The sequence below is a fragment of the Acinetobacter sp. GRABPA_MV_2 genome, assembly GCF_056725885.1.
Genome location: NZ_JBWZNA010000006.1, coordinates 115,344 through 173,014, shown reverse-complemented (window position 1 = coordinate 173,014; position 57,671 = coordinate 115,344). Strand labels below are relative to the sequence as shown.

Sequence of the window (57,671 nt, the reverse complement as noted above, 5' to 3'; positions counted from 1 at the left end):
TTTATGACGGTTATTGATGCAAAAACCAATGTGCGACGTATGATTCGTAACTTTGCTTGATTTAATGCAGACTAGAATGATTCCATGTCATTCTAGTCAATCCTTGTCGACTCACCCAATATTAAAATTATTTTAAACAAATAAAATCAAAAACTTATAATTTTATTATTTTCTATTTGCCATTTATCTACTCATTTTTCTAATGTCAGTAACGACATAGTTTTTTAATATAAGGCGTGTCAGCATAAAACAATAACAATGTGTTAGGACACCATAATCATGACAAGTATGATCAATAAAGCTCAGGGTTTGGGTTTATCGCTGATCACCAGATTGGCTGGAAGCGATGTACTTGATCAACTCAAGTTGCGTAAATTTGTTGAAAAATCTCTTTATCAAGGTTCAAAAGCTGGCTTTAGAGCATTAACGCAGACTCAAAAAGCATTTAAGCCCAAGCAAATCTCTCAACAACGTTTACCTCGCCAACAAAAAAAATTATTTGATTTAAGTCTAACCGAAGAACAACAAATGACTTCTGAAGCAATGTCTCAATTTGCTCAAGGGGTTTTATTGGGGTTAGCTCATGATGCCGATCAGGAAGCTCAGTTTCCTGAAAGTCTTTGGCAATATGTTGAAGATTTAGGACTTAACTACTATGCACTTCCAGAAGCATTAGGTGGTGTAGCAACTGAACAAAGTATTGTTAGTAACTTATTAATTGCTGAAAAATTAGCTGAAGGTGATTTTAGCCTTACAGCAGGATTACTCAGTACGTTTAGCGTTATTAATGCAATCACACGTTGGGGTTCTGCTGAAGTTCAGTCGATGTACCTACCATGTTTTGCAGAAGACTCAGACATTACCGCAACTTTTGCAGTTCAAGAAGCAACTCCAGCATTTAATCCTTATGTTTTAAAAACAAAAGCGACACTTGAAAATGATCAGTTTTTTATTGATGGTGAAAAAACATTAGTGATTTTAGGCGATTTAGCTGACGTATTTTTAGTAAGTGCACACTTTAACGGTAAGCCAGACGTATTTGTCGTGCAGAGCAACGAAACTATTTTTATTAAAAACACTCCAGCTATGGGTCTTAAAGCCACAGAAACAGCAACTCTTCACTTTAATCACACTCCTGCTCTACGTTTAGGTGCAACAGATTTTGATTACACAGCCTTTGTAGATTTAGGCAACTTAATGTGGTGTGCAATGGCTGTAGGTACATGTGAAGCTGTAAAAGCTTACTGTATTAAATATGCCAATGAACGAACCGCGTTCGGTGAACCCATTTCTCATCGACAAAGTGTCGCGTTCATGATTGCAGATATGGCTATTGAAATTGATGCAATGCGTATGTTGGTTTTAAATGCCGCAAGCCTTGCTGAGTCAGGCAAACCATTTCACCGTGAAGCTTACTTAGCACAGATACTTTGTGCTGAAAAATCCATGAAAATTGGTACAGATGGTGTACAAATTCTTGGTGGACATGGCTTCACAAAAGAGCATCCAGTTGAACGTTGGTACCGCGATTTACGGGCTACTGCAATTTTACAATCTGGCTTACATGCTTAAATGATCAATCAGAGGATACTTTAATGAATTTACAAAATCCTAAAAAATTCAAAATGATGATTGATCAAGCACATGATGTTGCGATCAATGTTTTACGCCCTATTTCTCGTAAATATGATAAAGCTGAGCATGCATATCCAAAAGAACTTGATATGCTTGCCTCTCTCATTGATGGCATGAATGAAGGTGGCGAAGGTATTAATGCTGGAGCTGCAGGAGCTGGAAAGCGCGGTGATACCGACAATGAAGGTATTCGTAACGGAACCAACATGTCGACCGCTCTTGGAATTATTGAGATGTGTTATGGCGATACAGGCTTATTACTGAGTATGCCTCGTCAGGGTCTTGGAAACTCAGCTATTGCTGCTGTTGCAAATGATGAGCAATTAGAGCGGTTCAACGGAACATGGGCAGCAATGGCAATTACTGAACCAGGATGCGGCTCTGACTCTGCCGCGATCCGCACCACTGCAACCAAAGATGGTAATGACTACATTCTAAATGGTGAAAAGATTTTTGTGACCTCTGGTGAACGTGCTGATTCTGTTGTTGTTTGGGCCACGCTTGATCGTAAACTTGGGCGAGCAGCTATTAAATCATTTGTCGTACCCAAAGGTACGCCTGGAATGAAGGTTGAGCGCCTCGAACATAAATTAGGAATTAAAGCATCAGATACGGCTGTGATTAGTTTTATTGACTGCCGTGTACCTGCAGAGAACCTTTTGGGCAATGCTGAAGTAGATGTTGCTAAAGGTTTTGCTGGAGTAATGGAAACTTTTGACAATACTCGTCCTTTGGTCGCAGCAATGGCAATCGGTTGCGCTAAAGCTTCACTAGAACGTATTAAAGAGATCTTTAAAGATCAGCTTGACCCTGACTATTCTACCCCCTATCTGCATGCTTCTAACCTTGCAGCACAAATCTATCGCATGGAAGCTGAATGGGAAGCTGCTCGCCTACTCATGTTAAAAGCAACATGGATGGCTGATAACAAAAAGCCAAACTCTAAAGAAGCTTCTATTGCAAAAGCAAAAGCAGGTCGTGTTGGTAACGAGATCACTTTAAAATGTGTCGAGTTAGCAGCAAGTGTTGGCTATAACGAAGATGAGTTACTTGAAAAATGGGCACGTGACTCAAAAATCCTTGATATTTTTGAAGGTACTCAGCAGATTCAACAATTGATTATTGCACGTCGTGAGCTTGGCAAATCATCGAGTGAGTTAAAATAATAGCTAAAGGGAGTTTCAAAGCTCCCTTTATTTTCTATATAAGTCAAAATTTAAAAAGCCCTCTAGTCAAAATACTAAAGGGCTTTTACTTTTAAGAAATAAACTTTCTATTTATTCAGTAGATGTTGATTCTAATGATTTATCAACCACACCAAATTTCTTAAAAATTTTTGCACGTCGTTTTGATGAAATATTCGCTTTGTTCAAATCACCTTTATAGTGATCAAAAACTCGTTTATCCATCATTTTGAACCACAACGAAGGAATTAACGCAGGCAGTAACATACTTGCATAACCACTTGGTAATTCTGGCGCCTCATCAAAATGACGCAATGCTTGGAATGGACGAGTCGGATAAGCATGATGATCTGAGTGACGTTGCAATTGGTACAAGAATAAGTTTGTTACAACGTTGTTATTATTCCAGCTATGCTCTGGCATTGTACGTTCATATTGACCATTTTCTTTTTTCTGACGTAGTAAACCATAATGTTCAATGTAGTTAATAATTTCAAAAAGACTAATGCCATAAAATGCTTGTGTCGCTAAATATGGAATTGTGCTTTTACCAAAAATTCCCACCATAGAAGCATGGAAAGCAGCGCTCATTCCCCAGCCCTGTAATAATTCATTATCTGCTGACCAGAACTCTTTTCCTTTACGTTTTAAACGATTTTTCTCGATTTCAATTGCAGATTTAAAAGACCCTACAACTGTACGTGGCCAGAACTCATAAAATGTTTCGCCCATACGTGAAGAAGCAGGATCTTCAGGAGTTGCTGCACGTTTATGATGACCATAAGGATGTTCGATACGGAAATGGTTATAACCTGTAGGAACCAAAGCAAGGTGAGATAAAATATGATCAATACGATCATGCTTGTGGCTTAATTCATGGGCTGTATTAATCGCAATACCATTAATCGCACCCATCGAAACACCAAGTAAAATTTTATCAATGAATGACGTGGTCTTACGGCTTGTTAAATAACATGCATAAATATTTGCAGCATACTGCAAAGGAATAAAACTTTTCACAAGACGTGAATAATATGGATCTTTTTCTAAAAGCTTAATTTCTTCATCAGTCGGATTACGTGCATCCTTCCCAATAACAGTATCAATTGCAGGGATCACAACATGTAATAAAAGTGGACCACCTAAAGCGAAAACTTTTTTTAAGGGGCGTGGTCCAAAATGGTAACCAGCTAAAATACCTAAACCAATTACAGGTAGAGCTGGACTAATCATCCATAAATAGCGCTTACGATCTATCTCACGCATAGACGCTGGCACTGGCATAAGTTCTTGCTGAACATTCACTGGTGCATTCATAGTCATATTTCCTTTTTCTATATATCTATATAGTTAAAGAAATAGTGTTTACTTAACAGTAGTAACCGTCCAAAAAACCTACGTTAAAGTCTTTGGCATTTTCTTCCACTTTTTTGTCCTAAAAACACATGTTGATCTATTCTTATAGCTCACTATAATTTTATTAAAATAATGATTGATCATTTAAAGATGGATGCACTAAGTAAATTTTTTGATGATATTCACCTTAATAAGTCTGAATACATCTATTTAAAAGCACAAGGAGAATGGGCTTTTAAAACACAAGATCAATCAGCTTTACTTGCTTATATTGTTTTAACTGGTTCAGTATATATTCAACTTAATGCTTCAGAAAAAATAATTGCCACAGCTGGTGATATTATTTTAATTCCCTCGGGAAAAGCACATAGTGCCACTGATTCAAAATCAACAGCCAGTAAATTGGTAGATTCTCTAGATATTACTTCGCTTTTTAACGGCCATAGACAAGACGCGATCGAGTTTGGTACTTCTTCCTCACATAAAACATTATTACTATGTTTACGCTGTCAGATCGATACTCATATGGCAGGTCCTTTGATTAATGCATTGCCTTCTATCATGCATATTCAACATGAAAATCAAACCAACCCACCCGAATGGCTACAAATTGGGCTTTATTTTTTAGCAATTGAAACTCAAAAAATCAGGCCGGGACATGACAAAATTATTGATCATTTAGTCAGTATTCTTCTCATTGAATGCATTCGTGATCATGTTCAACAAATGACAGATCAACAAAACTGGCTAAGTGCATTAACCCACCCTGAATTGAGTAATGCCCTATCTGCTATTCACAGCCAACCAGAAGTTGCTTGGACAGTTGAGTCTTTAGCAGAACAATGCTGTATGTCACGTTCCAAATTTGCAAATCTATTTAATAGTATTATTGGGGAACCACCTCTCACTTATTTGCAACATTACCGTTTCCGCTTAGCTAGCCAATATCTACGCACAAGTAATTTTTCAATTCAGCAAATATCAAACAAAGTCGGCTATTCATCCGAGACTGCTTTTAGTCAGGCCTTTAAAAGAATTTTTGATTTATCACCTAAACAATATCGACAGCAATATATCGAACATCATCTCGATTAATAGAAAATAAAAAAAGCGCCGAAGCGCTTTTTTTATTTGATCAAATTATTATTTAATTTTTGCATGTGATTTTAAATATTGGCTGTAATCTTCCAATATTTGTTGACCACGTGATTGGCGATAAAGTTGTTTTAACTGTTGTAACTGATCGGCAGGAATGGCATTTACAGCTGATGAATTTACATTTGAAACTGCAACTACTACAAGCTCATTTGGTAAGTTTGCTGTTGTAACAGACCACATACCTGGTTTAGGTGTAGCTAAGCTAAATGCAGCACGTTCAATTTCACGTTTTAAACCTTGTGAGCGAGTAAACACACCAGCTGACTCAAATGCGACTTTGTTTTTAGCAACCACTTGGTCTGCAGGTTGAGTTTTAAACTCAGTCAACATAGTAGCAATTTTTGCTTGAGCAGCCTTACGCGCTTTTTCATCGATAACTTTTGCTTTTGCTTCATTCATCGCTTGCGCTAATGGTTTTACACCAGCTGCGTGGTAATCACGTACTTTAACCCATACCGTATCACCATTCGCTAACTGAATATTAGAGGAAGTATTACGGTCACCATTCTTCACATCATCATTAAATAATTTAATTTTGACGCTTGGATCGCTTAAATATGGATTTTGAGTAGCTAAAGTTACACCATTTAATGATTCAACTTTTGTACCTTTTACTTCTTGAACAACAGCTTCTAAAGAATCATTGCCAACAATCGTTTCATTCAAACTATTTACGGTATCTGAATAAACGGTCGCAACTTTATTCTTCTCAACCTCAGCAGTTAAACGAGCCTTCTCAGCTTCAAACGAAGGAATTTGGTTCGCTTGAGTTTCAGCCTCAATAATGTGATAACCATATTGTGTTTTCACTGGCTGCGAAACTTGCCCATTTTTCAAGCTTAAAACAGTTTTATCAAATGCATCCGAGAAAACACCTGGTGCATACGCTTCAACCAAGCCACCTTTTGCTTTTGAGCTAGGGTCTTCAGAGAACTGTGCCGCAGCTTGTGCAAATGAAAGACCTCCCTGAATTTTCGCATAAACTTCTTTTGCCAGTTTTTGAGCCGCTGCATCATCACGAGCATCAGTAGTAATTAAAATATGCTTCACAGTTCGCTTAGCATCTTTTTTCTGAGTTTCAACAAACTTAGCATATGCTTGCTGAAGTTCAGCCTCAGTTGCAGGGGCTGGTTTCGCTATCATTGAAGGAGACAATACAACATAATCAACATCAACCGAAGCCTGTTGCTTAAACTCACCTTGATGCTTGTTATAATAATCTGTAGCTTCTTGATTAGAAGCAGTTAAACCTGTTTTGTAAGCATCTAATTTAATGCTAGCTAAATGTAATGTACGTTGTTCAGTTTGCAAATTCGCAATTTGCATGAGATCAACTTTGCTTACTAATGAGTAGTCAGTAAATGTTGATGTTAACATTTTCAAAGCATGATCTTGACGTAGGCTTGATATCAACCCCTGACTCGTCATGCCAATCGAACGTAAGTAGTTTTCATAAAGTTTTTGTGAAAATTGACCATTCTCTTGCAAACTAGGCTGTTGAGCTAACATTTGCTCAATTTGAGCATCACTCAGAGAGATACCTAATTTTTCAGCTTGCTGTATCAATAAATTACGTGACACTAAAATATCGAGTGCCTTAGCCTGAATGACAGGCAAATTGAGTAAACTCTCATCCCCTTTAACAGCAGCTAAATATTGTTCTTTGTAAGACTGAGTTAAAGTTTCAAGGTCTTTTTTAGATATTTCTTGGCCATTTACCGTCTTAGCAACATCAGCCTTGTTTCCCCTATTAAAATATCCTTCAATACCTACAAGTGCTAAAGGGGTCAAAAACAAAATTAGAAGGACTTTGCCGAGCCAACCCTTAATGACTGTACGAAACGATTCCATAAGTATTCCAATATTTTATTTCGAGGAGAATTTTAACTGAAAAACCACAATCAATGAATGAGCAATATTGGTCAATTCAGATATTTAATAAAAAACGCGCCTATTCTGGCGCGTTTATTCATCTTAAAAGATTAAGCTACTGAATCTTTAAGACCTTTACCAGCTTTAAAGCTAGGTACTTTTGTTGCTTTAATTTGAAGCTCTTCGCCAGTTTTTGGGTTACGACCAGTACGTGCAGCACGTTCTTTAACACTGAAAGTACCAAAACCAACTAAAGTTACTGTGTCACCTTTTTTAAGTGCTTCAGTAATTGACGCAATTGTCGCATCGAGTGCCTTGCCTGCATCAGTCTTAGATACTCCCCCTTTTTCAGCAATTGCATCGATTAATTCTGATTTATTCATGAATAAAACATCCTCTTAATATCGTTTGTTTAAGGTCCAAGGCTATAGTTTAAAAGGCCATGACGCCTTTATAGCAATGCTTTAGGGGAAAACGCAATACTAGAGCAGGGCTTTTAGCAAAAATAAATGCTAAAAAACTGTTATATATTTGCTAAATCCCAACATTTTTTTACTTTTTATTCAATTTTGCTTTCAACTGTTGATTTTCTTCTATTAAAGCATCCACCTTAATATGCAGTTGTACAAGCAACTGTTCGATATGTTGTAAATCCTTCGGTGTCACCAATCCAATACGATTTAAAGAGTGATTAACACTCGTATCAAGAATCTTTTCTACTCTGTCTTTTGTTTCAGATACAGACTCTTTTGCTTTTTCTGTGACCTTACCGACAGTATTGTCTGCTAAGTCTCCAGTTTTTGATTCTAGCTCCTCACCTACTTTAACTAAGGAATCAAACAGCTTATTTCCTTCTTCTTCCGCACGAGAAAAAGCGCCTAATCCAGCTAACCAAATTTGCTTAGTATACTTCCTAAAATCCAAAGCTGATTTTCTTGAACTTTTTGATTTTAATTTATTTTTTTCTTCCGACTCTTCTATCTGGGTATCTATATTTGCATTATCCATTAATCTAAACTCCTAATCAGATGAGAGAAATGATGACTGATTTGACCACAAAATATTTCTATAATATCAAAGCAAAGACTTGATCCATTTACAAAACTGTTCTACAAAGCAAATAAGTCATGTAAATATATTTAACACGACATTGTGTTAAGTTTGGGATAGGATGTCCCATTCTTCAGTTAATTGCTATTTCTAAGGATAAACTTTTATGAGTGAAACGCAACAAAGACAAAAACATCCGCGTCTATTGCTAAATATTGTTCTAATTATCTTAGAAACTTTTTTTTCATTTATTCTCACCCACGATGGTGCCCTTCGCTTGCAAGCGAAGAAGTTTATTTTGAACAAAACAACGATTCGTATTAATAGCTATTTACCTTTCTTTGACTTCTATGTTCAATTTACAGAAAAAGGTTTGTTATTCGATATTCACTCTTTTGATAGACGTATTGATCTTGAGATCAATAGTACGCTTATTGATCTCATTAAAATTTTCGGATTTTCTAATCAACGCAGTCTAAAAAATATGCGTATTGATGGTGATGAGGAAACGAAAAAGGAACTTTTAGATTTAATTTCTCATTTGACTCTTCCAAAATTGCTAGTTGACTGGAAGCAGTGGTTTAACACCCCAGATGATGAAGCTGAAACCCTTGCTTCACGTAAACGAATCGCCCCATTACTTGAGAAAATTGATCAACAAAGATCAGAGATCAACTCCCTTCACGTGGAAATTAAACAATATCAAAATCGAATTAATCGCTTACAACGACGTCAACGAAATATTAACTTCTCCTTTGGTATAATTAGCCTAATATTTATTGTTTATTTCATATATAATTTGTGGGTTGCCTAATTTATTTTTCTATTTTGTTCCAACACTTGAATTAAAAATAAAAAAACTTGACTATTTTAGTCGGGATTCATAAAATCCTATTATCTAGTCTTAACATGTGTATCGAATCATGCGCCTTACAACTCGCGGTCGCTACGCAGTGACTGCTCTACTTGATTTAGCTTTGCAGCCAACTGAACAAACGATCACGCTCGCCGAAATTGCCGCACGCCAATCCATTTCAGTTGCTTATTTAGAACAGTTATTCGCAAAACTTAAGCGTCATGGGTTAGTTTCTAGTGTTCGTGGTGCAAATGGTGGTTACCATTTGGCTCGAAATGCTGATGAAATTACTGTGTTAGAAATTATTGAAGCTGTAAATGAAACGGTTGATGCAACACGTTGTGACCATAAAGGTAACTGCCAAAATGGTGCAATGTGTCTCACTCATGATTTATGGCAAGAACTCTCTCATCATATTGCCGACTATTTAGCAAAAATCTCTCTTGCCGACCTCATTAGCCGAGACAACGTTCAAACTGTTGCATTACGCCAAAATGTGACTGGCACAGATTCAGCTCTTTTATCGGGTACAGGTATTTGATATGAAACGTCCAATTTATCTTGATTACGCAGCAACCACTCCAGTAGATCCGCAAGTTGCAGAACGTATGATGGAGTGTTTAACTTTCGACGGTACCTTTGGTAATGCTGCGTCTCGTTCACACGCTTATGGCTGGCAGGCAGAAGAAAAAGTTGAATATGCACGTGAGCAAGTAGCAAATTTAATTAAAGCTGATCCACGTGAAATCGTTTGGACTTCTGGTGCAACTGAATCAGATAACCTTGCCCTTAAAGGTGTAGCTCAATTCTATGCATCTAAAGGCAAACATATCATTACAAGTAAAATTGAACACAAAGCTGTTTTAGATCCTTGTCGTGAATTAGAAGAACAAGGCTTTGAAATTACTTATTTAGAGCCAGAACCACAAACAGGTTTAATTACTCCTGAAATGGTTAAGGCTGCCCTTCGCCCAGATACTATTCTTGTTTCTCTTATGATGGTAAACAATGAAATTGGTACAGTTACAGATGTAGCGGCGATTGGTGAATTAACACGTGCCAACAAAACATTTTTCCACGTAGATGCAGCGCAAGCAGCTGGTAAAGTTGATATCGACTTATCTACTATGAAAATTGATCTTATGAGTTTCTCCGCTCATAAAATTTATGGTCCAAAAGGTATCGGTGCATTATATGTACGTCGTAGCCCACGTGTTCGCCTAAAAGCACAAATCCATGGTGGTGGTCATGAACGTGGTATGCGTTCTGGTACTTTGGCTACTCACCAAATCGTTGGTATGGGTGAAGCTTTTGAGATTGCAGGCAAAACAATGCATGCAGAACAAGAGCGTCTCCGTAAACTTCGTGACAAACTTTGGAACGGTTTACAAGACCTTGAACAAGTGTTCTTAAATGGTCACCCAACTCAAAACGTTGCAAACTATTTAAATGTTAGCTTCAACTTTGTTGAAGGTGAATCTTTAATGATGTCGCTTAAAGATGCTGCAGTATCAAGTGGTTCTGCTTGTACTTCTGCAACTTTAGAGCCTTCATATGTTCTTCGCGCATTAGGTTTATCTGATGAGCTAGCACACAGCTCAATCCGCTTTAGTTTTGGTAAATACACAACTGAAGAAGACATTGACCACGTGCTTACAATTACCAAAGCCGCTGTTGAGAAATTACGTGAACTTTCTCCGCTTTGGGATATGTACAAAGAAGGTATCGATCTTTCTACAGTTGAATGGGCAGAACACTAATTATTGAAATTAGTGTTTTAACCCTCATATTAATATTAGGCTGACCCCGAGGTTTGGAGAAGCGAAATGGCTTATAGCGAAAAGGTAATTGATCATTACGAAAACCCACGTAATGTTGGTGTATTAGATAAAAACTCTGAAAATGTTGGTACAGGCATGGTCGGTGCACCTGCATGTGGCGACGTGATGCGTTTGCAAATTCAGGTAAATGATAGTGGTGTGATTGAAGAAGCACGCTTCAAAACTTATGGTTGTGGTTCTGCAATTGCATCAAGCTCACTTGTAACTGAATGGTTAAAAGGTAAGACTCTTGATGAAGCTCAAGCGATCAAAAATATTGATATCGCAACTGAGCTTGCTCTTCCTCCAGTAAAAGTTCACTGCTCTGTACTAGCTGAAGATGCAATTAAAGCTGCGATTGATGATTACCGCAGTAAAAAATCTAAAGCTTAATTTGTTACCATTGTAAACGTTGGAGTTTTCATGATTCATTTAACTGAAAATGCTGCGACTCATATTAGCAATTACCTTAAAAATCGAGGTAAGGGTGAAGGCATTCGCGTGGGTGTGAAAACTTCTGGTTGTTCTGGGTTGGCTTATGTTCTCGAATTTGTTGATTCTGTCGATGAACATGACCAAGTTTTCGAACAATTTGGCGTTAAAGTTTTTGTAGATCCAAAAAGTCTTGTCTATTTAGAAGGCTTAGAAATGGATTACGTAAAGAATGGCCTTAACGAAGGGTTCGAATTTAACAATCCCAACAAAAAAGGTGAATGTGGTTGCGGTGAGTCTTTCACTGTATAACTCCCTCTCTCCTTCCATCCTTCTCATTAAAACAGTGACTTTTTATAGCACTGTTTTAATGTATTTAATTAATGTGGACCTCCTTTCTAATGAATCATTTTGAGTTGTTCAATTTACCCGTAGAACTCGATATCGATTTGGCGAGCTTAAAATCTAGTTTCTTAAGTTTGCAGCAGCAATATCACCCAGATAAAGCAGAAGATAAAGATCAGGCATTGATCAAATCAAGTGAAATCAATCAAGCTTTTAAAATACTTTCGCAAGTAGATAGCCGCGCTGCTTATCTATTAGCGTTAAAAAAGCAAGATCACCACCTCGATCAATCCATTAGCGATTTTGAGTTCCTACAATCAGCTCTAGAGCTTCGTGAGCAACTTGATGAAGCAACTTCACAAGAGCATTTAAGTACTCTTAAGCAAGAAGTTTTTCAGTGGATTGAGGGCTTAGTTCGCGAATTTAAAATTGACTACTCAGATGAAGATTGGGGCGAAGCTCGAGATACTGTACGTAAATTACGTTTCTTTCAGCGCGTTCTTAACGATATTGAAAAAGCAGAAGATCAACTGTTGGATAATGAAGACAACTTTGATTTAGATGATGATTTTTAATTTGCTTTTTCCAATTTATATTCAAAGGATTTAACTCATGGCACTTTTGCAAATTGCTGAACCGGGTCAATCCAGTGCCCCACATGAACACCGCATTGCGATTGGTATCGACCTAGGAACAACACATTCTTTAGTTGCGACAGTGTTATCAGGCAAACCAAAAGTCCTTAACGACGAAAAAGAAAGAAGACTTCTTCCTTCTATTGTGCATTATGGAAATGATGTCACTCATTATGGTGAAGAAGCGAAACCTTTCATTATTGCTGATCCAAAAAATACAATTGTTTCTGTAAAGCGTTTTATGGGACGCTCAAAAGCAGATATCAAATTTCAACACCCGTATGAATTAGTGGGTTCTGAAAATGAGATGCCAGCTTTCGAGACACGTTCTGGCCGCAAAACACCTGTTGAAATTTCAGCTGAAATTTTAAAACAACTAAAAGAACGTGCTGAATCAAGCTTACAAAACCCAGTAAATGGAGCGGTAATTACTGTTCCAGCCTATTTTGATGAAGCACAACGTCAAGCAACACGCGATGCTGCACAGCTAGCTGGTTTGAATGTATTACGTCTATTAAATGAGCCAACTGCTGCTGCTGTGGCTTATGGTTTAGATCAAGAAACAAATTTAGCTACAGATCATAACTATGTGATTTATGATCTAGGTGGTGGTACTTTCGACGTATCAATCCTACGTTTTTCACAAGGTGTCTTTGAAGTATTAGCTACAGGTGGTCATACTGCTTTAGGTGGTGATGATTTAGATCGTCTCATTGTTAAGTGGGCTAAAAAACAATTAAATATTGGTACGCTAAGTGATGAAAGCTATGCAATATTTATTGTTGCTGCTCGCCAAGCGAAAGAACAACTTTCTACACAAGAATCAGTTCAATTAAAACTACTTGAAAATGTACTAACACTTAATCGCTCAACCTTTGAGAGCATTATTCAAGTTGCTTTAGACAAAACAATCAGTGTTTGCAAACGTGTTTTACGTGATGCAAAACTTGAATTATCAGATATTCAAAATGTTGTTTTAGTTGGTGGCTCTACCCGTTCGTATGCTGTTCAGCAAGCAGTTCGCAATGTGTTTAACCAAGAACCACTTTGCACGATTAATCCTGATGAAGTAGTAGCAATTGGTGCTTCTATTACAGCAAATCAATTAATTGGAAACAGCCAAGACGGCTCGCTACTTTTAGATGTTACTCCTCTTTCTCTTGGCTTAGAAACCATGGGTGGATTAGTAGAACGTCTTATTTCTCGTAATACAGCTATTCCGGTTGCTCGCCGCCAAGAGTTTACTACTTATCAAGATGGCCAAACTGCCATGCTGATTCATGTAGTTCAAGGTGAAAGAGATTTAGTCGAGCACTGTCGATCGTTAGGAAGATTCGTTCTTCATGGCATTCCTCCAATGACTGCTGGTCAAGCACGTATTGAAGTTACCTTTCAGGTAGATGCAGACGGCTTGCTTACCGTTTCAGCTCGTGAAACAACTTCAGGTGTACAAGCTCAAATTGATATTAAACCATCTTATGGTTTATCAGAGTCTGACACTGAACGCTTATTAATTGAAGGTTTCCAACACGCAGAAGAAGACAAAAATCTGCGTCATTTAAAAGAAACCAAAGTTGAAGCTCAACGTGAGCTTGAAGCATTAGAACAAGCTTTGAAAGTTGATGCTGATTTACTCAACGCTGAGCAGCTCGAAGCACTTAAAACCGCTGAAAATATGCTTAAAGTACAACTTGATAGCAATGATATTCAAGCGATTGAAAAATCTGTAGAACAACTTAAAGTACATAGTGATGCTTTTGCTGCACTACGTATGAATCGACATATTGACCACGCCTTAAAAGGTACAAAACTTGAAGATTGGTCAAATTCAAACTAAAGGTATAGGTGATCAATATGCCCCGCATTAAAGTACTTCCTCACGCTCAATTTTGTCCTGAAGGTGCAGAATTTGAAGTTGAACAGAATGCAAATCTTTGTCAAAGTTTGCTGGATCGAGGAATTAAAATCGAACATGCATGTGACATGTCATGCGCTTGTACAACATGTCACGTAGTAGTTCGTAAAGGTTTTGATAGCCTAGAAGAAATGGATGATGTTGAAGCAGATCTTTTAGATCGTGCTTGGGGTCTTGAACCAGATTCTCGCCTTTCATGCCAAGTAAAAGTTGTGGATGAAGATTTAGAAATTGAGATTCCTAAATATACAATTAACCATGCTTCAGAAAATCATTAATCGTGTTAATAAAAAAGCTGCTTTAAAAGCAGCTTTTTTATATTTTATAAACTCTAAACTTAATCTTGTTGGTCTATTTCTAAAGGCTTAACTTCATCTTCAAGTCTTAACTGCGCTATACCTTGAGTATTCACTAAAGTTTGTTGAACTTTAATTCGTTGAATCATTTTCTCAAGCACTTCTACTAATTCAGGATATTCATAGTTTTGTACTTCTTCTAAGTTAAGCACCAAGTGAAAGCCTTTATACTCGTAATCAAACCATTGCTGATGATCTGACTTATTCCCTGTATATTTCTCCATCACTTGCCATGTCTTTACCGCACCTTGAATACCTTTTAGATAAATCGGTGTCTTGGGAGCGCAGAGGAAATCACTTTTGATTAATTGATAAGTATCGTCTGAAATTAAGATTTCATCTATTTCAGCAGCATATTGCAGACGAGCCGCTAAATTTACATCACGACCCACAATCGTATAAGCCATACGATGGGTTGCCCCATAATTTCCTACGTGGCAATAACCAGTACTAATACCCATTCGGATATGCAATGCTGAGTAACCCATCTTTTTCCAGCGCTCGCGCAACAATTTCATTTGCTGACGCATAGCGATCGCCATTTCTACACATGCTTTGGCATCTTGTTCCACACCTTGTGAATTTGGATCACCAAAAAATATGAGGATGGCATCTCCCATAAATTTATCGACTGTGGCTTCATACTGTTTAGCGATTTCCGTCATATGACTTAAATAATCATTAAGCAAGAATGCTAAATCATCTGGAATTAAAGTTTCTGATAACTCTGTAAAACCCTGAATATCTGAAAAAAACACCGTCATTTTTTTACGCTTATATTCAATCTTTGCTTCAGCTTCACCGCGCATAATAGACTGCCATAACTGTAATGGCGCATAACGGCTTAACTGATTAGCAAAAGCAATATAGCGGGTCATTTGATCATAGTAATGTTGACGCTGCTGACTGATTTTTTTAACCCAACGATGCTGGTAGTAGTTTCCGATAGTAATAAACATAACCAAGCCAAGAAGTGTAATTACAGTCAACTCTTGGCTAGTAGGCTCAAAATATGTATAAAAACCAAATAAAAAGAAAGTACTTAAATAAAAAATAATCGCGCCTAACAAGCTAGTCAAACAAATGACTGCGAAAGAAATACGACTATTAATTGCTGAATAAAATAATGCAAAAAGTGCAATAAATGTAGGCACCAAATTAAGATGCAGACCTGCTAAGGTAACGGCTACAACAATTGCATCGATCGCAAAGAAAACACTTTTTTGAGTTTTTTTATCGAATTGGTACTGAAGCCAGTGTTCTAACTTCGAACTAATAAAAAGTAAGAACAGGAAAAAAGGTGGAACATAGATCTGATAATTTGTATTAGGTGAGGTAAAAGCATAGATCACTAAAATTAATGACAGAATTGAATATCCCATCAAGCGATGAAAATATGCAAACTGCTTAGGCTCTCTATCGATAAACCTCTCTAATTGCACCCTATCCTCCACACCTCAATGTAGCCACATTCATATAAATGTGGCATTGCATTGATTTAGTCCATGCGCCAATCAAATGGCATATCACCTTGACCACGTAACGCAAGCATAAGAGTTTGACGCATATGAGCCAGCACATCATTTGTATAAGGAACCGCAGGTGTACCCCATACTGGTTTAGGCCATGCAACATCATTCTGATAACGTACAACATGATGGAAATGCAATTGAGGCACCATATTTCCCAAAGCGGCAACATTCATTTTATCAGCGCGGAATACACGAGATAGCTGGCTAGATAACCAACTTGATTCACGTAAAAACTGTTCTTGGTCAGCTTGGCTCAACTCATATAATTCTGTGATTCCCGGCACACGAGGGATTAAAATCAGCCAAGGGAATTGCATATCATTCATTAAACGACATGTTGAAAGCGGGAAATCGCCTACAAAAAAAGTATCTTGAGCAAGTTGTGGATGCAAACTAAACATATCTTTTATAAATGACAATAAACAATAATGGCTAATACTATCACATCAGTTTTGATGTGAGTATTGCTAGTGTCTGGTTTGATTACAAATAACAATGATTTTATGCACTTATTACCCCAACAGACCGAGAAATTGTGCATAAAACTCTGTTATCAACATACAAAGAATTTATATGGAATGAAAATCACTTTAAAACACTATTTAAGCATGTAATTCATTCAATAATTTCGCTAATAAATCATTAATAAATTGGATCCGTTTTTCCTGTTCTTCAAGCTGAACCATAACCTTTAAACGTTGACCACCTTCCATACGATAATAGGTTGGATGCTTTTGCATGAGTTGAATAATACTAATGGCCTGAACAGGTGTATCAGGCGAGAATTCAATATTGCCACCTTGCGTATTAATATCGATCTTAGTAATCCCTAGCTGTTCAGCTTTCAGTCGAATTTGGTGAACACTAAATAAGTGTTTAACTGATTGCGGTGGAACTCCAAAACGGTCAATAAGCTCCATACGGATATTGTCGAGCTTTTCTTGGGTATCTGTATTACTAATACGCTTATAGAATAATAAACGCTGATGCACGTCACCTAGATACTCATCTGGAATTAGTGCAGGAATGTGTAAATTAATTTCTGCAGTTAATGATAAAGGCGCATCAAAATTCGGTGTTTTACCTTGCTGAATCGCTTTAGTAGCTTTTTCCAGCATTTCCATATATAGGCTATATCCAATTGCCTGCATTGAGCCACTTTGCTGCTCACCTAAAAGCTCACCTGCGCCTCGAATTTCTAAATCTTCTGTAGCCAGCATAAAACCAGCACCAAGAGTTGAAGCACGCTGAATTGCATCTAGACGTTTTTCAGCATCACCTTTTAAATGCTTTATCGAAGGAACCAATAAATAGGCATAGGCTTGGTGGTGTGAACGTCCTACACGGCCACGTAATTGGTGTAGTTGAGCTAAACCTAGTTTGTCGGCCCTTTCTATCAAAATAGTGTTGGCATTTGGAACATCAATTCCGGTTTCAATAATGGTTGAGCATACCAATACATTGTATTCTTTGTGATAGAACTGTTGCATGACTTGCTCAAGTTCTCTTTCCCTCATTTGTCCGTGGGCGACGGCTACACGAGCTTCAGGGACAAGCACACGAATATTTTCAGCTGCTCTCTCAATCGTATCAACTTCATTGTGCAAGAAATATACTTGGCCACCACGTAGTAACTCACGCAAGATCGCTTCTTTAATAGATGCTTCAGTATGTTCTTGTACAAAGGTTTTAACAGCTAAACGACGGGCTGGTGGTGTAGCAATGATAGATAAATCACGCATTCCCGAAAAAGCCATATTAAGCGTACGAGGAATTGGTGTAGCTGTAAGCGTTAACATATCTACATCTGCACGTAATGCTTTAATACGCTCTTTATCACGCACCCCAAAACGGTGCTCTTCGTCGACCACCATTAAGCCTAAATCTTTAAACTGCACATTTTCTTGTAAAAGTTTATGGGTGCCCACCACAATATCGACTTTGCCTTCAGCAAGGTCTTCAATATTTTTCGTATGGGTTTTATTTGAACCAAAACGTGATAATACTTCAATACGAACAGGCCAATCGGCAAAACGGTCTTTAAAAGATTCATAATGCTGTTGAGCAAGTAATGTCGTCGGTACTAATACAGCGACCTGTTTGCCATTTTGCACCGCAACAAATGCCGCACGCATCGCAACTTCTGTTTTACCAAAACCAACGTCCCCACAAACAAGTCGATCCATCGGTTTAGCTTGTTGCATATCATAAAGCGTCGCTTCAATAGCATTGGCTTGATCAAGTGTTTCTTCGTACGCAAATCCGCTTGCAAATTGCATATAAAGTGACTGATCGACTTCAAAACCAAAGCCAGGTTTTGACTGACGACGTGCTTGTATATGTAGCAACTCTGCTGCAACATCATGAATTTGTTCTAAAGCTTTACGTTTAGCCTTACTCCACGCGTCAGTTCCAATTTTGTGTAATGGTGCTAAATCTGGATCTCCGCCACTATAGCGGCTAATGAGGTGCAAGTTAGTCACGGGCACATAAACTTTTGCCTCTTCAGCATAGTCTAGTTGCAAGAATTCATAATCTTGCCCTTCAATTGCCAAAGTAATTAATCCCGCGTAACGCCCGACACCATGATCGATATGAACAACAGGAGCACCTATGCTTAATTCGGTCAAACTACGAATTAGGAACTCTTCTGAAACTTCTTGCTGACGTTTACGACGACGTTGAACTACCCGATGCTCATATAACTGATTTTCTGAAATAACAGACAATTGATCGGTTAAAAGCAACCCACGGTCTAATGGCGCATTCGTAATCGCAATCGCAAACTGACTTTTCTGGAATTGCTCAAAACTATCTATACTAGGAATATCTCCCAAACTGGCACGCAAACCGTCTCTTAAACTTTCACGTCGACCAGCACTTTCTGCAACCAATAAAACAGGATGATTTGCTTCATCAATATATTTTTTAACTACGGCAAATGGTTTGTCTTTTTTCGGATCAACTGGCAACTTAGGTGGTTGCTCAACCTTAAGATTTAAAGCCCCAGCTTTTTCTTCAACTGTTTCAGCGCTCACAAGCATACGTGGGAACTGATTTAAGGCACTTAGTAAGTTATTTGGTGCAATAAATAACTCATCAGGTGGGAGAATTGGCTGGTCTGCGTTATGACGTCTATCTTCATAGCGACGGAAAACTTCTTTCCAAAAACTGGTTAAATCAACATCCACATCATCATTTGTAATTACAATGCAATTCTTTGGAAAGTACGTTGTAAGTGTACTCTGGGATTGCATTTGGGTTTTATCAAAAAATAACGGTAAATAGAACTCGATTCCCGGAGATGCGATACCATCAAGAACGTCTTGGTAAATTGGGTTTTTCTTAGGATTTGCAGTCGGAAAAAGTTCAGAATAACGATCTCTAAAAATTGAACGAGCTTCTTTTAATGGGAACTCTTTTGCTGGTAAGACGGTAAAACTTTTTAAAGTAGTTGTTGTTCTTTGTGTTTCTGGATCAAAGAATTTTAAAGTATCAATTTCATCATCAAATAGGTCAATACGGATAGGTGCTTCCTGTCCTGATGCAAAAATATCCATGATGCTGCCACGTACAGCAAACTCACCATGGTCGTAAACTGTATCTACTAAATGATACCCAGCTTGTACTAAACGTAGCTTCTGCTGTTCTAAATCAAATTTTTGTCCCACACGAATATCAAAATGCTCACCTAAAACCCAAGAATATGGTGCAACTCTTTGAACTAAAGTGCTTGCTGAAATGAGCAATACACCTTTTTGCGGCATATTGGATAAAATCGCGAGACGTTCTGAAACAATATCCTGATGAGGTGACAAGCGATCATAAGGCAGAATCTCCCAATCAGGGAAAATTGTCGGCTTTATGCCATAAAATTCAAGTTCACTCTCTAACTGAGCAACATGTTGGTTATTTCGAGCTACTACAACGAGCAAAGATGAATGCTGAACGGAAATTTCTTTGAATAATAATGCAGCAGATGAACCTAATAACGACCCTACCCAACGCTTTTCACCGGCTTTGAGCTGTTGTAAATTCAATTGAGAGATTTCTTGTTGAAACATGTATATGGCTTTTATCAGCTAAGAAGATATGAGCTCAATAGTAGCATGATGTTTTTAGTGAAATGAGTTATTTTTTTGAAAATCAAACTACTAGTTGGCCCTACTTTTTATATTTTTTAATCAATCAACTATGATTATTTATCACGCAAAAACAAAACGTAATATTGATTCAATATTTGTATAATCGCTTTGAGTTGAAGTAGTTTTTCTTGAGTATTTTCTAATCTTGCAACATAACGCTGTGTTGCAATTTCTAGATCAATCTTTTCATTAATTTGTGGCGTAATTTGAAATAACTTTTGAAGATTATCAAAATTCTGTAATTTACGGTTTGAGAAATATTCCAGATGCTCTGACCATTTCTGATTAATCAATACATCATTAATAATAGGCCCACGTTCAGAATCAAATTTTAATTGGTTCTCTTGCAAGTAAATTTGTTCAGGTGTCTCTTTCGAGCCTTGAAAAAGCTGCGTTATCTTTTTAAACATTTCATCACATCATATTTATTTCAATTTAAATGATGGAAGTAACCTAGTCACTTCCATCATTTAAGTCTTCTAAATTAACGACTATTCATCGCCTAAATCATCAAGAAAATCTACAGTCGGTACAAAGAATAAAGTACCTGTTTGAGCAGTACTAAAGTCAAGTAACCGGTCTAGGTTACCATGCTCATTGCCTAAAAACATGTTCTCAAGCATTTGTCGGGTTGTACTAAATTTACGCGAGTAGCCAATAAAGAATGTGCCATATTCATTTCTAGAAGGATTTGAAAAAGGCATATTAGCTCGCATAATTTTAAGTTCATTACCTTCCGCATCATGAGCTTTACTAACCACATTATGAGCAGTTAAAGGTTTTTCATCATCGCCGAGCTCAACATCATTGAACTTTTTACGACCAATCACTTTTTCTTGCTCTTCGTCAGTTAATGAACGCCATTTGTCCATATCGTGTGTATATTTCTGGATAAAAGCATAACTTCCCCCGATAAAATCAGGATCCTCATCACCTACCAATGCCCACTGCGCTGCAATAACTGGTTCAGGATTCTCCGTTCCATCTACAAAGCCAATAATTGCTCGTCCGTCAAAATAACGAAAACCATGAACTTCATCAATTGGATAAGTTACCTTACCAAGCTGTTGATTAATTATATTGCCCAACTCGTAACATAAGGCCTGACGATCAGCACGAATATGAAAAAATAAATCACCTGGAGTTGAGACAGCCGTGTATTTCGGACCTCTAATTTCTTGAAATGGTTGTAACTCTTGAGGCTTGGATTGCTCTGGAAACAATATATCCCATGCATTGGAGCTAAAACCTAAAGTAGCATTAAATTTACTATCTGGATAACGGTTAGTTAGACTTCTGGTTAGTGCTGAAAAATTAGCAGCAAAATCTTTTACTTTTTCTATTACAGAATCACCTTGAGCTAGTCCCAATACAATAAATAATGCATTTTCACCAGGAGCACTCGTTACAGGTTGAATTCTCATACATTCCATAAAATATGCCTTTTTAGGTATTTAAGTTTATTAATTTAGCATACTCATATTTTTTTCATACAACCTGTTAAGAAATCTGATGTTAATAAGAGTTTAATTAAAACGCCTTAAACTCTTACTCAAATTAGCCTTAATTAACGCCCATATTGCTTTTTTAAATACTTTACGATTTGAGCAGACTCAAACATCTTCACTCCCGTATTTGGATCTACCAAATAAGGCACCTGCATTTTATCCTGCATAATCGGCAATAGCTTTTCCCTTTTTCCACCTTCTAAAGGTATATATTTCCCTGGTTTTAAGCGAAGAATAGCAGGTCCCATATCTTGCCATCTCTCTTTTGCCACATTATGCAAAACGTATGGAAGCTCAAGTTCAGAGAGTAGACTTCTTACAATTCGTGAATACGGACTTGCTTCAAAACTCCATAACTCAAGTTTTTGTTCAGGTGAAGCTCTATTAACAATTTTTTTATTTATCCATATTCCACGAGCTCCATTTAATATAGTTCCTGCAACTGCAACATAAGGCATGTTTGGGTAACTCGAAAATTTCTGCGGTGTTTTCCCGGTCTTACCATAATGTTTAAATAAATGATGAATAATATCCTGTGATTCATATAGCTGATCGCCAGTATTTTCATCAATTAAAAATGGAAACTGTAATTTACCGCCTTTTTCTTTTACCACTGAACGATACTTTGTTCCACCTTTAGGACATGGATAAATTTCAACGTCCAGATTCAAAAGTGTAATCACTTCACGAACGCGACGACAAAATGGTGAACCTTCAAATTCATATAATTTCAAAGCTTTTACAGGTTGTTGTGGAAATGCTGTTCCTGAAACACCTCTCCCACCTTCAGCAATTGCAGATATAACTGCTTGAAGTACCTTAATTTGATGAATCACCATCATGCCTTCCTTTATATTAGAGAATTAGACTAATTTTTCTTTTGCTATCACAATCCCATTATTATCAGCATAGATAAAATCACCAGATTGAATTGTGACTCCACCAAAATACAAATTAATATCTACCTCACCAATGCCCTTACGATTACTTTTTTGCGGAATTGCAGCCAATGCATGTACTCCCAAATCTAAGGTCGCAATTGCATCAACGTCTCGTACACAACCGTAAATCACTACACCATTCCAGTTGTTTTTAACTGCTGACTCAGCAATTAAGTCCCCCATGAGTGCACAGCGCATAGATGCACCACCATCCACAACTAATACTTTACCTGTACCATCTGTTGCCAATAACTCTTTTACACGTGAGTTATCTTCAAAGCACTTTACTGTTACAACCTGCCCCCCAAAAGTTTTACGTGCTCCATAACTTTGAAAGAACTTGCCATCCATTGATGGGATTACAACCTGTAAGTCTTTTTCAGGGTTATCATCTAATAAATCACATGTTACAAACGGTACTGTCGACACTTTAATACTCCCTTATCGAGTTTGTTGTATGCTCAGATTATCATATCGTTTAAAGGCTTCAATTTGCGTTAGCGCCGCTACGACCATCGTATGAGCCAATTGCTCCGCAGTTACTGGCTTATATTTGAATGGCTTTTGAAATTTATTCTCGATAAGTTTAAATAGACTTTGTCCTAAGTCTTCAATAAACCGTACATCGCTGCGTTTACCAATCAGTAAAGACGGTCTAAAAATTGATAGTTTTTCGAGTTCTAGACTCTCAATATAATCTTCTAATTGTCCTTTCACTTTATTATAGAAAATTGGAGAGTTTGCATTTGCTCCAAGGGCACTCACTAGCAATAGATGAATATGTTTATCTTGTACTAAATCTGCTAAATGAGCATTGATTTCATAATCCACAGCGTAAAAAGCCTGTTTTGAGCCTGCCAATTTTAATGTTGTTCCAAGACAGCTAAATGCATGGGTATGGCCATTCACATCTTCATCATTGAGTAATAAAAAATCCTCTATAATGAGTTGAGTAACTTTTTTATATGTATTAAGTAGTTGTGATTCTTTTCTTACCACAACAGTAATCGCTTCAAATTCTGTTGTTTGCTCAAGCTGTTCGACAAGCGCTAAACCCACAAGTCCCGTAGCACCTATCACAATTGCTTTTTTAGTACTTATAGTCATTTTTTATCCAACCCTCTTTAAGTTTGTATCAAATTTAACCTTTTCTTACCGTTTTAGCAGCCCCTAAAACCTCTTAAAATGCTCGCAAGGCTTGACTTCACGGTGTTGATTCATCACAATATGGCACTTGTTTACGGGCTGGTGATGGTTACACCAGTTTACTGAATTGACCACAGCCCGCCCAGACCAACTTATTTTCAAGGAGTGCAAGAGTGGCAAACTCTGCTCAAGCTAAAAAACGTGCGCGTCAAAACGTTACAGCGCGTAAACACAACGCAAGCTTGCGTTCTATGGTTCGTACCTACATTAAACGTACTTTAAGTGCAATCGCTGGTGGTGATTATGCTGTTGCTACAGAAGCTTACAAAAAAGCTGTTCCTGTAATCGACCGCATGGCTGATAAAGGCATCATCCACAAAAATAAAGCTGCTCGTCATAAGAGCCGTTTAAATGCTCAAGTTAAAGCGTTAGCTAACTAATTTGAACATGTAAAAAAAGCCCAATAGGGCTTTTTTTATTATCTATTGTTTTGAGCTTATAGCACTTTATGAAATTTAGCTACATTCAGCTCATAGGCCTTTCCTCTCCAAATCCACTTTAATTTACAATTTGGAAACTCTTCACCTTCAAACCAGACAAATAATCCTTCCATCATTTCCGGCCAGTCTTCTTTCTTAATTTTATTCTCGCCAGAAATTACAGCAACAATTGCTGCAATAATCGTGTCATGACTCACGGCTAAACTAAGACCGCCTTTAGTTTTTGGATGAGTCCGGTAAATAAGCTCTAGTACATCTAAAACACCCGTAATGGGATGTTTCATACCAGGTAATGCATTATTTACAAAACTATTAATAAAACCTAAAGCACCCTGCTTTTTAAAATAAGGAGCAGCTTGTTGTATATCCAACACAAAGCTACCCGGTTCAACAAGTAGCCCTTGCTCAATAATTTCAATCGTATGAGTATTTGATTGAGGACTTACATCGTCAGCCCCTTCAATCATGAGTGCCGCCGTATCGACACAGCGTTGTATTGGACTTGAAATACAATGCTGAATAACACGATCTGTATTTTTGATTAAGTAATTACCCCATGCCTGCGCAAGCTCACGTCCTTGAGGAGTAAGTTGGAGATCATAACCAGCCAAGCCCTGCCCATCTACAAGTTCTCTTAAAGAATGGCGCGTAAATAAGGTTACAGGAGTTGAAGCATCGGGCAATAAATCAATTGCTTCAAACATACTTTTAGGCAATAAATCGAGTGCCATCTTTATCTTGTCATCTTTTTTCAATACTTTGCCACTATAACATGTCTGGCATAACTCTCAATCGATAACACCTGATTGGGCTAATGCTTCAAATGCTATTTTTTTGCTTTCCTGATCACGAAAAGCGATAAAGCCCTTATTTAAAACCGTGCTTCTTTGGTTATATTCAAAAGGTTTTCCATCAAGAGTAAGTAAACCACCGCCTATACTTTCTAACAGACCTTGACCAGAACTGGTATCCCATTCAGAAGTAGGATGAAAGCGTGGGTAAATATCAATTTCACCTTCTAACATCATACAAAACTTATAGGCACTCCCAGCTTCTCGTCGAATAATACGATGTTCTTTTTCAATAGGTTGAATAAATTTTTGGTATTTTGGATTTTTACTACCGTGACTAAGTCCTATTTGTATAGGTGCATCTAGCGAAGTTGAACTAACCTGATATTGATACCATTGTTGTTGGCTAAAGCTATATTTAAAAGGTAAATCTTGCAGATATCCTAAGTACACAACTTGTTCACATGGCACGGCAATAACGGAGAAAACTGTTTCTTTGCCGTTGATCAAGCTTAGATTGATCGTAAATTCATCACGTTCATGTATAAACTCTTTCGTACCATCAAGCGGATCTAACATCCAACAAGTAGACCAGTCATGACGGGCACTATAATCACTTTCTTCAGACAATACAGGCAACTCTGGAGTAATCTCTGCAAGATGCTTTAATAAAAATCTATTTACCTTTAGATCTGCTTGGGTTACAGGTGAATCATCTTGCTTTTCATGAATAGTAAACTCATAACCCGCTGAATAGTTTTGATATTCTTCTAGTAAAATCTGACTCGCCTGTTCCAAAATCGGCAGAAGTTGATTAATTAAATTATCTTGTGGGCGTGTAGTTGTTATAAACATAAATATGCTCTACATAGTTTCACTTCTATTATAGGTGAATTATGAACAATTCTATATTCGCCAACAGTTTGATTTACTAAAATAGTAATTTATCTTAATCATTAGGGCGTTGCTTTCCGCCTATGCTATTTAGGTAATATGAATAATTTTAATATTTATAAAAGTCTTTATTCCGTACAAAAAACAATCTATAAGTTATGAAAAATAAACAACTTAAATCAGATTTATCCATTTCCTTTTCATATATTTCTTGGTATGTTCAAGAACACAATAACAAGATGGAAGAAAGTGCACATGATGCTATATGGATATCATTTCTCTACAATAGAACATAACTGGGAAGACCTTAAGCCCTTAAATGAGTTTCTACAAACATTTGCAGATGATGATGGTGATGTTTCAACACGAGATAAAGAATCTCTCAAAGAAATCATAGCGAAATCTGATACAGCGTTGGCTCTCGCTAGAGAAATGGGTTGGGATGGTAGCTATACAGGCTGTCCTTATCTATTCTGGTTACCAAGTAAAAATAGCCAATCTTTTGAATATGGTTTTGTATTTAAACAGACCTCAGATAATACAACTTTTGTGATTTCACCGATTGAATTGAGCTATTTAGCTGAAGATTCCGAGGTACAAACACTAAGTAAAAATATTGAATAAGTGATATAGGTTATTGATTCAAATTTGACATCAATAACCTGATCTTATTTTAGATAGATTAGTCAAACATGTTTAACTGTGGTGTCGGTTTTATAACTTTTTCTTTTGGCACATGAGAACATTCAAATTCTTCAACCGGAAAGCCTTCTATAAAGCTGGAAATATCAGATGATTCTAAACTTAACCACTCTTCTAGTCGATCATGTGGAATCACAATAACTGATCGTTTAACATCGCCTGGTTCGTGAAAGTCTTTCATCATGGGATGGTCTATGGCGTCCATAGTTAACATGCTTGCAGAACGTATAACCGTCTCATTAATTTTGCAAATTTCATAGATTGCTGCGATGAAAAAAGCCTGCCCATCTTTACGGCGAACACTCCACCGCTCAGGTTTATCATTTATATACTTACTTTCATAAAATTCGTTCACTGGAATCACACCGAATTTACATTTAAGTGCGGCTTCTTGAAAGCTAGGTTTTTGAAAAATAGTCTCATGACGGGCATTGTAGGTATGTTTTGCTATGTTTGTATCTTCAGCCCATTTAGGAACCAATCCAAACATCACTTCACGCCATTCAAACCCTTGTGATGATTTGAATAATAGTGGCATTGTTCCTGCAGGATAAACTTCTTCGGCATAGCTAAAGCCGACCACAGGCAACTGAAGTTGCTGTAATTGGGCAAGCGTTAAAGGTTTAAAATTAGCGCACATAACAAGAATAAAATACTCTACATTTACTTCTTTTATTTTATAAGCATTTACCATATAAACCAAATAAAAAGGCACTCGAAAGTGCCCTTAACGACATAACTTTACGCTTATGAAAGGTGTTGAATTCCTTGAGGAATCGCCTGTAATAGTCGTTTAGTATAATCATGTTGAGGATGTGCATAGAGTTCATCTGAATTGGCTATTTCAACAACCTCGCCATGATTCATGACCATAACCTGATCAGAGATATATTTCACGACCGATAAATCATGTGAAATAAAGATATAACTAAGTCCAAACTCATCTTGTAAGTCTTGTAATAAATTAAGTACTTGTGCCTGTACAGATACATCAAGTGCAGAAACAGATTCATCACAAATTAGAATTTCAGGCTTTAGCGTTAAGCAGCGCGCAATCGCAATACGTTGGCGTTGACCACCCGAAAACTCATGCGGATATCGGTAGTAAGCTTGTTCAGGCAGATTGACTCGCTCAAGCAAACTAAGCGCAATTTGTTTGCGCTCAGCATCATCTTTACCAATACCATGAATTTGCATAGGCTCTAGTAATATCTGCCCAATGGTAAAGCGTGGATTAAGAGACGCATAAGGATTTTGAAAGATGATTTGGATTTTCCGTTGATATTTAGCAAACTCTTTTTCAGTTAATGAAAGAATATCTTTACCTTCGATAAAAGCCTGCCCACCAGATGCCTGATGTAAGCGCATGAGTAATAGCCCAACAGTCGTTTTACCTGAACCTGACTCACCGACTAAACCCAAGGTTTTTCCTTTAGCAAGTTTAAAAGAAACTCCTTTAACGGCCTGAAACTCTTCTTTGCCAAATAGGCCTTTACGGCTATAAAAACTTTTTTTCATGTCTTTTACTTCTAAGATGATTTGCTCATCACCATTTAAACCACGTTTGCGCTCGGGAATTTCTGAAACGTCAAAACTTTGTTCGACCAATACATCATCTTCTTGACGCATAAAATCGCTCGTCACAGGCAAACGATAAGGTCGTTGTGACATTTGCGGGCGGCAATATAACAAAGCTCTCGTATATACATCTTTAGGCTGTTCAAGGACCTGATCAGCAGCACCTTGCTCTCTAATCTCGCCATGACGCATTACAATGACTTTATCTGCAATTTCACCAACCAATGCTAAATCGTGGGTAATAAAAAGCATCGACATTTGACGACGCTTACGCAATGACTCGAGCAAATCAATAATTTGCTTTTGAATCGTAACATCAAGTGCAGTGGTAGGCTCATCAGCAATCAGCAGTTTAGGTTCACAAGCAATCGCCATAGCAATCATGACACGTTGTTGTTGACCACCCGAAAGTTGATTTGGATAAGCATCAATTTTAGTTTCAGGTGAAGGAATACCTACTTCTTTAAGCAACTCTAAAACACGTTGTCGAGCCTGTTTACGACTCAACCCCATGTGTAAACACAAAACTTCTGCAATTTGATTGCCAACCGTAAAAACAGGATTTAATGATGACATCGGCTCCTGAAAAATCATGGCTATGTCTTTACCACAGATTTGTCGCATCTCTTTACGGGATAAGCTCAGTAAATCTTTTCCTTCAAATATAATTTTACTTTGCTCATCAATTTTGCTCTGACCGACAGGAAGTAATCCCATAGTTGCCAAAGAAGTAACCGATTTGCCGCTACCCGACTCGCCAACTAAAGCAACAGTGGTATTTGCTGGAATATCAAAGGAGATTCCTTTTACAGTTTCGATATACTTTTTGTCTTCACCTTTAAAGCTTACACGTAAATTTTCAATATGAAGTAATGGCACATTCTTATTTTCTTGTTTTGACATTAGGGTTTCCTCTTATTTTAGTTTTGGATCTAATGCATCACGAAGAGCATCAGTAAACATAGAGAATGCAGTAACTAAAACAGCCATTGCGACAGAGGCTGCTACAAGCTGCCACCATTTGCCTAAAAGAAGTTCACTTTGTGCCTCATTTAACATGCTCCCCCAAGACACTACGCCTACCGGTACACCGAAGCCTAAGAAACTCAAAATGACTTCAGATTTAATAAAAGACACCACCAAAATTGACATCTGAACCAAAGCAATATGGCTGACATTAGGGAAAATATGAATGAACATACGACGGAAATGTCCAACACCAATTGCTTTAGCAGCCAGAACGTACTCACGTGCAGTATGCTTCATATATTCTGCACGAATTAAACGATAAACACCCGTCCAGCCCGTTAAACCTAAAATCAGAACAATGGATAAAATGCCTTTTTGTTGAAGTACGGCAGCAATAGCGAGAACTAATAATAAATATGGAATTGAGGTAAAAATGTTATAAAACCAGTTGAGAATATCATCCACCCAACCACCGAAATATCCAGAAATTGCGCCTAAAAGTGTACCAATCCCTACTGCAAGTAAAGCCGATATCACCCCAACAATAATTGAAGTTTCAGCACCTTTAATAGTTTTCTTTAAAACGTCCTGTCCCCATTTATCAGCTCCAAAGACAAGGGTACTTTTAAGCTCTGCTTGCTGATCAAGTAAATGTCCGCCCAGTTGCTGATCGATAGCTTTCATATCATCGGCTAATGGGTCAACTACACCATAATAATCAATTGCACTTCCAGCACTCTTTTCTTGTTTAATTTCAGCCTTAAGCTTGTTAATTACATCTTTTAAAGGATCAACTGGGTTTTCTGGTAACTCCTCCTCAATTGCTGCTGAATTTTGTCCAGCTTCTGTTGTCTTATCTGCCCCTATAAATGTTGGTGGCGCATAACTCACAGCAACTTCTTTATTCCAGTCAGATGCAATTACACCAGTCATTGATAGAAGCAAGATAATAAAATAAAGCAATACAATCACTAGCGATGACATCGCGATCTTGTCGGCCCGAAGACGTCGCATGGCAAGTTTCCACAAGCCAGATGAATGGGCTTCAGCTTTTGTTTGTTGTTTTCTTTTTGATAAAACGCTCAGCATAGCCCACCTACTTCAACTGTACACGTGGATCAACCACTTTGTAGACCAAATCGGCAATCAGGTTAAAAATCATAGTTGCTGCGGCGATGTAAACTGTAATTGCCTTAATAACAGGAAAATCACTGCGCTCAACTGCAATAATCACCTCTCGACCAATCCCGGGAATACCAAAAAAACGTTCAATTAAAAATGCGCCTATGAGCAATGCAGGTAAAGTTGACATCACGTCGGTAATAATGGGAATTGAAGCGTTACGCAGTACATGTACACCTAAAATTCGGCTTTCACCTACACCTTTAGCACGTGCTGTTCGAACATAGTCCTGATTAATTTCATCAAGCACAAAACTACGATATAAACGTAAAGTCGGTGCAATACTCACCACCAGCATGATTAGAATTGGCAGTAAGGCAAACTTAAATAGATTATCAGTAAAGGTGTCGCTCCAGCCTTGTACAGGGAACCAACTTAGCTGATACGCAAGAACATATTGAAAAACGATAATGTAAACTAAGATGCTGATCGACATGCCGATAGTGCATAGCATCATGACCATGCGGTCAGTTAGAGATCCACGTACCGCAGCAACAGCCAATGCCAAAATAATTGAAATAACAGTCTGTAAAATAGTCAGTGGAATTAGAAGCGTGAGTGAGGGTCCTAATCGGGTTAAAATAATTTGAGAAACAGGTTCGCCAGTACTCCAACTCGCACCATAATCAAAAGTCAGTATTTGTTTAATGAAAATCCAGAGCTGAACGTAATAAGGTTGATCGACACCTAACTGCTTACGAATGTTTTCGATCTGCTCAGGATTAGACATCTTGCCCGCTAAAATATAGGCAGGATCTCCACCTACCCAGTTAAAAAGAATAAAAATAAGTAAGACTACCCCCAACATAGTTGGAATCATCTGCCATAAACGCCGAATAACATATGCCAGCATAGTGATAATTCCTTATTTAACCCGTTGTCCGGTAATTTCGTTAAAGAATGCTTTATTGTCAGGATCACGACCGAGGAAATCTTTAACTAATTCAGCTGCTGGTTTTTGGCTACCTTGCGATAAGATCGTTTGACGGTAACGTTGCCCTACTTGTGGGTTATTAAGATTGTCCCCATAAGCAGAAAGCATGTCTAAAGCTAGAACCTCAGACCACATATAGCCGTAATAACCGGCTTGATATCCCCCCATCAAATGCCCAAACTGCCCCGGAAATTCGGTTGTTGGTACATAACCTAAAGCTGTAGCAGCTTCCATTTTTTGCCAATTTTCTAAAGGTTTTACTTTTAATGCATCAGCAGTATGCAATGACATATCGTACTGTGCATAAAGAGTTTGACGTGCATAACGCAAGCCACGACCATAGTTATGTACAGCTTTTAAACGGGCAATTAACTCATCGTCAACACGTGGGCAGGCTGGATCGCAATAATCGGCCACTTTAGATAAGGTTTCTTTACGGCGTGCCCACTCTTCATACATTTGAGATGGTGCCTCTACGAAATCACGCTCTACAGAGGTTCCAGACTGACTCGCATAACGTGTATTTGACAAAATACCGTGTAGAGCATGACCAAACTCATGAACAAAAGTTTCAAGCTCATCGCTATTTAGCCCTTTACGATTAAAGTTCGTGACTAGTGCTGAAACTGGTAAGCGGTTTGTTAATGTACTACCACCATATACTCCCCAAACGGCAGCATGGCCATACTTCCCTTCACGAGGGAATTTATCCATATATAAGCCACCAAGAAGCTTTCCTGTTTTTTTGTCAACTACATCGTAATATTCAACTTCATCCTGCCATGCTTTAACTTTGGCAGGTTTAAAATCAATACCATAAAGGTCAGATGAAATGGCAAACAACCATTTTTGAGCAGCTAAAGTTGGAAAATAATCACGAAGTTTTTCCTGATCAATCTGATATTTGCTCTTACGAAGCTTTTCACTCCAATAAGCTTCACTCCAACGCGTTATCTTGGTTTTTTCTAACGGCGTTTTTAAAGTTTCTGCTTTAAATGCTCGGAGTTCTTCTACTTCTTTACGCTCTAGTGGTGCTACTGTTTTTTGTACTTCTGCCAAAAACTGATTTACAGCTTCGGGCGTTTTTGCCATGCGGTCTTTTAAAACCCAATCTGCATAACTTGCTTTTCCAAATAACTGTGCAAGCTCATAACGCAAATCAATTGCCTGTTTAAGTAGTTTTAAATTTTGTTCAGTACCCCGTCGAGTAAAGGCAATTTGATATCTTTTTCGAGCATCATCATTATCTGCCAACTCCATAAAAGGACGATACTCTGGATACTCAAAACCTAATAAATAATTGCCTTTAGCATTTTTCTTTAATGCTGAAATATAACTTTGAGGTAAGCCTTTCATCTCTTCAGGAGTAAACTCAAGTTTCTCCGGATTATCACGGACGTTACGAGCATATTCTTGTTCGAGTTTAGTCAGCTCATCCAGAATAGCCTTCATTCTTGCACGCTTTACTGGCTCAAGTTGGACCCCTGTATCTTCAAACTGATCTAAGATATCTTGACGGTATTTTTGGTCAATTGGGTCTGTTGCTTGTGTATTTTTAATTAAATTATATAGCTTCGGGTTCTGAAATATATCAGTGTGAAACTGATTAATTTTGATTTCACAATCTTCTGCTGCTTTACGTAACTTTGCATCTGGGTCTACGTTACTATATAGACTTATAGGACCTGAGAAATCTTCAAAATGCGCAAAAATTTTATCCCACTTTGCCAATATAAGTGCCGCTGCTGCATTATCTTTAACAGGCGTTTTTTCAAAATTTGAAATCTCTTTCTGAATCTTTTTTAAATTCGCATCACACCATGCTGGAAGTTGTTGTGCTTTAAGTAATGGCAAAGTAGGACGTGTTGTCTCTGCTGTTGCAAATTGACTTATACCCATGGTCAACACACATAAGGTTGTCATTTTCAGTGCATTATTTTTCATCGTATCTCCAATTTTTTTCATTTAATGATTAGATTTAGTATTTGTATCAATATCGAAATACATCCACTCTGCATGTAAAATTGGATGCTTCTTATATCCAATGATTTTTGGTTGAGCCAGCATATTCCGGTAGCGTGCATAAGAGATTTGGACAGGCATATACACTTCTAACAACCGTGCCATTTTTCGATAAAGTGCATCTCTCTCAGCACCTGCTTGCATTTGTTGCGTTTGGCGATACAACTGATCAAACTCTGGTATAGAACCACAAGACCAGTTCGTCATATGGGTATTGGGTCCATAAAAATTCTGCATAAAATTATCACCATCTGGATAATCGGCTATCCATGCAGAAGACCCGAACATACCGTCGCACTGTTTTTGCGCACGAATAAGATCTGCAAAAAGCATGGGTTTAAAGACCATACGGATATTCAAGCTATCAAAATTTTTCTTCCAGAGCTCAGCGCTTTGCTGCCCAATACTGTCACTACGCGCCATATATTCAATGACCAGAGGTTTTCCGTCTGGTTGCGTACGCCAACCTGAGGCATCTTTTTTATAGTGATATCTATCTAATAGTAAATTTGCTGCTTTCACCGAATATGGGGTACTGGTTCTGTATTGAGGGTCATTACCCACTACACCTGGTGGAATTGGAAAATGTAGACGCTGTGCATCATCATTTCTTACTAGTTTAATTTCTTGATCTATCGAACGAGACATCGCAATCGCACGGCGTAAAGCAATTTTTTCTCTACTCATTCCCCCAACAACTGGATTTTTAAGATTCCAATAAATATAGCTAATTTCGGGGTCAACAATGCGAGACAACTGCACACCATCTTTAGCAAGTTCAGGTCTTAGTTTGCCGTCTTTAATCGCTTTTGCGACCAATTGACCTTCAAGCTGAAATATATCAACCTCACCACGCTGAAATGCTAGCCACCGCGATTGGTTTTCTTCCATCACCTGAATATCAATTGTGCCGATTTGAGGCATTTTTTTACCTTTAAGTCGCTTCACAATTGCCTGATCTTCAGGGCTGCTGGCAGTAAAGTTCCAAGTAAAGCCGCGATAATCAGGATTCGCTTTTAAAACAATACGAGATGCTGGTACCCACTTGCTCAGCACATAAGGACCCGTACCTACAGGATGGCCCATTACATAACCAGCTTTGTCTTTATACTTTTCGATGACTTCACGTGCCACTGCACCTGTCGGGTCATGGGCCAGTAATAAAGGAAAGTTATAGTCTGGTTTAACTAAACGAATCACCAAAGTGTATTTATCAGGTGTTTGTAAACCACTAACCTTTTGATCATAGTTAAATTTTCCGGACTTATTGGCTGCTTTCACTAAAGCATCCATACCTTCAATTTTGTTTTCTAATAACCAGCTATTTGGAGAGCGCAGATTCGGGTCCAATAAACGCTTAAAAGAGTACGCATAATCATTGGCTGTTAATTCTCTAGGTTTGCCTTTAAAAACAGGGTCTGGTGTAAAATAAATTCCCTTCTTAATGCGAATGGTATAGGTCAAACCATCGGCACTGACTTCTGGCATAGCGGTTGCTATTTGCGGAATAAGTTTTGCCGGCCTTGCTAAATAATCATAGGTATATAGAGTTTCAAATATCGATGTGGTTACATGCGCAGAATATAAATCATGGATATAAGCCGGGTCGAAACCTGTCTCAGCTGTTGGAAATACATAACGTAAAACTTTATTCGGATCGGCTGGGCTTTTCGCAAAAATACTTGTAGATCCCGTTAAGGCCATACTAGCGAATAGCAAGCTGATACTACAGTGCTTGAGCTTTTGTATTAAATTTTCAGTCATCATGATCTTTATCTAAAATTATTTTTTAATAGGAGTAATATCAAGATATTGCCAGTTTGTATTCATCATAGGATGGGGTTTAAAACCCTGAACTTGTGGTCGTACTAACCAGTTACGAATACGGGTTAGATGAACGATCCATGGATTATCAGCTTCAATCTGGCGATTAAGTTTTTCATAATATGGCAGGCGTTGTTGCGGTGGTAAATGAATGGCCTGAGTATAAAGGGCATCATACGTTTTGGATTGATAACAAGCATGGTTCCCCTGCCCAGCATTTGGTCCATAAAGCAACTGTGCAAAATTATCTCCTTCAGGATAGTCAGCAATCCATGCCCCACTCCAAATCATATATTTACATTGAGTTGCGGCTTTTAAGTTATCTGCAAAATTACTTACCTTAAAGTCAACTCGAATGCCAATTGCATCCAGATTCTTTTTCCAGAGTTCAGAGTGAATAACTGAGGCCGAGCTATTTTCTGTATTGATTTTTAAAATCAAAGGTTTCCCGTTTGGCTGGGTTCTATAACCATCAGCACCTTTTTTATAACCATAATAATCAAGTAATTTATTTGCTAGCAGCGGGTTATATCCTACGCTACTTTTATATTTCGGATTATAGCCATTCACACCTTCAGGTATAAACATTTCAGCCCGAACAGCTTGCCCTTTATAAGCCTGTTTTATACTTTCTTTTTGGTTATACGACAAAGTAATTGCTCTACGAAGAGCGATCTTTTCTGGGCTAAAACCACCAATTACCGGATCACGCATGTTCATCATCGTATAGGTAATTTCAGGTTCCTTATATGGGAAGTGTTTAATTCCTCTCTTCTTAAAAGAAGCTTTAAGCTGATTTCCATCTAAAGCTTGAGGAACAGCATCTGCTGTAAGTTTGTCAAAATCTAATTGACCCGACTGAAAAGCTAACCATCTTGACTGTTGTTCTTCAATAATACTGACCACCACCTTTCCAATTTGTGGCATTTTCTTTCCAGACATTTCCTTAACAAGCTGGTTATCCCAAGGTGTTCCTGTCGACTTAAAGTTCCAGACGAAACCACGATAATCAGGATTAGCAACCAACTCGACCTTACTTCTTGGTACATACTTACTTAACATGTAAGGGCCAGTACCTACAGGATGCATACCAATACGGTCACCGTAATAATCGACAACCTCTTTAGCAACTCCGCCAAAAGTAATATAGGCAAGAATGTAAGGAAAATTATAGTCTTGGCGAGTTAAAGTAAATTGTAGCGTATATCGATCAAGCGCTTTAATTCCTGCGATTGGAGCAGCATAATCAAATTTCCCAGTTTTCTTTGCTTGGGCTACAACCGCATCAGCACCTAGTAACTTACCATCAATAAATGAAACAGACGGCGCTCTATTTTTAGGATCTAGAATACGTTTAATTGTATAAACATAGTCTTCAGCCACTAACTCACGGCGTTTACCTTTAAAAGCGGGATCATTGGTAAAATAGATACCTGGCTTAATTTTAAATGTATAAACTTTACCGTCTTGTTCCACTTTGGGCAGGCTCTCTACTGTATAGGGAGCTAACTGTAATGGACGTGCCAGATAGTCATATTTGAGTAAAGGCTCAAAAATTGCTTCAGCAATATTAGCACTATAGAAATTGGTAGTTTTGACCATATCGAAGCCATCATCTGGGGCTTCATAGGCAACATGCAAAATTTTGTTTGGTTGCGCTGGCGTAATTGCGTAAGCACAAGGAACTGATGTAATAGCCAGACTTAAAATGGCGAGCTTAAAAAATTTTAATTTCAAGTTCATACCCACGTAATTAGTTTTTTAGAAGATATTATCCTTTTGAGTAACATCTAAATCTGCATAAGAAAAGTTCTTTTTCAACAGATAGGCCTATTTAGGATTTAAAATTCACTTTCCTTTATCATCTTTTTATTTGATCAAATGGAAAAATAAACTTAAACACCTAGTGTTTTGTAACTATTGAATATAAAGCGAATTTCATGCCACTTATTAATATCCATATTAAAATATTTAAAAATATTAAAAATTCATATTTTTATTAGATACTTAAAAACGGTTGAACTATACAAATAAAAGTAACTTTTTGCCAAATATTATATTTGCATATGTTAATCATCTAATACCTTAAATGCACAAATAAAATACATTAAAAATTAATTATGTTCCACATTAGATCAAGCTCCCCCCACACACAACCACCATTCAATATATTGATTTATAATAAAAATATAACTCAAAGACATAGCAATAAATATTATAACATTACATGTAAAAAGGTTCTAAAACGATACATTTTTATTTATTAAGCATGTGAAGAGTCCAGTAATGTATATTTTTTATACAAAAAAATTTGAAACTTTTGGCCAGCGTTCAAAAATTTTCCAAACGGAAAATTTATTTTTGTTTAATAAAAGATGAACCTTCGTGCTGAACCATAATAAAATCAATATATATCAATATTTTGCATAAACTAAAAAAAGAAAAATATATAGTTGGCACTTGCTTTGCTTAAAAACTTTCCAGCAATATCGCTAACGACAACAAAAAGGGATCAAATCCACGATGAAAAAAAAATACAATGTTCGATCTCAGGCAACCCCCAAGATCAGCAAAACAATTCTTAAATTAAGCACCCTTAGTTTAAGTATGATGTGTCTTACCCTGGCACAGGCAGCAGAAACTGAACAATCAAGTACTGATGAAAAACCAACAAAAGTCGTAAAAGTTGCCGTTACAGGTTCTTCAATCAAAGGAGTTGCAGCACAAAGTGCGTCGCCAATAACCGTGGTGAAAGTTGATGAAATCTTAAAACAAGGGGTAACAACAACTGAAGAGGCTTTGGCAAAGATCAGCGCAAACCAGTCAAATTTTGTGACTGCAAGTAACGTAGGCGCAAGTAGGACTGTGGGTTCAGCAGCGAACCTTAGAGCTTTAGGGGCAAATAAAACACTTGTTTTACTTAATGGTCGTCGATTAGCTGCAAATGCTTATGATAGCGGTGTCACAAACTTAAATATTATTCCACTCGCAATGTTAGACCGTATTGAGGTTTTACGAGATGGTGCTTCTTCCATTTATGGAACTGATGCAATTGGTGGGGTAATTAACTTCATTACTAAAAAACAATTCACTGGTTTAAACATCAGTGGTGGTTTGACCCAACCAGAGCAAAATGGAGGTGAGACACAAGATCTAAGCGTATTTGGTGGTTACGGTGATCTTGATGAAAATGGATTTAATATTTTTGGTGTTGTGGACTATCGCAAAGGCGATGATGTCATGGCCAAAGACCGTAAAGTTAGTCGACGTGGAGGCATATTACCTGAATTAGGTATAGATAAAACTAGTAGTGGTTCATTCCCAGCCAATGTTCCAGGCTTGAGTAACCCATATGCATCTACAGGTTGCGGTGACAATCCACTTGTTAAGCCGAGTAAAGAGAGAACAACTTGTCTATATAACAGCCAAGCTGTGATTGGAATTGTTCCAAAGACAGAAGACATCTCAGCTATGGGCCGAGCTACGTTTAAACTGAACGATAACTTTAATGCGATTGCAGAATACTTATATGCAAGAAATGAGGTTACAACTTCAGTTGCACCAGATGTATTTTTTGATCTGACGCTTGATCCTAGTAGTAAATATTATCCAGGAAATGGCATAACTCCTCCTCTAGCTGGTGCTACGGGGCCTATCCCATTATATCTACGTTCACAATCAGGTAATCGTGTAAGTAATAGTATTAACGAATCACATAGAATATTTGCCGGTATTGAGGGTGAAACTCATGGTTGGGACATTAACTCCGGCGTTACTTATGCGCATAGTAGTGCATCAGATGCTGTCCTAAGCGGATATTTAAATTTTGATAAAACACAAGAAGCTTTAAACAATGGTATTTTAAATCCATTCGGACCGCAAAACCCTGAAGATGCGAATGTATGGAATGAGTTAGGAGTTGAAGGTAAATACTTAAAAGCTAACCTAGATACAACTACTGTCGATTTCACTGCAAGTAGACCTATATTTAAATTACCAGCAGGAGAAGTGGCTTTTGCAGTTGGAGCAAGCTATCGTTATGAAGATTGGACCTCAAAAGTCGTTACTGATGTTGCCCGAGTTGCACCTAGTACAGGCGTAGATCCTGATGAACCAGTAAATACTGGCGATCGTAATATTAAATCGGTATTTACCGAATTTCATATCCCTCTTCATAAAACTTTAGAAGCTCAAATCGCTGCTCGTTATGATGACTACAACGATTTTGGCGATACGTTTAATCCAAAATTTGCACTTCGTTGGGAACCTATTAAACAATTAATGTTCCGTACGACTTATAGCACGGGCTTCAGAGCTCCCACACTTTGGGAAGTGAATGGACCAAACTCAGTAACCAATACAGGTGGATACTATTATGATCCCGTACTCTGCCCAGGTAATGTCTTAAAACCAGGTGGTGTAAGAGAACGTGATTGTAATATGCAATTTGATAGACAAAATGGCGGGAATAAAACTCTAGATCCGGAAGAGTCAAAGTCTTTTACTGCTGGCTTAGTATTTGAACCAATTAAAAATTTAGCCTTGACTCTCGACTATTTCAATATTGAAGTAGACAAGCAAATTGCTACGCTTTCAGAAACTGCTATTTTTGATGACCCTGTGAAATATGCAGACAAATTTGTACGTAATCCTGATGGTTCATTAGATTATATTATTACAACACAACAAAATTTAGGTGGAATTAAAACATCTGGTTTCGATGTGGGCTTAAGTTGGGTTTCTCCAATGACTGCTACAGGTCGTTTTGGTTTCAATATCGATGGAACATATATTACGGATTACAAATATCAAGCCGAGCAAAATGGTGAATGGAAAAGTGTTGCAGGCACTTATAGCGGTCTAGACTACCAAGCTATTATTCTTCGCTGGAAACATACTGCAAACCTAAATTGGAATTATGAGAATTGGGCTTTAAACCTACAACAAAATTTTTCACGCGGTTATGAGGATCAAAATTCAAGTTCTTCAGTTAAGGCAGGCTATCGAAATCACAAAGTGAGCGACTATACAACCTATAATATTTCAGGCACCTACAAAGGCTTTAAAAATCTAGAAGTTACAGCAGGCATTAAGAATATCTTTGATGAAGACCCTCCTGCGTCAAATGTTGGTGACAACTTCCAAATGGGATATGACCCACGTTATGCCGATCCTTTAGGACGTACTTACTTTGTACGAGGTACATATAAGTTCTAAATGGTTGTTCTGCAAATATAACTCTCAACGGTTAGTTTGCAGAACAAATACTCACTCTTAGCCAAACAGTCATTTTAAAAATTGTTTGTCTACAGTTTCAGGAGTAACTATGGGCATGACTTTTACAGACATAGAAAATAAATCTGCCAAACGCTTAATTGGTATTGCTGCAGTGCTTTTTCTGCATCTTCTTGTTGCCTATATTCTGATGTCAGGTTTAGCAAACAATATTCAAAAACCAGCAGAAAAACCTGTGGAATTACAAATTATTCAGGATATTAAGCCACCTCCTCCACCAAAGCCGGAGGAGCCAAAACCTAAGGAAAAACCACCTGAGCCACCAAAAATGGTAGAAAAAGTTGCCAAGGTTCCTGAGCCAGTGAAACAGGTCGAAAAAGTGATACCTGTACAAAAAACAACTCCAGTAACTCAACCAACTAAAGTGGCTACCCCAGCTCCCGCGGCACCTAGTACCCCATCTCCAAGCCCTGTTGCTGCACCTGCTCCAGTGGCTGCTGCGCCGGCACCAAAACCAGCTGGTGTGAGTCGTGGTGTTTCAGAGGGTTCAGCTGGCTGTGAAAAACCAGAATATCCACGCGAAGCACTTATGAATGAAGAACAAGGTACGGTGCGCATACGTGTTTTAGTTGATACTTCCGGCAAGGTTATTGATGCCAAAGTAAAAAAATCGAGTGGCAGCAAAATTTTAGATAAAGCGGCCACTAAAGCTTATAGCTTATGTACTTTTAAACCAGCAATGAAAGATGGTGTACCTCAGCAAGATTGGTATGAAATTGAATATCCATTTGTAATTGAATAAACAATTGAATTAGCAAGAAATTAAAAAATATTGGAGATATATGATGAAAAAATCAACTCAACCCTTAGTTCGTTTCGCTTCTGCAAGTCTAATCACAGCTTGCTCATTACTTCCATTAAGCTCAGTTTTCGCAGAAGAAACTAATACTCCAGTTGCAACAGTAACCGCTGAGACAACTTCAAATGCTGCAACTCCTACTCCACCACCAAAGCCAGCAACGAGTGAAACTGTTAAAAACCCTTATGGCCTAGAAGCCCTTTGGCGTGAAGGTGATTTAGTTGCTAAGTCTACCTTATTTATATTAGTACTCATGTCGATTGGAACTTGGTACATCATCATCTCTAAACTATTGCAGCAAGGTAAAGTTAAACGCCAAGGCAAAGAAGCTGAAAAACATTTCTGGGAAGCGACTTCCCTTGATAATGCTGCAGAAGGTTTAGAACAAAGTAGCGCTTATCGCTTTATTGCAGAAAAAGGTATTAATTCAACTAAATCACATGGCGGTTCTTTACTTGAACGAATCGATTTTAATACATGGGTGAGCATTTCAATTCAACGCGCAATTGAGAAAATACAAAATCATTTAGGTGGTGGTTTAGCCTTTTTAGCAACAGTAGGTTCTACCGCACCATTTGTTGGTCTTTTTGGTACCGTCTGGGGAATTTATCATGCATTAACAGCCATCGGTATCTCAGGTCAAGCATCTATCGATAAAGTTGCAGGGCCCGTTGGTGAAGCTCTCATTATGACAGCGATTGGGCTTGCAGTCGCAGTACCTGCTGTACTTGGTTACAACTGGCTTACTCGCCGAAATAAAGCAGTTATGGAAAATGTCCGTTCATTTGGTTCAGATTTACATGCGGTTTTATTAAGTGGAGAAATTAATACCAATAATTCAGTTAATCGCAGTATTAAATAATCAGGAGCGAACATTATGGGTATGAGTGTTGGTTCTGAAGATGATGACGAAATGATTGGCACAATTAACACGACACCTCTGGTTGATGTCATGTTGGTTTTACTTATTATTTTTCTTATTACTATTCCGGTAGTCACACATACGGTTCCAGTGAAACTACCAGAAGAAAAAAATACTCCATATGCAACCACGCCTGAAAATATTCAACTGTCAGTAAATAAGAAAGGCGATATTTTCTGGAACGAAAGTTATGTGCCTAGTAAAGAAATATTGCTGGCAAAACTTCAAGCAGTTGCACAAAAAAGACCTCAGCCAGAAGTTCATATTCGGGGTGATCAACTTACCCATTTTGAAGCGATAGATCAGGTCATTAGTACGACCAAAGAAGCTGGTATTGGCAAAATTGCTTTTGTTACTACCCCTCCAGCTTCCCCGTAATTAACTTAAGGAGAATTTTATGGGTATGAATGTCGGTTCAAATAATGATGACGATGTGATGTTGGAAGTCAACATGACACCTCTTATTGATGTCATGCTGGTACTCATTATTATGTTTATTATTACCATACCTGCACCAAACAACGCGATTAATATTAATTTGCCAAATGGCACACCGCCACCAACAAATGAAAAACCACCTGAAGTGATTGATGTAAGAATTGATGCAGTAGGCAAAGTATTTTGGAATAACCAAGAGGTTTCTGACCGAAAGGCACTAGAGACTTTATTTCAAGGTGTTGTTGCTAAAAAAGATCAAGACCAGATCAAACTCAAACCAGACCAGATGGCTGAATATAAGAATGTAGCGATGGTCATGGCTACAGCACAACGTTTAGGTGTCACTAAAATTGGAATTGTGAGCAGTAACTAATATTGCTTTTCAATATATTTAATTCTATTAACTCCTGCGCTAACTTGAATCTTCAGTTAGCGTTTTTTTTAATTAGAAATATTCAACTCTAAAATAATATCTCCACACTCATCATATTCTCCAGTTTCTTGAAAACCCTTTTTTTATAAAGTTTTCCAGCCACATAGTTGGATGATTTATACATTGTTCGAATACGCTTAGCTCCTTTTGCAGCCATTTCATCAATCGCTATTTGCAATGCAATGGTACCACAACCTTTAGCCTGATTATTTGCATCAATCATAAAACGAAACAACCAAAATAATGTCTCATCAGGTGGATCAACTTCGACACAATACATTAAGAATCCAATGACTTTATCATCCGAAAAAATCACTCTTGGACAATAATGTGCTTCCACTTTAGACTCAGCAATAGAATATACATTTGGTGCAACATAATCTTTTTGAGAATCATCTAATGATAATTTTGCGCATAGAATCCAATTCTCACGATCAAGATCTTTTAGACTAATCAAATTAAAAACCTCTTAGCTATTAATCTATATTCCATAAGCACAAAATATACCGAAAATAAAAAAGCCTCCGAAGAGGCTTTTTCAAAACAGGATGAAATTAATCACCTGTATAACCTTTTAACTTCAAACGAGCAGCATGAAGTAACGGCTCAGTGTAACCAGAAGGCTGTTCACAACCTTTGAAGATAAGATCAGAAGCTGCTTGGAAAGCAATATTTGTTTCAAAGTTAGCTGCCATTGGTTTATACAATGGATCATTCGCATTTTGCTCATCAACAATTTTTGCCATACGTTTAAGCACTTCTTCAACTTGTTCACGAGTTACAATACCGTGACGTAACCAGTTCGCAACGTGTTGAGAAGAAATACGTAATGTTGCACGGTCTTCCATTAAGCCCACGTTGTTAATATCAGGAACTTTCGAACAACCCACACCTAAGTCAACCCAACGAACAACATAACCTAAGATACCTTGGCAGTTATTTTCAAGTTCATTGTTGATCTCTTCTGCTGACCAGTTTGTTTCTGGTGCAAACGGCGGGGTTAACAAGTCATCTAATGACAACATTTCTTCAGCTTTTAACTGATCTTGACGTGCTTTTACATTCACTTGATGGTAATGCATGACGTGAAGTACCGCACCAGTTGGAGATGGAACCCAAGCACATGAAGCACCAGCATTTGGATGAGCAGCTTTAGTTGCTAACATATCTTTCATGCTATCTGGTTTTGGCCACATACCTTTACCAATCTGTGCTTTACCTTGTAAACCACATTTCAAACCAATTGCAACGTTACGGTTTTCGTAAGCAGCAATCCATTTTTGTGTTTTAACCGCTTCTTTACGAACAACTGGCGCAGCTTCCATAGAAGTATGGATTTCGTCACCCGTACGGTCCATAAAGCCAGTATTAATAAAGATCGTACGGTCTTTTGCAGCAGCAATACAGTTCTTCAAGTTTACAGACGTACGGCGCTCTTCATCCATAATACCGATTTTTAACGATTTAGGTGGTAATCCAATCGCCTGTTCAGCACGCTCAAATAACTCTACAGCAAATGCAACTTCTTCAGGACCATGCATTTTTGGTTTAACAATATACATAGAACCTTTACGAGAGTTTTTATTTTCGTTTGTACTACGAATATCAGCAATTGATAACAATGGAGTTACCAATGCATCCATAATACCTTCAAAAATTTCTTCGCCGTCTACCAAAATAGCTGGGTTAGTCATTAAGTGACCTACGTTACGAAGTAACATAAGTGAACGACCATGAAGTTTTGTTGTACCACCAATTAAGTTTTTAATTTCGCGATCTTTATTTAGATCACGAACAATCGTTTTACCATTCTTTTCAATAGATTCTTGAAGTGTACCCTTCATTAAACCTAACCAATTACGGTAACCTTCAACTTTTTCTTCTGCATCTACAGCCGCAACAGAGTCTTCCAAATCTTGAATTGTGGTTACTGCCGCTTCAAATGTTAAATCTTTAACACCCGCTGAATCAGTTTGTCCAATTGGGCTATTTGGATCAATTTCGATAATGACATGAAGACCATTACTTAAAAGTACAACTTCTGAAGGATTTGCTTCTTCACCGTTGAAACCAACGAACTGAGCTTCATGGGCTAAACCTGTTTTTGAACCATCTTTCAAAGTTACAACAAGTTTATTTTGCTCAATTGCATATTTTGTTGCATCTGCATGTGAACCTTGAGCAAGCGGGAAAACTTCATTTAAGAAATTCTTAGCGAACTCAATAACTTTTGCACCACGAACAGGATTATATCCTTTACCCTTTTCAGCTCCACCTTCTTCAGAAATTACATCGAAGCCGTAAAGTGCATCATATAAAGAACCCCAACGAGCATTTGCTGCATTTAAGCAATAACGTGCATTACGTACAGGTACAACTAACTGTGGTCCTGCCAACAACGCAATTTCTTCGTCTACGTTTTCAGTAGTAATTTGAAAATCTTCAACTTCTGGTAATAAATAACCAATTTCAGTTAAGAACGCTTTATAAGCACCTAATTCAAATTTGTTGTTACGGTGCCATTCATCAATTTTTGCTTGTAATTCATCACGCTTAGCCAATAATGCTTTATTTTTTGGGCTAAGATCGACAACAACTTGCTCAAAGTTCTTCCAGTAAGTTTCACTATCTAAACCAGAACCTGGTAAAGCTTCATTTTCGATAAAATCGTAAAGTTCTTTAGCAATCGCTAACTTGCCTTTTTGAATACGTGCAGTCATTGTCTTTCCTGAAGTTGCTACTTTTTATACCAAGAGAATCCTAGTATACCGATTTAAATTAAGCTGAATACTAATATCACATTCCTAAATAGTAAGCATTTTCCCTTGCAAAACTATTGACAAAGATAAAGTTTTCTATATAGGAAATATTAAAATTCTAACTAAGATTCCCAACAATTTATTCAATATTTAAAGATACCGAAACTAGACTTTTTGTTAACAGACAAAAAAATTTCACTATCTTGTTTTTCTAAAGCGTATTTAGTTATATCAAACTTTACAGCGTGAAAAAGCACTATTTAACTAAATTTATCAATTTTTGTTGTAAAAAAAGCGCCCAATTTAGAGCGCTTTTCATATCTACTTTCTTAAGAAGTTTTAGTAGCATCAATATGACGATGTTCAGAATGTAAATATTCATCAGATTGCATTTCTAGCAAACGCGAGCGCGTACGTTCAATTTCAAATGCTAATTTTTCACCTTGATAGATATCAATAATACTATCTTGAGACGTTAAAAGTAATTTCACTCCGCGATCGTAGAATTCATCGACTAGATAAATAAAGCGACGAGTACCTTCTGACAAGAAATCTGTCAAATGAGGAACATTACTGACTAGAACCGTATTATAAATATTTGCAATTTCAATGAAATCTGCTGGGCTACGTGGTTTAAAGCAGAGTTCAGAAAACTCACACCACAACACATCTTCTGTATGCCCCAGAGTCTCGACAACACGATTATTAATCACAATCGGCTCTTGAGAATGAGCTTGTGTATGAGTTAATGCACTAAAACGTTCAGCCATCCAGCTTTGTGCTTCATTCGTTAATGGCGATTTGAATAATTGAGCTTGTTTTAGTACACGCAAACGATAGTCCACACCTGCATCTACATTTAAAACAGCACAGTTCTTTTTAACCATTTCGATGGTTGGCAAGAAACGATCACGGTGAATACCGTTTTTATATAAGCCATCTGGTGCAATGTTTGATGTTGCAATTAATGTTACACCACGTACAAACAATTTTTGGAATAAATCGCTCAAAATCATTGCATCTGTTACGTTTGATACAAAGAACTCATCGAAACAGATAACGACAGCATCTTTATAGATTTGGTCAGCTACGATTTCAAGTGGATTACGCTGGCCTGAAAGCTTATTTAGTTCTTTATGAACATGTTGCATGAAATGATGAAAATGCATACGCGTTTTACGACGAAATGGCACAGACTCGTAAAATTGATCCATAAGCCAAGTTTTACCACGGCCTACTCCGCCCCACATATATACACCTTTAGGTGAAGTTTGGCGACGAAAACGACGGAAAGCTTTTTTTGAGGCTTTATAACGGTTTAAAAGTTCTTTCCATACGCGATCTAATTCTTGCACTGCCTGTGCTTGCGCTTCATCTGCCATAAATTGACCTGAAGCTAAAGCCTCAGCATAGCGTTCTGCTGGGGAAGAAGGTGTGAATGCAGTACTATGAGAAGATTTTAAATTTAACATATCGTTTTATTTCAATTTTAACTGATGAGAGTATAGCGAACATTTTGTTCAACCACATTAGCTTTTAGCATCAAGAGTTACGACGATGACTCTTTTGCATATTGTCGAGGACTCTGTCCAAACCATCGTTTAAATGCATGATTAAATGCCGCTGGTTCAGAATAGCCGAGTAATTCGGCAACAACTTCTATTGAGTATTCCCTATATTCCATAAGCTTCAATGCCTTATTCTTGATAATTTGTTCACGAATTTGCTTATAACTCGTATTTAGCTGTTGCAGTTGATGCCTTAATGTCCTTTCAGGCATTTTCAATGCAAAAGCCGTTTCCGCCATGCTCGGGATAATTCCTTGTTGCAGTTCAAGATAATCTTGCACACATTGTATGATATGTGGAGTTTGATGATCTTGTTGATTTAATCTTGTTATTTCTGCAATACATTTTGATTCATAAATACGATGTGTAATGATATCGGCAGAAGGAATCTTGATTTCAAGTACATCCTTACTTAGGCTAAATGCCGCATATTTACCATTAAAATGCACATCTTCGCCATAATATGCAAAATAGCGTGACAAACTATCGATATCAGTAGGCTTTTCAAATGGAAGTTCTATACGCATCGCAGGCATTTGTAATCCCATCATCGTATAAATATCTTGAATAAACTTATAAGTTCCTGAGACTTCACATTGTGCCCGCAACTGCCCAATTTCCGTTTTTAAATCAACAGGCAAATAATTTAAAATCGTCCGCTCATCAGTTTCGTATAAAGCTAAACTACCAAATAAATGCGTAAGCTTCTGATATTTTATACCCTTATTTAAAGCAGTTTGAATATCATTACTTGTGACAAGTAGCATAAGCAATGGGCCGTAACCGGCTAAAGCATAATGCTGTCCAATAAATAAACCCTTTTCAGGCTCTACATTTTTACTAATTATTTGTTGAATGTCCCATTCAAGACGATCATGAATTGTAGAGCTCGGGTCTAAAGCATCAACTTTAATACCTATATCAGCCAAACGTGAGTCGACATCAATGCCAGCATTGCGCATTCCTTGAATTAAATAGATTAAACCAAGTATCGACCGTTTCATTCTTCTATCAATTTCCCTAGACTGAAATGTTTTACTATAAAGAAGCAAGAAAATTAATTGCCGAATCTATCAATTTTCACGTCGTTACAATCATGTTTAAACTGATTAAAAAACGTTAGTCTTGCGAGCAATCCTCTTTTCAGCTTATGCAGGGTTTCCAATGCTAAACACAAAGCAATATGCTATTCAAAAAACTAAAATCGCTATTATTGGTGCTGGCTTTGGTGGCCTAGCAATGGCAATCCGTTTACTACAAAATCAACAGCAAGATTTTGTTATTTTAGAAAAATCAAACGATGTCGGCGGAACTTGGCGAGAAAATCGTTATCCAGGTGCAGCATGTGATGTTCAATCTCATATGTATTCATTATCTTTTGCACCAAAAACAGATTGGACAAAACGCTATGCTGAGGGGCCAGAGATCTTTAATTATATTCAAGACATTACACAGAAATATAAAATTAAAGATTACTGCAAGTTTAACCATGACGTAACTCATGTCGAATATGATGAAACACGTCATGTGTGGATTCTAGATTTTAAGAACCAACCTTCTATAGAAGCGCAATTTATAGTTTTTGCATCTGGTCCCCTACACATCCCACAAATTCCTCCTATCAAGGGGATAGAGAAATTCAAAGGAAAAGTATTTCATTCATCAAAATGGGAACATGACTATGACTTAAACGGAAAGTCAGTTGCATCTATTGGTACAGGTGGTAGCGCAATTCAATATATTCCTGAAATAGCCAAAGATGTTAAACAGCTCTATGTATTTCAAAGAACAGCTGCATGGGTAATACCACGAGATGAGCGTAAATATTCAAGCTTAAGTAAAGCATTATTCAAATCTTCTAATATTTATCGCCAGCTTCATCGTAGTCGACTTTACTGGAGTAATGAATCTCGCGTTGTACCCATTGTTCAACCTCAAATCATGAAGTATGGCCAAAAATTGGCAGAAGCATTCATACGTTTTCAAGTTAAAGATAAAGAGTTAGCAAAAAAACTTACACCTGATTTCGTTATGGGATGTAAACGTATTCTTATCTCAAATAAATACTTTCCTACTTTTAACCGAAAAAATGTTGAGCTAGTAACTGATAGTATTCAAGAGATTAAAGAAAACAGTATTGTTACCAAAGATGGACAAGAACGACCTATTGATTGTTTAATTTACGGTACAGGTTTTATTACTGACCCACGTATTTATTTAAAACATTTCACATGTATCGGACGTAATCAAATCGAGTTAAAACAAGCATGGAAAGATGGTGCTGAAAGCTATTACGGAATTATGACCAAAAATTTTCCTAACCTATTTCAATTGGTAGGTCCTAATACAGTTCTAGGTCATAATTCGATTATTTTTATGATTGAATCTCAAGTAAATTACATTTTACAGCTTATTCAGTTAGTAGAAGAGTCTGGTCAAAAAGCAATTGAGATCAAACCAGATGTTCAAGATGCTTTTAACGAACGTGTTCAAAAGCAGCTTCAAGGAACTGTATGGCAAGCTGGTGGGTGTAGTAGCTGGTATCAATCTGCCGATGGTAGAAACTTTTCACTATGGCCAACTTACACATGGAAGTATTGGTTAGAAACTCGTAAAGTTAAGCCCAATGACTACTTACTTTTAAATAAAAGCTCACAGAGCTATGCAGCTTAAAATGTTCAAGACATAATAGGTAGGTTAATAACAATCTACCTATTATATGCAATCTTTTTATCTCATTATTCAAATCTTTTTAGCACTTGCTTCCGGTTATTTCCTAGCACCCAAACTATCTCTAAATATCCGACACTTTATATTTAAAATACTGCCCTATTTTTCTTATATTCTCTTAGCGAGTGTCGCTTTGGAATTAACCTTGGCACTTGATCAAATCGAGAATCCTTCTGCCATACTTCCACCCGCTATTATCATTGCTCTTACAACATCTTTTGGTTCGTTCTTTACGTGTTTATTGGCTTATACAATTTTTGATAAACAAAGCGTCAAAGGAAAAATCTCCCTACAACTTTTTGTAAATGCTTTAAAGAATATTGCGAAGGCTTTTTTTGCATTAAGTATCGGTGTTTTATTCGGCGCTATCATTACTCAATTCACCTCACATATCGCATTTAATAGCTGGTATTTATTATTACTTTTTATTTTCTTAATTGGTATTGAACTTGCCTTTACCCACTTTAACCGCACTTGGTTAAGCTGGAAGATTTTAATTGTACCGTTAGCTGCTTTTATAGGGTCATGTATAGCGGGCTTTTTGAATTACTATTTACTTCACAAACATTTTACACTTAATGAAACTTTAGCTTTAGCACAAGGTTATGGTTGGTATTCAATGTCAGGGATTTTATTTACACAATTACACTCGGCAGAACTAGGTGGAATTGCCTTATTAACTGACTTATTTAGGGAAATCGTTGCTATTTTTCTAATGTATACGATGGGATGGCGTTTTCCACGCCCTGCTATCTCAAGCGCTGGAGCAACCTCAATGGACGTTACCTTAGCCATGGTAAAACAGTCATGTGGTACTCATTATGTACCACATGCCATGATGAGTGGCTTATTATTAAGCCTACTCGCGCCGCTATTAATTAGCTTATTTCTAAATTTTTAGGCAATTGAAGCCAGAACAGATTTCAACATTTCTGTTGGGTTTTCTGCTTTAGTAATCGGTCGACCAATAACCAGATGTGTGGAACCATCAAGCATAGCTTGCTTCGGAGTTACAATACGTTTTTGGTCGTCTGCATTAGAACCCTCTGGACGAATACCAGGTGTTACTAAAGAGAAGTCTTGCCCAATTAATTCACGAAGAATCTTAGCTTCCTGAGCTGAACAAACTACACCATCCAAACCACTTTCCTGAGTTAATTTAGCTAAGCGCTTTACATGTTCAACAGGTTCAACATCTAGACCAATATCTCTTAGATCTTCACGTCCCATTGATGTGAGTACTGTCACAGCAATAAGTTGGGTTTGATAGTTACCTGCTTTTAAACGCTCCACACAGGTTTCCATCATTTTACGTCCACCTGAAGCATGAACATTTACCATCCATACTCCTAAATCAGCTGCTGCACATACTGCTTGGGCTGTAGTATTAGGAATATCATGAAATTTAAGATCAAGAAAAACTTCAAAATTTTGTTCTTGCAGTTTTTTTACAACAGATGGGCCTTCATGAGTAAAAAGCTCTTTACCCACTTTTACACGACATAAAGCAGGATCAAGCTGTTCAACAATTTTTAAAGCGTCATATTGGCTTTTTGCATCTAACGCAACAATGATACTCAAGAGACTTTCTTCCATCATATAAAATCAGCGTTATTATAATAGACAACTCATGAAGGAATAAAGGAATGTAGAGAGCTGCTTTCTAAAATTAAAGCGATAAGAACAAAAGCGTTTATATTTAAAAGAATAAAACTAGAGAGATACTACTCTTTACTCATTAATAAAGAGTAGTATGAGGATTATAGCGGAGTAGAGTTTTTATCTTGCGGATAAATATCTACAACGGTTTTTTCATGTCTTACATTCGCAGCTGCTTCAGCTGCCGCTAATTGAGCACTTTGGATTTGTTCTTTTCTCAAATGGTCAATATCTTTACGCAGGCGTTTAATTTCCCAACTTTTTTGGAATACTCTGAAAACTTGCACACCTAATAAAAGACCAACCACAGTTCCTAGTACTAATGTGAGTAGCAATAATAAGCCTAAACGCATAGCTGGAACTTGGGTAAATAACAAATCAACAGAAAGTTCTGTTGGATTCTGCAAAACAAGTGCTAAAGAATAGCCAAATACAACAATAAGCAATGCAATTAAAATATAACGCATAGGCACCCCGACTTATAAATTTTATTTATTTCCCAGATTCGTTTACTGCATCACGAAGGGCTTTTCCGGGTTTAAAATGTGGAACAGCTTTAGCTGCAACTTCAACTGATTTTCCTGTTTTAGGATTACGACCAACTCTTGGATCACGGTGGTGTAAAGCAAAGCTACCAAAACCACGGATTTCAATTCGATTATCAGTTGATAGTGCTTCTATCATCTGATCAATCATAATTTTAACCGCCTCTTCCACCAAGGGTTCAGCTAAGTGTGGGTTTTTTAGCGCAATGCGTTCAATCAAATCAGACTTATTAAGAGCTTCAGTAGTCATCTACGACCTCGTTATTTATTGCTACTCTATGTCGTTCGATAATAACCTGTTTAAATACAAAACGGTAGCGCAGTATGTTGAATACTAGGCTACCGTTTACAGTAATTTGTATAAAAAGTACAATTCCGTTACATGAAACTGTACTTTGTTAACTTATTACTTCATTTGTGCTTTGATCAAGTCACCAATAGTCTTAGGACCATTGTCTTGACTTGTTGTTGCTGTACGCAAGCTAGCAACTGCTTCTTTCTCTTCAGCTTCGTCTTTCGCTTTGATAGACAAGTTGATAGAGCGAGATTTACGATCAACGTTGATGATCTTCGCTTCAACTTCTTGACCAACTTCTAAGAATTTAGTCGCATCTTCTACGCGGTCACGGTTGATTTCAGAAGCTTTAAGAGTGGCTTCAACTTCGTCAGCTAACTTAACAGTTGCGCCACGAGCATCAACTGCAGTTACAGTACCTTTAACTAAAGCACCACGTTCGTTAGCAGCTAAGAAGTCATTGAACGGATCGCTGTTCAATTGCTTGATACCAAGGCTGATACGGTTACCTTCAGCGTCTACAGACAAGATAACAGCTTCAACAGTGTCACCTTTCTTGTAACGACGAATAGCTTCTTCACCTTGCTCGTTCCAAGAAATATCAGACAAGTGTACTAAACCGTCGATACCACCGTTCAAGCCAATGAAGATACCAAAGTCAGTGATAGACTTGATAGTACCAGATACTTTTTCGCCTTTCTCATGAGCTTTAGCAAACTCTTCCCATGGGTTAGCACGAGTTTGTTTGATACCAAGGCTAATACGACGACGTTCTTCATCAACTTCAAGAACCATAACATCAACTTCATCACCAATCTGAACAACTTTAGATGGGTGGATGTTTTTGTTAGTGTGGTCCATTTCAGAAACGTGAACTAAACCTTCAACGCCTTCAGCGATTTCAGCGAAACAACCGTAGTCAGTTAAGTTAGTTACGCGAGCTTTAACGATAGAACCTTTAGGGTAACGGCTCATGATCGCTAACCATGGATCTTCGCCTAATTGTTTAAGGCCTAAAGATACGCGGTTACGTTCACGGTCAAATTTAAGTACTTTAACAGTAACTTCTTGACCAACTTCAACAACTTCTGAAGGGTGCTTGATACGCTTCCAAGCCATATCTGTGATATGTAGAAGACCATCAATACCGCCAAGATCAACGAATGCACCGTAATCAGTAAGGTTTTTGATTGTACCTGTAACTGTTTGACCTTCTTCAAGTTGAGCAAGTAATGCTTCACGGTCAGCAGAAGATTCAGCTTCCATAACAGCACGACGAGATACAACAACGTTATTACGTTTAGCATCAAGTTTGATTACTTTGAACTCTAACTCTTTACCTTCAAGGTGAGTAGTGTCACGGATAGGACGAGTGTCAACTAATGAACCTGGCAAGAATGCACGAACAGGACCGATGTCAACAGTGAAACCGCCTTTAACTTTACCAGAGATAACACCAGTAACGATTTCGCCATCTTCAAAGATTTTTTCAAGTTTAGTCCAAGTTTCAGCACGCTTAGCTTTTTCACGTGATAAAACTGTTTGACCCATACCGTTGTCAAGAGCTTCAACAACTACGTCAACAGTATCACCAACCTGAACTTCAAGTTCACGTTGTTCATTTAAAAATTCAGCACGGTCAACAATGCCTTCAGACTTTAGGCCAGTGTCAACAGTTACCCAGTCGCTATCGATGTTTACAACAACACCTTGGATGACTGCACCCTTTTCAACGTTGAGGTTTAATTCACTTTCTTCAAAGAGGGCTGCAAAAGATTCGGTCATGATATACCTGATAAATTCAGCGGTCTTGGATCAGACAAGGCCGGTTTAGTTAAGTATCAACATAGTCTTTATAGACTGATCAAGCTATGCTTCAACTGATAATTCTATTTACTAAATAGTACGGCTATCGACATAATCAACCATTAACTTAAATACCTGATCGATCGTTAATTCCGAACTATCAATGATATAAGCATCTTTGGCTGGCTTGAGCGGAGCAACTTCTCGCTCCATATCTCTTTTGTCTCGTGCCTGTATATTAGCTAAAATGTCGTTTATTTTAGCATCTAGCCCCATACCCTGCAACTGTTTTACTCTTCGCTCAGCGCGCGACTCAGCCGAAGCTGTCAGATAAATTTTGGCATTAGCTTCCGGAAAAATAGATGTTGCCATATCACGGCCATCTGCAACTAAACCAGGACTTTGCGCAAAAGCTCTTTGTCTTTCAAATAGTGCCTGTCTAAGCTCTGGAACCACTGCAACTTTTGATGCGTACTCACCAACTCGTTCTGTACGGATTGTTTGAGATACATCTTCGCCATCCAAGAAGACCAAAATCCCTGAGGTAGACGTTTCGAATTTAATGTCCAGTTGACGTGCATATTGGATGCATTCATCAAGCTGACTGTCTAATTTCTCTAATAAATCGTGTTTATGTAATGACAACCCTAATAAACGATATAAGGCACCCGAATCGAGTAAATGATATTGATAATGTGCTGCAAGTTTTGCAGCCAATGTTCCTTTACCCGAACCACTCGGACCATCAATAGTAATAATTTGAACTGTCATTGAACTCTCACTAAGAAGCAAATGCTTTAGCTAATCTCGAAAAGCCTAGTGTAATGGCTAGTTTTAGCTGTGCAAGGATTAATTTACTGACCACTGGCGCTTTTGCCGTTAACTCAATGCGGTATGTAACTAATGTAATGTATGGGGTAATCTCAGAAAACTCGATTCTGCCTAAATGGTGTTTAATCAAAGGATTGTCTATTAATTTATACTCAATACTTTTATTTTCTTCCAACAATGTAATTTCTTCTTTAAGTGGCTTAATTGGACCAAATCCCATACGTCGAATTGAGCCTAAACCATCAGGTCTTTTAGAATCTGCGGAGTCTTTAACACGTACAACTTGTAAAGGGGCAAAAGCAGTATTGTAAGTTGAATGCTTAGAGAGCAAGTTAAATACATCAGTAAGAGGAGCATTAAATTCTTTTTTTACGGTAATTACATTACGCATTGGATCGTCCTTATTACATGGAATCATGGTATTAAAACCGCGTTAGTTTGCCATAAGAGTAAGTTGATTTTTAATCATTTAAGGACGTTTTTTGTTGTTTCTCTTGTTTCTTCTGCTCACGTCTTTGTTTAAAAAAATGGCTAAGTTGTTGAGCACATTTTTCTTGTAGACAGCCATTCTGAAATGTAAACCTATGATTATAATAGCCTTGCTGTAATAACTGACGTGCACTCACCAAAGAACCTGCTTTAGGTTCTGGTGTACCAAAAACCACATGTTTAATTCTTGCATGTACGAGTGCACCTACACACATAGTACATGGCTCAAGAGTGACATATAAAGTTGTGTCTTCAGGTAATCGATAGTTTTCTAGAGAGGAACACGCTGCACGGATAGCTTGAATTTCTGCATGTGCAGTTGGATCTAATAAAGTAATTGGAGCATTATAACCAGATCCAATTACTCGATTTTGGCTCACCAGAACCGCTCCAACAGGGATCTCCCCCTGCTGAGCAGCTAATTCAGCTTGCTCGTAAGCAAGCTGCATCCAGTATTCATCACTATATTCAGTCATTTATTTTAGGTGATCACACCGTGTTGTCTAAGTAAGGCATTCCAGCTATCAATTGAGGTTACTGGTGGACAATCAGCCAATATACCTCTCAAGCTTAGATCGTCACATGGTTTCCACTCAGGTGATAAATCCTTATCAACCAAGCGTGCGCGAACACCTTCCACAAAGTCAGGATGACGTATTTTCCACTCAGAAATCTGGGCCTCTAGATCAAAGACCTCATCCCATGAGTGAATTTGTTTACCCCATTGCCACAGTAACCAAGTAATTGCCGCGGTACTAGGAGATCCTTTTTGCAAATTCTCACTCGCTTGGCGTAACCAATCACTGCTCGCATCACGCAAGCTAACAATAGCTTGATAGTCTTGTTCAAAATTAAAACCACGGCAAACACTATGAATTACATCAAGTGAGTTCTGCAATGGGCCTGCTGCAACAGGACGGTGCAAGCTATTTAAAGTATCATCAATTGCTCGAAAATCCCCTGCAGGATAATGAGCCCAATTAATATTTAAGACTTTTTGCAGAACATTATCACGCTGCGCTTCACAAATATGTGTTGCCCAACCGATGCTATATGCTCCAGCAGCAGTCATGATTGAACCAGTTAAACCCGTAAACAAACCAATTGGACCACGATCTGCCAAGAAACGGCTCGCACCAACGTCAGGATATAAACCAATATTAATTTCAGGCATTGCTAAACGTGAATACGGCGTCACTAGACGGAATGGCGCAGCCATAAACAAGCCTAAACCACCGCCCATCACATAACCTTCGCCCCAAACCACAACCGGTTTAGCATAGTTATGTAAAAGTAGATCTAAAGCATATTCCTGCTGAAAGAACTTATTTGCAGAATCCACTTCTTGATTTATAACAAGTTGGCGTAATTTTCTAACATCACCACCTGCACAAAAAGCTTTTGGTGTAGTTGAGTCTAACCAAATTGCTTTAACTTGTTCATCGTCACGGAAATCTTCAAATACACGCAATAATGCCGTTACGATTGATTCGTCTAAAGCATGTAACGATTTAGGACGATTCAAACGTACTATACGCCAGCCGTTTTTTGCTTCTTCAACCACCAAGTCCGGGTGATAGTTATTTACATTGGGAGAGTTCATCATGCGTCCAATTGCCAGTCTATGGGCTCAATGCCATGTTGTTTCAAATATTGATTTGTTTTTGAAAACACTTTGCATCCAAAAAAACCCCCTCTATTTGCAGCAAGAGGTGATGGATGTGCGGCTGTTAAAACCAAGTGTTTATCTCTATTTATACGTTGTCCTTTGCGCTGTGCATAAGCACCCCACAAAATAAATACTATATGTTGTCTCTGTT

The 57,671-nt window shown here is 37.7% G+C and carries 54 protein-coding genes and 2 pseudogenes (2 of these 56 cut by a window edge); 22 read left to right on the top strand and 34 right to left on the bottom strand.

Features of this window, described 5'->3' with window-relative positions; all coding sequences use genetic code 11:
* From ACXM0J_RS08085 to ACXM0J_RS08075, 3 genes are all read left to right on the top strand, one after another.
* On the top strand, positions 1 to 60 hold the 3' end of the coding sequence (locus ACXM0J_RS08085) for an ABC1 kinase family protein (protein WP_069140399.1). It extends 1,314 nt beyond the left edge of the window; only the last 60 of its 1,374 coding nucleotides appear in the window; its start codon lies beyond the left edge, outside the window; it ends in the stop codon at positions 58 to 60.
* A gap of 228 nt (positions 61 to 288) precedes the next feature.
* The gene (locus tag ACXM0J_RS08080) at positions 289 to 1,572 is read left to right on the top strand and encodes an acyl-CoA dehydrogenase family protein (RefSeq protein WP_086264706.1); all 1,284 of its coding nucleotides are present in this window, start codon (positions 289 to 291) and stop codon (positions 1,570 to 1,572) included.
* A gap of 23 nt (positions 1,573 to 1,595) precedes the next feature.
* Positions 1,596 to 2,801, top strand: coding sequence for an acyl-CoA dehydrogenase family protein (locus ACXM0J_RS08075; RefSeq protein WP_033849928.1), 1,206 nt, complete (start codon positions 1,596 to 1,598; stop codon positions 2,799 to 2,801).
* A gap of 111 nt (positions 2,802 to 2,912) precedes the next feature.
* On the opposite strand, the gene ACXM0J_RS08070 is transcribed toward ACXM0J_RS08075, so the two are convergent.
* Complete coding sequence (locus ACXM0J_RS08070; RefSeq protein ID WP_086264589.1) at positions 2,913 to 4,136, bottom strand: alkane 1-monooxygenase; 1,224 nt, start codon at positions 4,134 to 4,136, stop codon at positions 2,913 to 2,915.
* Positions 4,137 to 4,325: 189 nt separating this feature from the next.
* Here ACXM0J_RS08070 and ACXM0J_RS08065 point away from each other — a divergent pair, with 189 nt between their 5' ends.
* Complete coding sequence (locus ACXM0J_RS08065) at positions 4,326 to 5,270, top strand: AraC family transcriptional regulator (protein ID WP_415270376.1); 945 nt, start codon at positions 4,326 to 4,328, stop codon at positions 5,268 to 5,270.
* A 48-nt stretch (positions 5,271 to 5,318) separates the two neighbouring features.
* Here the strand turns inward: ACXM0J_RS08065 and ACXM0J_RS08060 are convergent, their stop codons facing one another.
* The 3 genes from ACXM0J_RS08060 to ACXM0J_RS08050 all read right to left on the bottom strand — a co-directional run bounded on the left by ACXM0J_RS08060 (position 5,319) and on the right by ACXM0J_RS08050 (position 8,213).
* Positions 5,319 to 7,184, bottom strand: a complete 1,866-nt coding sequence (locus ACXM0J_RS08060; protein WP_086264587.1) for a SurA N-terminal domain-containing protein — start codon at positions 7,182 to 7,184, stop codon at positions 5,319 to 5,321.
* 131 nt (positions 7,185 to 7,315) lie between these two features.
* On the bottom strand, positions 7,316 to 7,588 hold the full coding sequence (locus tag ACXM0J_RS08055; RefSeq protein ID WP_001043034.1) for an HU family DNA-binding protein: 273 nt from the start codon (positions 7,586 to 7,588) through the stop codon (positions 7,316 to 7,318).
* 169 nt (positions 7,589 to 7,757) lie between these two features.
* Positions 7,758 to 8,213 (bottom strand): phasin family protein, encoded by a 456-nt coding sequence (locus ACXM0J_RS08050; protein WP_086264586.1) that lies wholly within the window; start codon positions 8,211 to 8,213, stop codon positions 7,758 to 7,760.
* A 208-nt stretch (positions 8,214 to 8,421) separates the two neighbouring features.
* Here ACXM0J_RS08050 and ACXM0J_RS08045 point away from each other — a divergent pair, with 208 nt between their 5' ends.
* The 8 genes from ACXM0J_RS08045 (at position 8,422) to fdx (ending at position 14,536) form a co-directional block, all read left to right on the top strand.
* The gene (locus tag ACXM0J_RS08045) at positions 8,422 to 9,069 is read left to right on the top strand and encodes a hypothetical protein (protein WP_086264585.1); all 648 of its coding nucleotides are present in this window, start codon (positions 8,422 to 8,424) and stop codon (positions 9,067 to 9,069) included.
* 109 nt (positions 9,070 to 9,178) lie between these two features.
* Positions 9,179 to 9,652, top strand: coding sequence for an Rrf2 family transcriptional regulator (locus ACXM0J_RS08040; RefSeq protein ID WP_002117915.1), 474 nt, complete (start codon positions 9,179 to 9,181; stop codon positions 9,650 to 9,652).
* A gap of 1 nt (position 9,653) precedes the next feature.
* Positions 9,654 to 10,871 carry an IscS subfamily cysteine desulfurase gene (locus tag ACXM0J_RS08035; RefSeq protein ID WP_002117998.1) on the top strand — a complete coding sequence of 406 codons (1,218 nt, stop codon included), beginning with the start codon at positions 9,654 to 9,656 and terminating at the stop codon, positions 10,869 to 10,871.
* 66 nt (positions 10,872 to 10,937) lie between these two features.
* Positions 10,938 to 11,324 carry a Fe-S cluster assembly scaffold IscU gene (gene iscU / locus ACXM0J_RS08030; RefSeq protein WP_002117907.1) on the top strand — a complete coding sequence of 129 codons (387 nt, stop codon included), beginning with the start codon at positions 10,938 to 10,940 and terminating at the stop codon, positions 11,322 to 11,324.
* 30 nt (positions 11,325 to 11,354) lie between these two features.
* Entirely contained in the window at positions 11,355 to 11,675 is a 321-nt protein-coding gene (gene iscA / locus ACXM0J_RS08025; protein ID WP_002117986.1) for an iron-sulfur cluster assembly protein IscA, read from the top strand.
* An 89-nt stretch (positions 11,676 to 11,764) separates the two neighbouring features.
* Positions 11,765 to 12,283, top strand: a complete 519-nt coding sequence (hscB, locus tag ACXM0J_RS08020) for a Fe-S protein assembly co-chaperone HscB (protein WP_086264584.1) — start codon at positions 11,765 to 11,767, stop codon at positions 12,281 to 12,283.
* 37 nt (positions 12,284 to 12,320) lie between these two features.
* Complete coding sequence (gene hscA / locus ACXM0J_RS08015) at positions 12,321 to 14,180, top strand: Fe-S protein assembly chaperone HscA (protein ID WP_086264583.1); 1,860 nt, start codon at positions 12,321 to 12,323, stop codon at positions 14,178 to 14,180.
* Positions 14,181 to 14,197: 17 nt separating this feature from the next.
* Positions 14,198 to 14,536 (top strand): ISC system 2Fe-2S type ferredoxin, encoded by a 339-nt coding sequence (gene fdx, locus ACXM0J_RS08010; RefSeq protein ID WP_002117947.1) that lies wholly within the window; start codon positions 14,198 to 14,200, stop codon positions 14,534 to 14,536.
* Between the two features lie 59 nt (positions 14,537 to 14,595).
* Here the strand turns inward: fdx and ACXM0J_RS08005 are convergent, their stop codons facing one another.
* The 8 genes from ACXM0J_RS08005 to ACXM0J_RS07970 form a co-directional block, all read right to left on the bottom strand.
* The gene (locus tag ACXM0J_RS08005; protein ID WP_086264582.1) at positions 14,596 to 16,056 is read right to left on the bottom strand and encodes an adenylate/guanylate cyclase domain-containing protein; all 1,461 of its coding nucleotides are present in this window, start codon (positions 16,054 to 16,056) and stop codon (positions 14,596 to 14,598) included.
* A gap of 56 nt (positions 16,057 to 16,112) precedes the next feature.
* Positions 16,113 to 16,547, bottom strand: a complete 435-nt coding sequence (locus ACXM0J_RS08000) for an HIT domain-containing protein (RefSeq protein WP_002117900.1) — start codon at positions 16,545 to 16,547, stop codon at positions 16,113 to 16,115.
* Positions 16,548 to 16,748: 201 nt separating this feature from the next.
* The gene (mfd, locus tag ACXM0J_RS07995; RefSeq protein ID WP_086264581.1) at positions 16,749 to 20,210 is read right to left on the bottom strand and encodes a transcription-repair coupling factor; all 3,462 of its coding nucleotides are present in this window, start codon (positions 20,208 to 20,210) and stop codon (positions 16,749 to 16,751) included.
* A 134-nt stretch (positions 20,211 to 20,344) separates the two neighbouring features.
* Positions 20,345 to 20,701 carry a hypothetical protein gene (locus ACXM0J_RS07990; RefSeq protein WP_086264580.1) on the bottom strand — a complete coding sequence of 119 codons (357 nt, stop codon included), beginning with the start codon at positions 20,699 to 20,701 and terminating at the stop codon, positions 20,345 to 20,347.
* An 81-nt stretch (positions 20,702 to 20,782) separates the two neighbouring features.
* Entirely contained in the window at positions 20,783 to 21,715 is a 933-nt protein-coding gene (locus ACXM0J_RS07985; RefSeq protein ID WP_086264705.1) for a Dyp-type peroxidase, read from the bottom strand.
* A 143-nt stretch (positions 21,716 to 21,858) separates the two neighbouring features.
* Positions 21,859 to 22,641 carry a glutathione S-transferase N-terminal domain-containing protein gene (locus ACXM0J_RS07980; protein ID WP_086264579.1) on the bottom strand — a complete coding sequence of 261 codons (783 nt, stop codon included), beginning with the start codon at positions 22,639 to 22,641 and terminating at the stop codon, positions 21,859 to 21,861.
* 21 nt (positions 22,642 to 22,662) lie between these two features.
* Positions 22,663 to 23,169 carry a ribonuclease E activity regulator RraA gene (rraA, locus tag ACXM0J_RS07975; RefSeq protein ID WP_060465720.1) on the bottom strand — a complete coding sequence of 169 codons (507 nt, stop codon included), beginning with the start codon at positions 23,167 to 23,169 and terminating at the stop codon, positions 22,663 to 22,665.
* 12 nt (positions 23,170 to 23,181) lie between these two features.
* Positions 23,182 to 23,847: an NAD(P)H-binding protein gene (locus tag ACXM0J_RS07970; protein ID WP_086264578.1), complete on the bottom strand. Its 666-nt coding sequence runs from the start codon at positions 23,845 to 23,847 to the stop codon at positions 23,182 to 23,184.
* Between the two features lie 212 nt (positions 23,848 to 24,059).
* On the opposite strand from ACXM0J_RS07970, the gene rpsT reads away from it, so the two are divergent.
* Positions 24,060 to 24,326 (top strand): 30S ribosomal protein S20, encoded by a 267-nt coding sequence (gene rpsT / locus ACXM0J_RS07965; RefSeq protein ID WP_002117906.1) that lies wholly within the window; start codon positions 24,060 to 24,062, stop codon positions 24,324 to 24,326.
* Positions 24,327 to 24,382: 56 nt separating this feature from the next.
* Here rpsT and ACXM0J_RS07960 read toward each other — a convergent pair whose 3' ends face one another.
* Entirely contained in the window at positions 24,383 to 25,117 is a 735-nt protein-coding gene (locus ACXM0J_RS07960) for a histidine phosphatase family protein (RefSeq protein ID WP_002117975.1), read from the bottom strand.
* A 57-nt stretch (positions 25,118 to 25,174) separates the two neighbouring features.
* Entirely contained in the window at positions 25,175 to 26,032 is an 858-nt protein-coding gene (locus ACXM0J_RS07955) for a 3'(2'),5'-bisphosphate nucleotidase CysQ family protein (RefSeq protein ID WP_057084950.1), read from the bottom strand.
* A gap of 294 nt (positions 26,033 to 26,326) precedes the next feature.
* Here ACXM0J_RS07955 and ACXM0J_RS07950 point away from each other — a divergent pair, with 294 nt between their 5' ends.
* Positions 26,327 to 26,695: a hypothetical protein gene (locus ACXM0J_RS07950; RefSeq protein ID WP_005069482.1), complete on the top strand. Its 369-nt coding sequence runs from the start codon at positions 26,327 to 26,329 to the stop codon at positions 26,693 to 26,695.
* Between the two features lie 58 nt (positions 26,696 to 26,753).
* Here the strand turns inward: ACXM0J_RS07950 and ACXM0J_RS07945 are convergent, their stop codons facing one another.
* From ACXM0J_RS07945 to ACXM0J_RS07915, 7 genes are all read right to left on the bottom strand, one after another.
* Entirely contained in the window at positions 26,754 to 27,413 is a 660-nt protein-coding gene (locus tag ACXM0J_RS07945) for an SOS response-associated peptidase family protein (protein WP_213034385.1), read from the bottom strand.
* 107 nt (positions 27,414 to 27,520) lie between these two features.
* Complete coding sequence (locus ACXM0J_RS07940) at positions 27,521 to 29,254, bottom strand: ABC transporter ATP-binding protein (protein WP_086264576.1); 1,734 nt, start codon at positions 29,252 to 29,254, stop codon at positions 27,521 to 27,523.
* A gap of 12 nt (positions 29,255 to 29,266) precedes the next feature.
* Entirely contained in the window at positions 29,267 to 30,409 is a 1,143-nt protein-coding gene (locus ACXM0J_RS07935; RefSeq protein WP_086264575.1) for an ABC transporter permease, read from the bottom strand.
* A 7-nt stretch (positions 30,410 to 30,416) separates the two neighbouring features.
* Entirely contained in the window at positions 30,417 to 31,355 is a 939-nt protein-coding gene (locus ACXM0J_RS07930) for an ABC transporter permease (protein ID WP_000881922.1), read from the bottom strand.
* A gap of 12 nt (positions 31,356 to 31,367) precedes the next feature.
* Entirely contained in the window at positions 31,368 to 33,401 is a 2,034-nt protein-coding gene (locus tag ACXM0J_RS07925) for a M3 family metallopeptidase (protein ID WP_086264574.1), read from the bottom strand.
* Positions 33,402 to 35,225, bottom strand: a complete 1,824-nt coding sequence (locus ACXM0J_RS07920) for an ABC transporter substrate-binding protein (RefSeq protein ID WP_086264573.1) — start codon at positions 35,223 to 35,225, stop codon at positions 33,402 to 33,404. It lies immediately after the preceding gene.
* 15 nt (positions 35,226 to 35,240) lie between these two features.
* Positions 35,241 to 37,031 carry an ABC transporter substrate-binding protein gene (locus ACXM0J_RS07915; RefSeq protein ID WP_086264572.1) on the bottom strand — a complete coding sequence of 597 codons (1,791 nt, stop codon included), beginning with the start codon at positions 37,029 to 37,031 and terminating at the stop codon, positions 35,241 to 35,243.
* A gap of 161 nt (positions 37,032 to 37,192) precedes the next feature.
* Between ACXM0J_RS07915 and ACXM0J_RS07910 the strand changes: the two are divergent.
* The 6 genes and pseudogenes from ACXM0J_RS07910 to ACXM0J_RS07885 form a co-directional block, all read left to right on the top strand.
* Positions 37,193 to 37,285 (top strand): annotated as a pseudogene (locus ACXM0J_RS07910) (hypothetical protein); the annotation flags it as partial.
* A gap of 520 nt (positions 37,286 to 37,805) precedes the next feature.
* Entirely contained in the window at positions 37,806 to 40,499 is a 2,694-nt protein-coding gene (locus ACXM0J_RS07905; protein ID WP_213034375.1) for a TonB-dependent receptor, read from the top strand.
* Between the two features lie 109 nt (positions 40,500 to 40,608).
* Positions 40,609 to 41,319, top strand: coding sequence for an energy transducer TonB (locus ACXM0J_RS07900; protein WP_086264571.1), 711 nt, complete (start codon positions 40,609 to 40,611; stop codon positions 41,317 to 41,319).
* A 40-nt stretch (positions 41,320 to 41,359) separates the two neighbouring features.
* Positions 41,360 to 42,238 (top strand): MotA/TolQ/ExbB proton channel family protein, encoded by an 879-nt coding sequence (locus ACXM0J_RS07895; protein WP_086264570.1) that lies wholly within the window; start codon positions 41,360 to 41,362, stop codon positions 42,236 to 42,238.
* 15 nt (positions 42,239 to 42,253) lie between these two features.
* Positions 42,254 to 42,676, top strand: coding sequence for an ExbD/TolR family protein (locus ACXM0J_RS07890; RefSeq protein ID WP_002118000.1), 423 nt, complete (start codon positions 42,254 to 42,256; stop codon positions 42,674 to 42,676).
* Between the two features lie 19 nt (positions 42,677 to 42,695).
* Positions 42,696 to 43,109, top strand: coding sequence for an ExbD/TolR family protein (locus ACXM0J_RS07885; RefSeq protein WP_002117898.1), 414 nt, complete (start codon positions 42,696 to 42,698; stop codon positions 43,107 to 43,109).
* Positions 43,110 to 43,177: 68 nt separating this feature from the next.
* On the opposite strand, the pseudogene ACXM0J_RS07880 reads toward ACXM0J_RS07885, so the two are convergent.
* The 4 genes and pseudogenes from ACXM0J_RS07880 to ACXM0J_RS07865 all read right to left on the bottom strand — a co-directional run bounded on the left by ACXM0J_RS07880 (position 43,178) and on the right by ACXM0J_RS07865 (position 48,500).
* Positions 43,178 to 43,626: pseudogene (locus ACXM0J_RS07880) on the bottom strand (GNAT family N-acetyltransferase).
* A 97-nt stretch (positions 43,627 to 43,723) separates the two neighbouring features.
* A complete protein-coding gene (locus ACXM0J_RS07875) occupies positions 43,724 to 45,889 on the bottom strand; it encodes a malate synthase G (protein ID WP_086264569.1) in 2,166 nt (721 codons plus the stop codon).
* A gap of 368 nt (positions 45,890 to 46,257) precedes the next feature.
* A complete protein-coding gene (zapE, locus tag ACXM0J_RS07870; RefSeq protein WP_002117902.1) occupies positions 46,258 to 47,400 on the bottom strand; it encodes a cell division protein ZapE in 1,143 nt (380 codons plus the stop codon).
* Between the two features lie 77 nt (positions 47,401 to 47,477).
* Positions 47,478 to 48,500, bottom strand: coding sequence for an AraC family transcriptional regulator (locus tag ACXM0J_RS07865; RefSeq protein ID WP_213034374.1), 1,023 nt, complete (start codon positions 48,498 to 48,500; stop codon positions 47,478 to 47,480).
* A gap of 121 nt (positions 48,501 to 48,621) precedes the next feature.
* Here ACXM0J_RS07865 and ACXM0J_RS07860 point away from each other — a divergent pair, with 121 nt between their 5' ends.
* Both ACXM0J_RS07860 and ACXM0J_RS07855 read left to right on the top strand, forming a co-directional pair.
* Complete coding sequence (locus tag ACXM0J_RS07860) at positions 48,622 to 50,169, top strand: flavin-containing monooxygenase (protein WP_086264568.1); 1,548 nt, start codon at positions 48,622 to 48,624, stop codon at positions 50,167 to 50,169.
* Between the two features lie 46 nt (positions 50,170 to 50,215).
* Entirely contained in the window at positions 50,216 to 51,127 is a 912-nt protein-coding gene (locus ACXM0J_RS07855; RefSeq protein WP_086264567.1) for a LysO family transporter, read from the top strand.
* Here the strand turns inward: ACXM0J_RS07855 and pyrF are convergent.
* From pyrF to ung, 9 genes are all read right to left on the bottom strand, one after another.
* On the bottom strand, positions 51,124 to 51,822 hold the full coding sequence (gene pyrF, locus ACXM0J_RS07850) for an orotidine-5'-phosphate decarboxylase (RefSeq protein ID WP_086264566.1): 699 nt from the start codon (positions 51,820 to 51,822) through the stop codon (positions 51,124 to 51,126). The genes ACXM0J_RS07855 and pyrF overlap by 4 nt on opposite strands.
* A gap of 164 nt (positions 51,823 to 51,986) precedes the next feature.
* Positions 51,987 to 52,352: a lipopolysaccharide assembly protein LapA domain-containing protein gene (locus ACXM0J_RS07845; protein WP_033849878.1), complete on the bottom strand. Its 366-nt coding sequence runs from the start codon at positions 52,350 to 52,352 to the stop codon at positions 51,987 to 51,989.
* Between the two features lie 25 nt (positions 52,353 to 52,377).
* Positions 52,378 to 52,680, bottom strand: coding sequence for an integration host factor subunit beta (locus ACXM0J_RS07840; RefSeq protein WP_002121337.1), 303 nt, complete (start codon positions 52,678 to 52,680; stop codon positions 52,378 to 52,380).
* Between the two features lie 156 nt (positions 52,681 to 52,836).
* Positions 52,837 to 54,510, bottom strand: coding sequence for a 30S ribosomal protein S1 (gene rpsA / locus ACXM0J_RS07835; protein WP_002121348.1), 1,674 nt, complete (start codon positions 54,508 to 54,510; stop codon positions 52,837 to 52,839).
* Between the two features lie 111 nt (positions 54,511 to 54,621).
* Complete coding sequence (cmk, locus tag ACXM0J_RS07830) at positions 54,622 to 55,302, bottom strand: (d)CMP kinase (RefSeq protein ID WP_005069521.1); 681 nt, start codon at positions 55,300 to 55,302, stop codon at positions 54,622 to 54,624.
* Positions 55,303 to 55,312: 10 nt separating this feature from the next.
* The gene (locus ACXM0J_RS07825) at positions 55,313 to 55,753 is read right to left on the bottom strand and encodes an SRPBCC family protein (protein ID WP_032007239.1); all 441 of its coding nucleotides are present in this window, start codon (positions 55,751 to 55,753) and stop codon (positions 55,313 to 55,315) included.
* A 70-nt stretch (positions 55,754 to 55,823) separates the two neighbouring features.
* On the bottom strand, positions 55,824 to 56,327 hold the full coding sequence (gene tadA, locus ACXM0J_RS07820) for a tRNA adenosine(34) deaminase TadA (RefSeq protein WP_002121378.1): 504 nt from the start codon (positions 56,325 to 56,327) through the stop codon (positions 55,824 to 55,826).
* A 5-nt stretch (positions 56,328 to 56,332) separates the two neighbouring features.
* A complete protein-coding gene (locus tag ACXM0J_RS07815; RefSeq protein ID WP_081404718.1) occupies positions 56,333 to 57,457 on the bottom strand; it encodes an enoyl-CoA hydratase/isomerase family protein in 1,125 nt (374 codons plus the stop codon).
* Positions 57,454 to 57,671: the final stretch of a uracil-DNA glycosylase gene (gene ung, locus ACXM0J_RS07810; protein WP_017399503.1), read on the bottom strand. It continues 496 nt past the right edge of the window; only the last 218 of its 714 coding nucleotides appear in the window; its start codon lies off the right edge, out of view; it ends in the stop codon at positions 57,454 to 57,456. The genes ACXM0J_RS07815 and ung overlap by 4 nt, the downstream gene beginning before the upstream one ends.

Coding starts and splice junctions, on each gene's coding strand:
- rpsA (WP_002121348.1), bottom strand. CDS start 54,510: ATGACCGAATCTTTTGCAGCCCTCTTTGAAGAAAGTGAATTAAACCTC.
- ACXM0J_RS07825 (WP_032007239.1), bottom strand. CDS start 55,753: ATGCGTAATGTAATTACCGTAAAAAAAGAATTTAATGCTCCTCTTACT.
- tadA (WP_002121378.1), bottom strand. CDS start 56,327: ATGACTGAATATAGTGATGAATACTGGATGCAGCTTGCTTACGAGCAA.
- ACXM0J_RS07895 (WP_086264570.1), top strand. CDS start 41,360: ATGATGAAAAAATCAACTCAACCCTTAGTTCGTTTCGCTTCTGCAAGT.
- ACXM0J_RS07930 (WP_000881922.1), bottom strand. CDS start 31,355: ATGCTGGCATATGTTATTCGGCGTTTATGGCAGATGATTCCAACTATG.
- zapE (WP_002117902.1), bottom strand. CDS start 47,400: ATGTTAAATTTAAAATCTTCTCATAGTACTGCATTCACACCTTCTTCC.
- ACXM0J_RS07935 (WP_086264575.1), bottom strand. CDS start 30,409: ATGCTGAGCGTTTTATCAAAAAGAAAACAACAAACAAAAGCTGAAGCC.
- ACXM0J_RS07985 (WP_086264705.1), bottom strand. CDS start 21,715: ATGAGAATTCAACCTGTAACGAGTGCTCCTGGTGAAAATGCATTATTT.
- ACXM0J_RS08055 (WP_001043034.1), bottom strand. CDS start 7,588: ATGAATAAATCAGAATTAATCGATGCAATTGCTGAAAAAGGGGGAGTA.
- ACXM0J_RS07845 (WP_033849878.1), bottom strand. CDS start 52,352: ATGCGTTATATTTTAATTGCATTGCTTATTGTTGTATTTGGCTATTCT.
- ACXM0J_RS07955 (WP_057084950.1), bottom strand. CDS start 26,032: ATGTTTATAACAACTACACGCCCACAAGATAATTTAATTAATCAACTT.
- ACXM0J_RS08045 (WP_086264585.1), top strand. CDS start 8,422: ATGAGTGAAACGCAACAAAGACAAAAACATCCGCGTCTATTGCTAAAT.
- ACXM0J_RS07950 (WP_005069482.1), top strand. CDS start 26,327: ATGATGCTATATGGATATCATTTCTCTACAATAGAACATAACTGGGAA.
- ACXM0J_RS07840 (WP_002121337.1), bottom strand. CDS start 52,680: ATGACTACTGAAGCTCTTAATAAGTCTGATTTGATTGAACGCATTGCG.
- pyrF (WP_086264566.1), bottom strand. CDS start 51,822: ATGGAAGAAAGTCTCTTGAGTATCATTGTTGCGTTAGATGCAAAAAGC.
- ACXM0J_RS07970 (WP_086264578.1), bottom strand. CDS start 23,847: ATGACTATAAGTACTAAAAAAGCAATTGTGATAGGTGCTACGGGACTT.
- ACXM0J_RS08050 (WP_086264586.1), bottom strand. CDS start 8,213: ATGGATAATGCAAATATAGATACCCAGATAGAAGAGTCGGAAGAAAAA.
- ACXM0J_RS07865 (WP_213034374.1), bottom strand. CDS start 48,500: ATGAAACGGTCGATACTTGGTTTAATCTATTTAATTCAAGGAATGCGC.
- ACXM0J_RS08070 (WP_086264589.1), bottom strand. CDS start 4,136: ATGAATGCACCAGTGAATGTTCAGCAAGAACTTATGCCAGTGCCAGCG.
- ACXM0J_RS07925 (WP_086264574.1), bottom strand. CDS start 33,401: ATGAAAAAAATTGGAGATACGATGAAAAATAATGCACTGAAAATGACA.
- cmk (WP_005069521.1), bottom strand. CDS start 55,302: ATGACAGTTCAAATTATTACTATTGATGGTCCGAGTGGTTCGGGTAAA.
- iscU (WP_002117907.1), top strand. CDS start 10,938: ATGGCTTATAGCGAAAAGGTAATTGATCATTACGAAAACCCACGTAAT.
- ACXM0J_RS08065 (WP_415270376.1), top strand. CDS start 4,326: ATGGATGCACTAAGTAAATTTTTTGATGATATTCACCTTAATAAGTCT.
- ACXM0J_RS07875 (WP_086264569.1), bottom strand. CDS start 45,889: ATGACTGCACGTATTCAAAAAGGCAAGTTAGCGATTGCTAAAGAACTT.
- ACXM0J_RS07990 (WP_086264580.1), bottom strand. CDS start 20,701: ATGTTTAAAAAGATAACGCAGCTTTTTCAAGGCTCGAAAGAGACACCT.
- ACXM0J_RS07885 (WP_002117898.1), top strand. CDS start 42,696: ATGGGTATGAATGTCGGTTCAAATAATGATGACGATGTGATGTTGGAA.
- ACXM0J_RS07815 (WP_081404718.1), bottom strand. CDS start 57,457: ATGATGAACTCTCCCAATGTAAATAACTATCACCCGGACTTGGTGGTT.
- ACXM0J_RS08080 (WP_086264706.1), top strand. CDS start 289: ATGATCAATAAAGCTCAGGGTTTGGGTTTATCGCTGATCACCAGATTG.
- ACXM0J_RS07900 (WP_086264571.1), top strand. CDS start 40,609: ATGGGCATGACTTTTACAGACATAGAAAATAAATCTGCCAAACGCTTA.
- ACXM0J_RS07960 (WP_002117975.1), bottom strand. CDS start 25,117: ATGGCACTCGATTTATTGCCTAAAAGTATGTTTGAAGCAATTGATTTA.
- ACXM0J_RS08035 (WP_002117998.1), top strand. CDS start 9,654: ATGAAACGTCCAATTTATCTTGATTACGCAGCAACCACTCCAGTAGAT.
- ACXM0J_RS07940 (WP_086264576.1), bottom strand. CDS start 29,254: ATGTCAAAACAAGAAAATAAGAATGTGCCATTACTTCATATTGAAAAT.
- iscA (WP_002117986.1), top strand. CDS start 11,355: ATGATTCATTTAACTGAAAATGCTGCGACTCATATTAGCAATTACCTT.
- mfd (WP_086264581.1), bottom strand. CDS start 20,210: ATGTTTCAACAAGAAATCTCTCAATTGAATTTACAACAGCTCAAAGCC.
- ACXM0J_RS08060 (WP_086264587.1), bottom strand. CDS start 7,184: ATGGAATCGTTTCGTACAGTCATTAAGGGTTGGCTCGGCAAAGTCCTT.
- hscA (WP_086264583.1), top strand. CDS start 12,321: ATGGCACTTTTGCAAATTGCTGAACCGGGTCAATCCAGTGCCCCACAT.
- ACXM0J_RS08075 (WP_033849928.1), top strand. CDS start 1,596: ATGAATTTACAAAATCCTAAAAAATTCAAAATGATGATTGATCAAGCA.
- ACXM0J_RS08000 (WP_002117900.1), bottom strand. CDS start 16,547: ATGTTTAGTTTGCATCCACAACTTGCTCAAGATACTTTTTTTGTAGGC.
- ACXM0J_RS07890 (WP_002118000.1), top strand. CDS start 42,254: ATGGGTATGAGTGTTGGTTCTGAAGATGATGACGAAATGATTGGCACA.
- ACXM0J_RS08040 (WP_002117915.1), top strand. CDS start 9,179: ATGCGCCTTACAACTCGCGGTCGCTACGCAGTGACTGCTCTACTTGAT.
- ACXM0J_RS07920 (WP_086264573.1), bottom strand. CDS start 35,225: ATGATGACTGAAAATTTAATACAAAAGCTCAAGCACTGTAGTATCAGC.
- ACXM0J_RS07905 (WP_213034375.1), top strand. CDS start 37,806: ATGAAAAAAAAATACAATGTTCGATCTCAGGCAACCCCCAAGATCAGC.
- fdx (WP_002117947.1), top strand. CDS start 14,198: ATGCCCCGCATTAAAGTACTTCCTCACGCTCAATTTTGTCCTGAAGGT.
- ACXM0J_RS07855 (WP_086264567.1), top strand. CDS start 50,216: ATGCAATCTTTTTATCTCATTATTCAAATCTTTTTAGCACTTGCTTCC.
- hscB (WP_086264584.1), top strand. CDS start 11,765: ATGAATCATTTTGAGTTGTTCAATTTACCCGTAGAACTCGATATCGAT.
- ACXM0J_RS07945 (WP_213034385.1), bottom strand. CDS start 27,413: ATGTGCGCTAATTTTAAACCTTTAACGCTTGCCCAATTACAGCAACTT.
- ACXM0J_RS07980 (WP_086264579.1), bottom strand. CDS start 22,641: ATGATGGTGATTCATCAAATTAAGGTACTTCAAGCAGTTATATCTGCA.